Below are 57,671 nucleotides of genomic sequence, written 5' to 3' on the forward strand. Positions count from 1 at the left end.
GAGCACCCGCCGCTACCTCATGGAGGCGATCGACCGTGCTGCGCGCGACTAAGGCCCTCATGCTCGTGACGGACCTCGGGTTCGTCGTCTACTTCTCGGTCACGGGACTGGGGCTGATCCCGCCGGAGTGGGCCTTCGCCGACTACGGCAACCCGCTCATGGCCGACTGGAACTGGTCCTTCCTCTGGATCGACCTCCTGGCCAGCGCCACAGGCCTGACGAGCCTGTGGCTGCTGAGGACGGGCGGCGCGCGCGGCGCAGGTCTCATGCTGGTCTCGCTGGTGCTGACCATGGCCTCGGGGCTGATGGCGATCGCGTTCTGGACCCTTCGCGGCGACTTCTCGCCCGCCTGGTGGATCCCCAACCTCTACCTGCTGCTCTTCCCGATCCCCGCGATCGTCGCGCTGACCGCCCCCTCGGTCGCCCGCGACGGCGAGACCGTAGAGTTGGGGCGGATCAGGGAGGATCGATGGTGGTCAGGGCAGTGGTGTTCGACGTCGGCGAGACGTTGATCGACGAGACGCGCATCTGGTCGCGCTGGGCCGACAGGCTGGGCGTGACACGGCTGACGTTCATGGGCGTGCTCGGCGGGATGGCCGCGCTCGACCGCTCCCACCGCGACACCTTCCAGATCCTGCGACCCGGGTTCGACCTCGAGGCCGAGATCGCGGCATGGGAGCGCGACGAGCCCGAGAGCCTGCGCAACCACTTCGACGCCGACGACCTCTACCCCGACGTGCGCGAGGCCCTGGACGGCCTCAGGCAGGCGGGTGTCCAGGTGGTCATCGCGGGCAACCAGCCCACCAGGGCCTACGACGCGCTGGTGGCCATGGACCTGCCGGCCGACTCCATCCACACCTCCGACGGCTGGGGCGTGGCCAAGCCCGCCCCCGAGTTCTTCGCCAAGGTCGCCGCGGTGGCGGGCAGGGAGCCCGGCGAGATCCTCTACGTCGGCGACAGGTTCGACAACGACGTGCTGCCCGCCGCGCGCGCGGGGATGCGCACCGCGCTGCTGCGCAGGGGTCCGTGGGGCCACCTGCACGCCGACAGGCCCGAGGCCGCCGCGGCGGACGTGATCATCGACGACCTGTACGGCGTGCTGCCCGCCCTGACCGGGCTGAACGAGACAAGCAGGCCTTAAGGCCACCGGAAGGCGATCGTAAGGGGCGAGGGGCACTGTGGGTCACGTCGGAAGTGATCCACCCCCTGAGCCCCTGAGAGGCCGGCCATGACGCAGACCGCCGAGTACGAGATCGTCCTTCGCCTCGACGCCCCCCCGCGAGCAGGTGTACGCCGCCTGGACCACCCCCGGGCGCTTCGCCCGCTGGTTCGGCCCCCGCATCTTCACCACCCCCGCCGACCGCGTGGCCCTGGACGTCAGGCCCGGCGGCGCCTGGCAGGCCAAGCTGGTCGGCGACGAGGGCTTCGAGGTCACGCTCCAGGGCGCGTATCGCGAGGTCGCGGGCCCCGGTCGGCTGGTCTTCACCACCGGCGACCCCGACAACCCCGGCGACGCCCCGGCCTCGGTGGTGACCCTCACCCTGGACGAGGGCGAGGGCGGCGGCACCACGATGCGCTTCCACCAGTTCGGCGTCAACACCGACCAGGAGCACGCCGAGCAGGCCAGGGCGGGATGGCTGGAGTTCTTCGAGCGCCTGTCCGAGCACCTGGCCGTTCATGCCGCCTCGTCTCAGGCTGCCGCGTCCCTGGCCACGTCGTCGAAGGTCAGCTCGCAGCCGGCGGCGTAGGCGGCGGCGAACGCCTCGGGGCCGAGCGCGGCCTCGATCCTCGCGGTGATGCGCCGCACCTCGTCGTCCTCGGTGCGGCTGGCGGGGGTGCGGTGCGCCAGCCTGGCCGACGCGGCCAGACCGAGCAGCCTCGCGCCCTCCTCCGGCCCGGACGCGGCGGCGAGACCCTCGACCGTGAGCGCCGTCGTGCGGGGGTCACCGATCCTCCTGGCGGCGGCGAACGCCTCGAGGAACAGCTCTCGCGCGCCCCCGGCGTCGCCCCGCAGCTCGTGGACGAAGCCCAGCTCCACGAGTGTCGTGGGCAGGAACAGCGGGGGCTCGCCGTCCCTCGGGACGCCGTCGAGCAGCCGGTCGAGGTGGGTGCGCGCCAGATCCAGTCTGCCCGCCCTGCGGGCGGAGAAGCCGAGACCCATCTCGGCGAAGATCTGTCCCTCGCGGTAGCCCTGCCCCGTGGCCAGCTTGAGCGCCTGGCCGCAGTGGTCCATCGCCGCGTCGTGGTCGCCCTCGTTCATGGCCATCCAGCCCAGCCACGACAGCCTGCCCACGACATCGGGCCACAGGCCGAGCTCCTCGGCGATGCGCAGGTCCTCGGTGAACAGCCGGGTGGCCGCCTCGATGTCGCCGTGGATCTCGGCCAGCCCGCCGAGCCACTCGGTGGCCTGCAACCGTCCCCAGCGGTCGCCGAGCTCCGCGAACAGCGCGGCGCTCTCGCCGCCGTCGCGCTCGAGGGCCTCCAGGTCGCGCAGGGTGAAGGCGTCGCGGGCGTGCCTGCTCAGCGCCGCCGCCACGCCCCACCTGTCGCCCACCTCGCGGAAGGTCTCCAGCGCGCTGTCGACCAGGGCGCGCGAGGTCGGCAGGTCGGCGATGCCGAGGCTGACGAACCACTCCGCCCTGGCCCGGTCGGCAGGATCGGCGAGATCCAGCGCCTGCTTCCAGTCGACGTCCTCGCCGAGCAGCAGGGCGAACCCCGCGCTCCAGGCCCGCGCCCTCGCCCTGTCTGCGGCGGCGTCGTCCCCCACGGCCTGCCCCGCCTGTCCCGTCTGAGCGGCCTGGTCGGCCGCGAGCGCGGCCTGCAGCGAGCGGCGTCCCTCGCCGAGCCTGCCGCGCAGGAACCAGTACCAGGCCAGGGCGTTCACCAGCCGCAGGGCGTCGGCCACGGGGGCGGCGTCGAGCGCGGCCCTCAGGTTGGCCGCCTCGGCGTCCAGCCGCCGCATCCAGCGCGCCTGCTCGGGCCCGCGCAGATACGACTCGGCCCGTACGGCGAGCGCGGTGTAGTAGCCGGCGTGCGCCTGCCGTACCCGTACGGCCTCGCCCGCGTCGTCCAGGCGGTGCAGGCAGTAGGCCGTCACCGACTCCAGCAGCCGGTAGCGCACCCCCGAAGGCCCCTCCACGACCACCACCAGCGACCTGTCGACCAGCCGCGCGAGCGTGTCGAGCACGTCGACGCCGTCCTGCGCGCACACCGCCTCGGCGGCCTCCAGCGTGCAGCCGTCGGCGTGCACGGCCAGGCGGCGCAGCACGACCCGCTCGTGGTCGGTGAGCAGGGTCCAGCTCCAGTCGATCATCGCCATCAGCGTCTGCTGCCGCGCGGGAGCGCCGCGCTGGAAGCCGGCCAGCACCTTGAACCTGTCGTCGAGCCTGGCCACGAGCTCCTGGACGCCGAGCGCCCTGACGCGGGTGGCGGCCAGCTCGAGTGCCAGCGGGATGCCGTCCAGCCTGCGGCACAGCTGCGCGACCGCCTCGGCGTTGCCCTCGTCGAGGGCGAACCCCCTGGCAGAGGCGGTGGCCCTGGCCATGAACAGCCGCACGGCATCGGCCTTGGCCACCGTGAACAGCTCGGAGCCCTGGGGGAGCTCGAGCGCGGGCACGCTCCACAGCGCCTCGCCCGCCACGTTCAGCGGCTCGCGGCTGGTCGCCAGGATGCGCAGGCCCTCCACGGAACGCAGCAGCGTCTCCGCCAGCAGGGCGGCCTGCTCCACCACGTGCTCGCAGTTGTCGAGCACCAGCAGCAGGCGTCGCCCGCGCAACGCCTCGACCAGGCGCTCCATGATGCCCGCCGAGTCCTCACGGATGTCGAGCGCGACGAGCACGGCCTCGGCGAGCGACGGCGTGAGCCGGTCGTAGGGCGCCAGCTCCACCAGCCACGCGCCGTCGGGGTGTGCCCCTGTGAGCCGCCGCCCGACCTCCAGCGCCAGACTCGTCTTGCCCACGCCGCCCGAGCCCGTGAGCGTGACCAGCCTGCTCGTGTCCAGCAGGGCGCGCACCTCGGCCACCGCCTCCTCGCGCCCGATCAGGTCGCTCACGGCGGCCGGCAGGTTCGTCGCGGGGCGCTCGGCCCTGCTGCTCAGCGCGGGGTCCTGGCGCAGGATGCGCGCGTACAGGTCGGCCAGCGCGGGTGAGGGGTCGAGGCCCAGCTCGTCGGCGAGCCTCTCGCGCAGCTCGCCGTAGCTGGCCAGCGCCTCGCTCTGCCGTCCCGCCCGGTAGAGGGCGGCCATGTGGACGGCGCGCAGCCGCTCTCTGAGCGGATGATCGGCCACGAGCTCGGCCACCTCGACGGGCTCTCCCGCCGCCAGCCGCGCCTCGGCGAGCTCCTCGACGGCGCTGAGGCGCGCCTCCTCCATGCGGGCGATCACCGGCCTCAGGAACTCGAAGTCGGCGAAGTCGGCGAACGCGGCGCCCCGCCACAGCTCCAGGGCCTCCGCCCACCTGCCCTCCTCGGTCAGCGCCGTGAAGCGGGCGGCGTCGACCGCGCCGGAGGCGGCCTGCAGCGCGTAGCCGGGAGCGCGCGAGAGCACGAGGTTCTTACCGCCGGGCTCGGCGTCCTCCAGCGCGCGGCGCAGCTGCGAGACCCGCACCTGCAGAGCGGCCGGGGGGTTGCCGGGAGGCTCGTCCCCCCACAGGTCGTCGACCAGCCGGTCGGCGGAGACCACCCGTCCGTCGGCGGCGAGCAGGGCGGCCAGCAACGCGCGCACCTTCAGGCCCGGGATCGCGACGACCTGTCCCTCGTCCGTCCAGGCTGTCACGGGGCCGAGCACACCAAAGCGCATACGACCGACCTTAAAGGCACGCGAGCGTTGCCCGCAGCGGGTCGCCGCCCGGCCAGGCCGGCCCGCCGCTCACTGCGCCGCGTCCGCCCCCGCCTACGTGACGGCGGTCCCGGGGCGAGCACGCCGACGCCGGACCGGTTCCCGCCGGTCCGGCGTCAGCGTCCTCATGGCTGCTCGGGGTCGACGCGGACGGCGCGCTCCTCTGCCGACAGGTCGCCCGAGTCGCTCCCCACGTCCTGGCCGATCTCCTCGCTCTCGACGTCGGGCGTGAGGCCCTCGTCGGGCGAGAGGAGCCTGTGCTCCTCGCGGGGCGCTCTCTCGCGCTCGGGGGCCTCCCGCCACAGCCGCTCGGCCACGGTGTCCTGGTGCTGGGGGTCGTCCTCCTCGATCACATGGTTCTGGCCGAGATCGTCGGTCCACTCCTCGACCTCGATCTCCTGCTCGTCGCTCATGCCGTAGCGGTCCGGCGGTGTTTCGGTCATAGCGGCTCACTACCCCGCACGAGGCCCGAAACCCTAGGACTTTGCCTTCTTGACGGCCTCGGCCAACTCATCCTTGTCCATGGTGGACCTGCCGGGGATGTCGGCCTCCTGCGCCTGCTTGTACAGCTCCTCCTTGGAGGGAGCGGGCGGGCGCAGGGCGAGCAGCTCGCTTTCCCTGCGCTCCTTGAAGGCCTTGCCGAGCTGCTCCAGCTGCTTCTGGCTGAGCGACTCGCGAAGGGCGGGGAGGATCTCGCTCTCCTCCTCCTCGACGTGGTGCTTCACGGACTCGACGAGCTTGACGAGGGTCTCGGAGAAGTGAGGGGTGCCGGGGGTGGCGTGCTTGAGCGCGTCGAGGAGGACCTCGGCCTCCTTGTGCTCCTCCACGCCATGGTGCGCCTCGGAGGGCTGGACCTCCGCGTAGACCCTGTCCTCCTCCGCCCTGGCGTGGGCGGTGAGCAGGGCGGCCAGCTCGGCCACGTCGGCCTCGGGGTCGCCCTGCCTGCTGTTGAGCCGCTCGAACAGCGCCTCGATCGCGCGGTGGTCACTGGTGATCATCGTGATGACGTCGGTTCCCATGGCGGCCGGTGCTACCCAGGGGGTCAGCGTCCAATCGCGGCGCCGATGCGGGCGCGCGGGTCGGCCGCGCCCGCGAGAACCCCGTCAGGCAGGACGTCGATGAGGTGGGCGTGCCCGAATCCCGTCCCGTACGGCATGCCCGCCACCGGATGTCCGAGCGCGGACAGGCCGTCGGCCCAGCCCGCGCCCTCCTCCAGCTCCATGACGGTCTCGTCGGGTGAGTCCCAGGTGTCGAAGCCGGTGCCGCCGGTGCCCAGCCGCCAGCGCGGCGCCGAGATCGCCTGCCCCGGCGTCTGGCCGTGCCTGAGCAGGCGGGTGATGACCTGGAGCAGGATCTGGGGCTGCGCGTCGCCGCCCATGGTGCCCACGACCGAGCGCAGCGAGCCGTCCTGCCTGGTGATGAGGGCGGGGGTGAGCGTGTGCGGAGGGCGGCGGCCCGGGCCGTACTCGGTCGGGTGTCCGGGCGTGAGGGAGAAGCCGATGCCGCGGTTGTGCAGGTTGATCCCGGTGCGCGGCTCGACCAACAGGCTGCCGAAGCCCGAGGCGTTCGACTGGATGAGGGAGACGCCCATGCCGTCGCCGTCCACGGCGCACAGGTAGGTCGTGTCGCCCTCGGCGGTCAGCCCGCGCACCCTGAGCCGGGCCGTGGGGTCGACCATGGCGCGCCGCCTGGCGATCTCGGCCTCCGACACCAGGTCCCGCGCGTGCTCGTGCAGCAGCGACAGCCGGTCGTGACCGGCGATCCTGGCGGCCTCGCCCAGCAGGTGCGCCCAGAGGGCGTGATCGGGGGTCGGGGGCAGGTCGAGGCCGTCGACGACGCCCAGCGAGAGCAGCAGCAGGTAACCCTGGGAGTTGGGCGGCATGGACCACACGTCGTGGCCGAAGGCGCGCACGCGCAGCGGCTCCACCCAGTCGGCCATCGGCTTGGCCAGGTCGTCGGGGACGTACTCGCCCGCGCCGAGCTCGAGCAGGCCCTGGCCGAACTCGCCCTGGTAGAAGCCCTCCCTGCCGGAGGAGGCGATCGCCTCGAGCGTACGGGCCACGCCCGGCCTGTTCATGAGCTGTCCCGGCGAGGAGACGGCGGCGAAGTCGGGGTGGTGGGCCAGCGCCGAGGCGATGGGGGCCAGCAGGGGTGAGACGGGGAAGCCGTGCGCGGCCAGGTCGATCGCGGGGGCGAGGACCGTGGCCATCGGGAGCCTGCCGTACCTGGAGTGCAGCGCGAGCCAGCCGTCCACGGCCCCCGGCACCGGCGCCGACCTGATGTCGTTGCGGAGGGGCATGACGGTGTGGCCCTCGGCCCGCAGCCTGCCGGGGTCGGCGCCCGAGCCCGCGCGTCCCGAGGCGTTGAGCGCGGTGACGGAGCCTTCGGCCCGGCAGCCGGAGCTGCCGTCGTGGACGAGGGCGAACAGGTCCCCGCCGAGCCCGCACATGTGGGGGGCGGTGACCGCGAGGACGGCGTTGGTGGCGATGGCGGCGTCGGCGGCCGAGCCGCCGCGGTCGAGCATGGTCAGACCTGCGGCGGAGGCGAGATGGTCGACACTGCACACCATGCCGGACCTGGCGTATCGGGTGTTCTGCACGGATCAGACCTTACGCGGTCCTCGCGCGCAGGATCCTGACGCCCGTCACCCTGGCCAGCGCCAGCGCGGCGAGCAGGGTGGCGGCGGTGGTGCTCACCCCGCCGATCTGCAGCGCGAGACGCGGGCCCATGGCGTCGCTGAGCCAGCCGAGCAGCGGCCCGCCCAGCGCGCCGGCCGCCGCGCTCACCAGGCCGAGCACCGAGATGACCCGGCCGCGCAGCTCGTCGGGGCTGCCGAGCTGGACCCTGGCGCCGATCGTGGTGTCGATGACCACCGCGCCGGCGGCGATCGGCAGCAGCAGCGCGGCGAAGGGCCACAGCCCGGGAACCAGGCCGCTGAGCGCCTGGGCCACGCTGGCGAGGAAGGCCGTGACCAGCAGCAGGCGCATGGTCAGCCGCGGCCTGCTCGCGGCGAAGATGCCGCCGAGCACGGTGCCGACCGCGAAGACCGTGGACAGCAGGCCGTAGCCCACCGCGCCCGCGCCGAGCGGTCCTGCCGCCATCGAGGCCATCGTCACCTGGTAGTTGCGGCCGAGGCTGCCGAGGATGAGGGAGAGGGCGAGCACCACCAGCAGCCAGGGGGTGCGCAGCACGTGACGCAGGCCGTCGCGGATGCCGCCGGCGCCCGCCGACGCCTTGGCGAGCAGGTACATCTCTCCCGCGCGCATCGCGGCGATCGCGCCGATGACGGCCAGGAAGCTGACGGCGTTGATGACGAACAGGCCGCCCGTGCCTGTGAGGGGAAGCAGCACACCCGCCAGGCTCATGCCGAGGATGCGGCCCGCGGAGTTGATGACCGAGCCGAGCGCCATCGCGTTGGGCAGGTCGGCGGGCGGGACGACCTCGGCGCCGAAGCGGCCGAGCGCGGGGCCGCCGAGCGCGGTGACCAGCCCTCCCGCCAGCGCCACGCCGTACACGGGCAGGACGGAGGTGACGCCCGTCATGGCCACGACGGCGAGCACGACGGCCAGCAGCCCCTGGGCGACCTGCGAGGCGAGGACGACCGGGCGAGCCGGCAGCCTGTCGGCGAGCGCGCCGCCCCACAGGCCGAAGGCAAGGGTGGGAAGCGCCTGAAGGACCAGGCTGAGACCCACGCTCGTCGCCGAGCCCGTGGCCTCCAGGATGAGCCAGTTGACGCCGAGCACCTGCATCCAGGTGCCTGTCACGGAGACGAGATCGGCGCCGGCCCAGAGTCGGTAGTTGTGGTGCTTGAGCGAGCTGAGCAGCAAGGAAGTGCAATCTCTTGGGAAAGGGTGTGCCGAGAGATTGGAACGTAGCGGTTTAGAAACGGATTCCGGTTGTGACCGGATTCACGTTTGGGACATCCTCGCGATGGACAAGTGCGGCGTACCGGCCGTCCAGAGCCATGAGCTGCTCGTGCGTGCCGCGCTCGGCGATCCGCCCTCCGTCGAGCACGACGATCTGGTCGGCGTCGCGCACGGTCGAGAGGCGATGGGCGATGGTGATCGTGGTGCGTCCCTCGGCCAGCGTGTCGAGGGCCTCCTGCACGGCGCGCTGGGTCTGGTTGTCCAGCGCGCTGGTCGCCTCGTCCAGGACGAGCACGGGCGGGTTGCGCAGCAGCGTGCGGGCGATGGCCAGACGCTGCTTCTCCCCGCCGGAGAAACGGTAGCCGCGCTCGCCGACCATGGTGTCGTAGCCGTCGGGCAGGGCGGCGACGTGCTCGTGGATGCGCGCCGCGCGGGCCGCCTCGACCAGTTCCTCGTCGGTGGCCGACGGCTTGGCGAAGCGCAGGTTGTCGGCGATGGAGGCGTGGAAGAGATAGGTCTCCTGCGAGACCACGCCGACGGTCCGCGCGAGCGACTCGAAACTCAGCTCGCGCACGTCCACGCCGTCGATGGTGACCCTTCCGCCCGTGACGTCGTACAGGCGCGGGACCAGGTAGCTGAGCGTGGTCTTGCCCGAGCCTGTCTCGCCGACGACGGCCAGGCTGGAGCCCGCGGGGACGACGAGGTCGACGCCGGAGAGCGTGGGCGTCTCGCCGTAGGAGAAGTCGACGCCCTCGAAGCGGACCTCGCCGCGCGGGCCGGTCGGCGCTCTGTCGCCGGGGGTGATGTCGACCGGCAGGTCCAGGTACTCGAAGATGCGGCCGAACAGGGCCAGCGAGCTCTGCACCTCCACGCCCGTGCGCATCAGTGAGACGGCCGGCCGGAACAGGCCCGCCTGGAGGGTGGTGAAGGCCACGACCGTGCCGATGGAGACCATCGAGGTCGCGCCGGAGGCCCAGTAGATCATGGCGGGCATCGCGGCCATGATGATCTGGATCGACGACTGCCGCCAGCGCCCCGCCATGCTGGAGCGCACGCCGAGGTCGGCCAGGTCGTCGGAGGCCTCGGTGAAGCGGCGGGTCAGCTCCTGCGACTGGCCCATCGTCCTGCCGAGCAGGATGCCGCTGACCGAAAGCGACTCCTGGACCATCGACGACATCACGGCCAGCTTCTTCTGCCGCTGGGCGGTGATGCGCCTGCGCTCCTCGCCCACCCTGCGGCTGATCCAGACGAACAGGGGAAGCAGGAGCAGCGAGACGGCCGTGAGCCTCCAGTCGAGCACCAGCATCGCGATGACACTGGCCACCACGCTGGTGAGGTTGGAGACGATCGAGGTCGCCGTGGAGGTGACCACCTGCTGCATCCCGCCGATGTCGTTGGCCAGGCGCGACTGCACCTCGCCCGTGCGCGTGCGGGTGAAGAAGGCCAGCGACATGCGCTGGAGGTGGCCGTAGACGGCGGCGCGCAGGTCGTGCATGACCCGCTGGCCGACGGTGGTGGAGATGAACGTCTGCATGACGTCGAACACGCTGGTCGTGACGGCGACGGCGATCATGCCGAGCGCGAGCAGGGCCAGCAGCGTCATGTCCCGCGAGGGGAGCGCCACGTCGAGGACCTCGCGCAGCAGGAACGGCGAGGCCAGTGAGACGAGCGACGACAGGAAGATGAGGCCGAGCACGACGGTCAGACGGCCGCGGTAGGGCCTGAACAGTGTGAGGATGCGCCGCATGGGCGCGCGTGGTTCTTCGGTCACATGACCCCTTTCAGATGTTCTCTCTAACAGAGGTTACCTCACATTAATTCCACCGGTAGGCTCCTGATCGTGGACACCACCTCCGAGCTGCTCGAACTCGTGCACCGCATCGGGCACAGGGCGCGGCACGGCTACCGGCGCAGCCTCGAGCCGCTGGGGCTCAGCCCGGGGCAGGCGCGGGCGATGCGCGAGCTGATCGAAGCCGGGCGCCCGCTGCGGATGGTCCAGCTGGCGGAGGCGCTGCGCATCGTGCCGCGTTCGCTCACGCCGGTCGTCGACGCGCTGGAGGAGGCGGGCCTGGTGCGCAGGGAGACCGACCCCGCCAACCGCCGCTCCACCCTGCTGCTGATCACCGCGCGTGGCGAGGAGGTCTACGAGCAGGCTCGGCAGGCCAGGCGAGAGGTCGCCCGCGAGCTGTTCGGCGGGCTGTCGCAGGAGCAGCGCGAGACCCTGAGGGAGCTGCTCGGCACGGTGGAGCAGGCGTAGGCGCCGTCAGCCCGCCTCTTCGCCTCGCTCGGCGCCGCCGGCCTGCGCGGGGGTGAGCGCGCCGCCGATCACGGTGCCGAGCACCGGAGGCTGGTCGAGCAGCGCCGCGTAGGGGTTACGGCCCCCACGGGTGTCGAAGACGGCCAGATCGGCCCTGCTGCCGGGGCCGAGCGTGCCGATCCTGCCGGGCCCCGCCGCCCTGCCGAGCGCCCGCGCTCCTCCGAGGGTCGCCGCCTCGACGAGCACCCGCTCCAGCCGCGTCAGCCGGGTGGCCTGCCGTACGGCCCTGGCCGCGGCCAGGGGAGGCCCGCCCATCGCGATCGGGTTGCCCTCCTCGACCAGCGCCGAGGCGTCGCCCCCCGGCAGCGCGACCGCGCAGCCGCGAAGGCGCAGCAGCTTGCGCTCGCCCGGCCCCAGCAGGCCGGGCCGGGTGAGGTGGCAGTGCGGGCCGAGCACGCCCGCCTCGTCGAGCACCGCGGGGGAGCGACGGCGCAGGTCGGCCATGAGCCGAAGCCCGAACGTCCGTGCCAGCACCGCCAGATCCTCCAGCACCTGCGGATCGGCCGCGTGCGCCGCCACCCCCACAGGCCCCGCGTGCTCGCGGAGGGCGGTGATCAGCGCGTCACGCTCCCGCTCCTCCCACGCCTGCTCGCTCGCGCAGCCGACCTCGAGATAGGTGACGCCGCCCGGCCTGTCGTGCTCGCCCACGTCGGCCGCCCACGTCACCCCCGGACCCAGCGGCCCCGTACGGCAGGCGTCGACCAGCCCAGGCGTGATCATGCCGGGCCAGCGGATCTCCTCCTCGACCGGGAAGAGGGCGAGCAGGTCGGGCCTGGGGCCCACCTGGAGCACACGCTCGCCCCTGACCACCACGGCGCCGTCGCGCAGGGGAGGGGCGGCGACGGGAAGCACGAGAGGGGCGGAGTGGAGGATGACGGGCGCGGGAGGACGCGTGCCGAATCCCCGCGTCAACGCTCCCATTGTGTGATTAAAAGGCACTCGTGGTGGCAAATCAATCACGCCCGATGATCGAAAGGCGCCGAACGAGAGGGTTCTCGCAGATGGGAGGGCCGGCCGAACGCCCTGGAGAGGGGTCGGCGTCAGGAACGGGGGCGGTAGCGGCCGGACAGGCGGGCGAGCTTCAGGCTGAGATGGAGGCTGAGGCGCTCGCCGCCGTCCTTCAGGTCGGTCTGGGCGAGCTCCTCCACCCGCTGTAGCCGGTAGTACAGCGAGGTGCGGTGCAGGCGCAGGCGGCGGGAGGTGGCGACGGCGCTGCCGGCCAGGTCGAGGTAGGTCTCCAGGGTCTCCAGCAGGGGCAGGTGCTGGGCGTCGGCGAGCAGCCGTTCGAGGCCCGGATGCAGGTCGGCCCTCGGGACGTGGGTCAGCATCCGGTAGACCCCGAGCCGCGTCCACTCCACGGTCCTGCCGAGACCCGGCACCCTGGCCGCCACCTGGGCGGCGTGCAGCGCCTCCGCGTAGGAGGCGTCGGCCTCGGCCAGCGAGGGCCTCGGACGGCCGACGCCGACCACCACGGGAAGCGCCATCGCGGCGTGCACCTCCTCTGCGGGGGGAGGGGAGGTGGTCAGGAGCGTGGCGTGGTCGTAGCGCACCAGGTGCAGGCCGCCCAGGCGGCGCCGTACGGTCAGCATGCCCTGCTCCAGCGCCAGCCTGGCCGCCTCGGAGGGCTCGGCGGCGAGGGGCGTCGCCACCAGCGCCGTGACGGCGAGCGCCTGGGGGAAACCCGCCTCGATCAGCGCGCGGGAGGCGTCGGGGTCGCCCGACAGCACACCCGTGACCGCCTCGAGCTCGCGGTGCGAGGCCAGTCCCTCGGCGAGGCTCTCGTGGAACAGCGCGACCGCCAGCGCGGCGGCGGACGCCCTGGCCTCGTCGATGTCGGCGGCCGACATGGCGGGGCCCGCGTCGATGAACCACAGGAAGCCCATGAGGGCGCCGTCATGGCGCACGGGCACGCAGACTCTTGGCAGCAGGCCGAGCGCGGGCGCGCCGGGGGTGCGCAGCGGCTCGGTGGCCTCCAGGATGCCCGCGGCGTGCAGGAACCCGCGCACCTCGGGCGTCGTGTGGCGGCGCAGGATCGAGTCGCGCCTGATGTCGTCCATCGCGCCGTCCTGCTCGGAGTAGGCGATCACGCGCTGGAAGCGGTCCTCCAGCAACAGGGGCCGCCCGAGGCGGATGGCTAAGTCGTCGACGCTGCGCTGGAGCACTACCTGGCCTTTTCGGCAAGTGTCGGAGAAGAGGAGCGGATTCTTCCCTACAACTGATCGGTGATCTCCGTCAAGTGCGTCTATAGCGTCCTGAAGCGTGAATCTCCCGAAGAAGCTGCTGAAAGGCCTGCTGGCGGCACTCGTGCTGGTCCCCGTAGGTCTTGCGGCCACCCCCGCCTCCGCCGATCCCCCCGGCGACCCCGAGATCCCCTGGCGCCAGGACCACTGGCCGCAGACGCAGCCGTGGCAGCGTGACGAGCCCGAGGCCGACCCGTCGCTGCGCGGCCGCCCCTCGCCCCCCGTCACGCCGATCGACCCGCAGAACTGGAAGAACCCCGACCACATGACGTGGGCGGACTACAAGAAGATCCCCGGCACCAACTGGGCCGACCCGAGCGTCAAGGGCTCCACCCGCACCTTCAAGGGCGCGCTGGTGCTGCTCGACTACCCCAACCAGTCGTTCGTGGTCACCCAGCCCAAGGGCTCGACGATCTACAGGAACCCCAGCGCCGAGGCGCACGACATCCCGCGTGACCAGGTCGCCACGTTCTACAAGGACTTCCTCAACACCCCGGGCACCCTCAACCGCGGTCACACCATCCACGAGTACTGGATGGAGGACTCGGGCGGCCGCTACGGCGTGGAGCTGACCGGCTTCGGGCCCTACACGCTGTCGGGCAAGGACCACGAGTACGCCATGGAGTTCCAGGGCGGCACCGGCTGCCCCGCGGGCGACTCGTGCAACAAGAACCTGCGCACCGAGGGCAAGGCGCTGTGGGTGGGCGCCATCGGCGAGGAGGAGGCCAAGAAGTTCGACTTCATCTTCTACCTCAGCGCCGGCCAGGACGAGTCCGCGACCTGGCAGGAGTTCGGGATGATGAAGTTCCCGACCAAGGAGGCCGTGCCCGACGAGTGGGGCCCCGAGGACCCCGCCCTGCCCAACTGGGTCAAGACCCGCTACGTCGACTGGACCTCCTGGCAGGCCGGCTCGAACTTCTGGCCCAACGCCGAGATCGGCGTCAACTCCGTGCAGGCAGAGAGCTCGGGCATGGGCGTCTACGCGCACGAGCTGAGCCACATCCTGGGCGTGCTCGACAACTACAACAACCCCTACGCCAACCCGGTCCGCAGGGCCTACACCGGCGTGTGGGAGATGCTGAGCAGGGGCAGCTTCAACGGCCCCGGCGGCCCGCACAGCCGCTGGCTCATCCCGCCCACCTCGGGCGGCTCGATGGGCGCCCAGCACATGCTGCGCAACAAGATCAAGCTCAACATGGTCGACGAGCAGAACGTGCTGCGCCTGTCGCGTGACGCGCTCGACGAGTCCGGCCTGGTCACCGCCAAGGTCACCGCCCGCGCCGTCCAGCCGGGACCGAACGGGCTGATGGGTCTCAACATCCAGTTCGACTCCGGTGACAAGTCGCCCGCCTGCCAGTGGCAGACCGACCCGCTGTGCGACGGAGGCGGCTACGAGAACTACACCGTCGAGGTCGTCGACAGGATGGGCACCGACTCCTTCACCCCCGACTCCGGCGTGCTCCTGGCCAAGACCAAGAACCAGGACAGGGCGCCGTTCGAGTGGGTGGTCGACGCCAACCCGCAGGACATCGACATGACCGACTACGTCCTGCCCGACGGCACCAAGGTCCCGATCACCATCGGCGACTACCGCCAGCTGTCCGACGCCCTCTTCCACGCAGGCACCGACTCGGGCAGCGAGTACGAGTACGTCGACGAGGGCAACCGCCTGCACTTCTACGTCACCGACGTGCACCGCGACCGCCAGGGCGTGCTGTCCTACACCGTCGCGGTCCGCTCCCTCGACGGGGCGGGCCCGCACAGGCGCGGGGCGAAGCTGCTGCCCGCCGCCGGCATCCCCACCGGCAAGGGTCTGTCCACCTGCAAGTTCCCGCTGTTCAACACCGGCAGGACGAGCGCCACGACGGCCGCGCACCCCGAGGACGTCTCGGCCTACCTCGGCGGCGACGTCTACCGCCTCAGCGCCTCCGTGGAGGGCCGCGGCTGGAGCGCCCAGCTGCCCAACGCCCTCGCCGCGGTCGGCAACGGCAAGCACCAGTCCGTCACGGTCAACGCCCTGCGCGCCGACGGCGGCAGCCGCCTGGCCAAGGTCAAGCTGACCGCGACCTCGGAGTCCGACCCCGCCAAGTCCGTGACAGCCACCTGCCACGTGGCCGGGCTGTAACCGGCGGATGGGGTACGGCAGGGGCCGTACCCCATCCACCATGCCCGGGTGACGCGAGAAATCGACGGCGCCAGGGGGTGACGGTGGACGTGGGATGTCGATGGGGTGGACAATGCGCCAAGACTGGCGCAGGCCGTACCTGATCGGCTTGAATCACCCCCGAAGGGGGTGCGTGGTGACGGGGCCGCTGCGACTGACGGAGGACGATCCGAGACCCCGGCGCAGGAGGCGGGCGTGGGTGGCGCCGGTCGCCGCGGGGGCCGCGGCGGGAGCGGCGAGCGTCCTGGCGGCCTCGCTGGAGTGGGAGATCCCGCCCGTCGCCAAGATCGGCGTGACGGGGCTGGCGGCCGTCCTGGTCGGGGTGACGACCTGGGCCACCACCGCGACCAACAGGAACGAGCCGAAACCGCGTCCCGAGGACCCGTTGTGGCGCCCGCCCGACCAGTGGCCGCCCTCACCCGAGCACTTCACGGGGCGCACCGAGGCGCTGGCCGAGCTGCGCAAGGTCTTCGGCGCCAGGCGTAAGGCGAACGAGCTGGCGCCGCCGCTGGTGGTCTCGGTGTACGGCAGGGGAGGCGTCGGCAAGTCGGCGCTCATGGCCAGGTTCGGGCAGGAGATCGCCGACTGGTTCCCCGACGGCCGGCTCTACGCCAGCCTGCGCGGCATCAGGCCCGACGAGGTGCTCATCGGCTTCCTGCGCGCCCTGGGCGTGCGGCTGACCACCGACCCCGGGGGCCTGGAGGAGCTGCGCAGGCTCTGGCTGACCTGGACCAAGGGGCGCAGGATCCTCATCGGCCTCGACAACGTCGACGACGCCGAGCAGGTCAAGGCGCTCATCCCTGCCGAGCCCGGCTGCGCGGTGGTGGTCACCTCCCGCCAGCCGCTGTTCCTGATGAACGCCTACGACACCCAGCTCAGCGTCTTCAGCGAGGCGCAGGGCGTCGAGCTGCTGGCCAGGCTCGCCGGCGGCGCGCGCGTGGTGGAGGACCTGGCCTCGGCCAAGGAGATCGTCAAGATCTGCGACTACCTGCCGCTGGCCATCAACATCTGCGGCGGACGGCTGGCCACCAGGTCGAGCTGGTCGCTGCGCGAGCTGGCCGGCCGCCTGGCCGACGAGCGCCGCCGCCTGGACCAGCTGGAGCTGGCGCGGACCGTCGACAAGAGCGTCCGCGCCTCGGTCCAGCTCAGCTACGACGACTGCACCGGCATCCAGCGCCGCCTGCTGCGCCTGCTGTCCTCGCTCACCTCGCCCGACGTCCCCGGCTGGGTGGCGGGCGAGTTGCTCGACATCTCCGTCCTCGACGGCGCCGACCAGCTGGAGGCGCTGGTCGACGTGCAGCTCGCCGAGACCTCAGGCGCCGACCAGACCGGCGCCATGCGCTACCGCCTGCACGACCTGGTGCGGCTGTTCGCCGCGGAGCTGGAGGAGGACAGGCGTGACGCCGCCATCGAGCGCGTCCTGTACGGCTACCGCCGCCGCGCCGAGGCTGCCGCGCAGGCCCGATGGCCCCAGGACTGGGGCAGGACGGGCCGCGTCGGGGACCTCGAAGGCCAGGCGCAGGCCAGCGACTGGCTCAACGCCGAGCGGCTCAGCCTCATCGCGATGATCAACCTGGCCAGGTCGATGGGCCTGTGGGAGCTGGTCTTCGGCCTCGGCCGCGCGTTCTGCTCCATCTGCCACTCGCTGCGCGCCTACTGGAGCGACTGGGGCGAGGTCGCCGAGATCACGGTCGAGGCCGCCCGCCGTATGGGGGACAGGCGCGCGCTGGGCATCGCCCTGCTCGACAGGACCGCCGTGAACGCCGGCGACGGCGCCGTCGAGGCGCTGGAGATCTTCACCGAGCTCGGCGAGTCGTGGTGGGCTGCCAGGGCCATGCGCACGATCGGCATGCGGCTGTTCAACGACGGCAACCTCGACAGGGCGCAGGGCTACCTCATCGGCGCGATCACCGCGTTCAAGGGCGAGGAGGACTACTGGTGGATGGCGCGCACCCAGCGCAACCTCGCCGAGCTCCGCCTGGCCGAGCGGCGGCCGGAGGAGGCGCGCGAACTGCTGGAGGACGCGCTGGAGGTCTTCAAGCGCGACGGCAACCGCTACTCCGAGGCCCAGACGCTGCGCGCCTACGGCGAGGTGCTGGCCGCACAGGCGCGGGGCCTGCGCAGGGAGGGAGACCTCAGGGCGGCGGCCGACCTGTTCACCAAGGCGGGCTTCAGCCTCGACAGAGCGGGCGAGATGTTCAGGAGCAGGGGAGAGCTCTGGGAGGAGGCCCGCTGCCTGCGCGCGGCGGGAGAGGTGGGCGATCCCACCAACGGGCTGCGCGAGCTCGACCAGGTGAAGCGGGCCGAGGAGATCCTGGCCGCGCTCGGCGACTCATGGGGGCAGGCGCGCACTCACCTGTCGGCGGGCAGGGCGCTGGCCAGGCTCGGCAGGAAGGCCGAGGCCGAGACGGAGCTGCTGCGCAGCGTTGCCGCCTTCGAGGAGCTCGGCGACCAGTGGTGGATGGCGCGCAGCCTGCGATACCTGGGCGAGACGCACCTCGACGCGCGCGACAGGGACGCGGCGGTGCCGCCGCTGGAGCGGGCCCGCGAGATCTACCGCAGCCTTGGCAACGAGGCGGGCATGCGCAGGACGCTCGAACTGCTCAGGAGAGCGGAGTCCTGATCAGGTGGCCCGCGGCCCTGCGGGCCTCCTGGATCGACTCCTCGAACAGCACGCGCACGTGGCGCGCCTGGTCGGCCAGCTGCTGGATGTGCGGCAGCGCCAGGTCGTCGCGGACGTTCTCGGCCAGCAGGCGCTGGTAGTCGGGGGTGCGGGCGGCCAGCATCTCCAGACGCCTGTGCGCCTGGTAGACGTCGTCGGCCCTCAGCACCTGCAGCGCGTACTCCTCCAGGCTGCGCACGCGCTGCGACAGCGACGTCCAGGCCTGGTCCAGCGCGCCCGTGTAGGGCGCGAAGGCGGCTCTGAGGTTCCTCGGCAGGTCGCTCGGGACGATCCTGCGGTGCTCCTCGTGCATCCGCGACAGCTTGGCCAGCCTCCTGGCGATCTGCCACACCTCCTCCGGCAGCGAGACCCTGTTGTCGATGGAGTCGATCAGGCCCGCCCTGTGCACCTCCGAGGCCATGATGGTGTCGGCTGCGTCCTGAGCCCTGCGCAGCAGCACCTGGCAGGGATAGTCGAGGTCCTCAGGAAGGACGTAGCGGTCGGCGTGGTCATAGGCGAGTTTCAGCCGGCGTCTTGCGGTGCGGTTGGTCTCGTCCGTGGCCATCCAGCGCAACAGCGAGATCAGCGACATGGCGGCCATGGCGACGATCATTCCCGCGGTGCCGGTCACCATCCAGACCAGCAGCAGGAAGCCGGGCAGCACGAACAGCAGGCCGGTGTGGCGCGTGGGCTCGTGCTGCTGGCCCGCTCTGGCCATGCGCATCAGGTGTGGGCCCGCTCTCAGCTGAGCCGACACCTCCGGAGGCAAGGAAGGATCGAGCACCAGACGCGGGGGAAAAGCACGCGGATCCATCTCTTCATGCTGCGTTACGAAACGCGAATCCGCACAGACTTATCCCGACATATAGGCTCGATCTCGTGCGATGGATTGATCTTGAGGGTGCTGTCAACGTTCGTGACCTGGGCGGACTGCCCACAACCGACGGAGGAACCACGCGGCACGGCCGCGTCCTCCGATCCGACAACCTGCAGGGCCTGACCCCTTCCGACGTCGACCTCCTGGTCGGCTCGCACAAGGTCAGGCACGTCGTGGACCTGCGCTCGGGGCCCGAGGTCTCGCTGGAGGGCCCGGGGCCGCTCACCTCGGTTGCCGAGGTGACCGTCCACCACCACACGCTGTTCGCCGAAGGCGGCAGGCACACCGACGTCGACGCCGACAGGGCGCTGCCGTGGCAGGAGCGCGACGCCGACGACGACCTGCGCGTCACCGGCTTCTACTACGGCTACCTGCGCGAGCGGCCCGACTCGGTGGTCTCGGCGCTGCGCGTGATGGCGCTCGACGACGGCGCGGCGATCGTGCACTGCGCCGCGGGCAAGGACCGTACGGGTGTCCTGTGCGCGCTGGCGCTGTCGGTGGCGGGCGCGACCAGGGAGTCGATCGTCGAGGACTACGTGGCGACGGGGGAGCGCCTCGAGCGCGTCCTCGCCAGGCTCCGCGCCAGCGCCACCTACCGCGACGACCTCGACTCCAGGCCCGCCGACGACCACATGCCGAGGGCGCGCTACATCGAGCAGTTCCTCGGGGTGCTGGACGACCGCTTCGGCGGGCCGCTCCCGTGGCTGGAGGCCAACGGCTGGACCGAGGCCGACAACGCGGCCCTGCGCTCCCGCCTGCGCGACTGAGGGCCGCCCGTACGGCGGTGCGGCGGCTAGCGCACGCGGACGATCGCGTGCTCGCCGGCCGAGCGGCGAGCCGCCTCGATGACCGTGAGCGCGTCCACGACGTCGCGAGGGTCAACCGGGGGCGGCGAGCCGTTGGTCAGGCAGGCGGCCACGCCCTGGTAGAAGTCGAGATAGCTGCCAGGCTCCGTGCGCACGAGCTCGGCGGCGGCGTCGGTCCCGAGCCTGCCCCAGCGCTCCTCGGGCTCGGCGCCGAAGCCGGGCTCGTCGGGCGTGGCGCCGGCCCGCAGACGGTCCTCCTGGGGGTCAAGGCTGTACTTCACGTAGGCGCCGGCCGAGCCGAGCACCCTGAAGCGCGGGCCGAGCTGCGCCGCCAGCGCGCTGACCCACAGGTGCGAGCGGGCGCCGCTGTCGTGGGTCAGCGCCAGGAAGGAGTCGTCGTCCGCGCCGACGCCCTCGCGGCGCACGTCGCTCTCCGCGTAGACCTCGCGCACCGGGCCGAGCAGCTGGAGCGCTTGGTCGACGAGGTGGCTGCCGAGGTCGTAGAGCAGGCCGCCGATCTCGTCCGCGCCGCCGCTCTCGCGCCAGCCGCCCTTGGGCCTGGGACGCCAGCGCTCGAAGCGCGACTCCAGGCGGTAGATCTCGCCCAGCTCGCCCTCGGCTATCAGCCGGCGCAGGGTCAGGAAGTCGCCGTCCCATCGGCGGTTCTGGAAGACCGTCAGCATGAGGCGTTTGCGCGCGGCCAGCTCGACCAGGTCGCGGGCCTCCTGCGCGGTCCCCGCGAGGGGCTTGTCGACCACGACGGCGCGCCCCGCCTCGAGCGCCGCGGTGGCCAGCGGGACGTGGGTCCTGTTGGGGGAGGCGATGACGGCCAGGTCGCACCGGGGCCACAGGTCGTCGGCGTCCTTGACGGCGGTGGCGCCGTACCTGCCGGTGACCTCGGCCGCGCGGTCGGGGTCGCGGGTGACGACGGCGGCCAGGCGCAGGCCGGGCGTCGCGTGGATGAGCGGGGCGTGGAAGACCGCGCCCGCTGTGCCGTACCCGACCAGGCCCACCCGGATCTCGCTCATCATCCCACGATATCCCGCGCTTGATCTTGTGAGGGAAGTGGCGCGCCAGGTCGGCAGGGCGGTGGCGCGCCCGAGGTCGGCGCCGGTCTCGCGCCCTGGGTCACACGTGGTCGGGGTCCACGGCGAGGGCCACGTGGATGAGGTCCTCGATGGCGTGGGCCAGGCGGCCGTCGGAGATCTCGTAGCGCGTCTGCCGTCCCTCGGGGACCGCGACGACCAGCCCGCAGCCGCGCAGGCACGCCAGGTGGTTGGAGACGTTCTGCCTGGTCAGGCCCAGTTCGTCGGCGAGTCTCGCCGGATAGGAAGGGCCCTGCAGCAGGGCGATGAGCAGGCGGCAGCGGTTGGGGTCGGCCAGGGCTCTGCCGATCCTGGCCATCGCGTCGAGCCGGGTCTCCACAGTGAACACGATTATCAGGATACACGAGTTGCTGTATATACAGCGCGTACTGTATATACATGGTTCACTGTATAGATCGGGGAGGCCGCAACCATGGGACACGGGCACGGGCACGCGACGGCGAGCGCGCACCACCGCAAGAGGCTGATGATCGTCCTGCCGCTCACCCTGAGCGTCCTGGTCGTCCAGGTCGTGGGCGCGATCATGTCAGGGAGCCTCGCCCTGCTCGCCGACGCGGGTCACATGGCCACCGACGGGGCGGGCATCGCGCTCGCCCTGTTCGCGATCTGGATCGCGGGCAAGCCTGCCAGCGCGCGCAGGACGTTCGGCTACCAGCGGGCCGAGATCCTCGCCGCCGCCGTCAACGCGGTGCTGCTGCTCGGGCTGAGCGGCTACATCCTCGTCGAGGCCGTACGGCGCTTCGCCGACCCCGAGCCGGTCGGCGGCACGATCATGATGGTCACCGCCGCGGTCGGCCTGGTGGCCAACGGCATCGGGCTGTGGCTGCTGCGCGACGGCAAGGACGAGAGCCTCAACCTCAAGGGCGCCTACCTGGAGGTGCTGGGCGACCTGCTCGGCTCGGTGGCGGTGCTCGCGGGCGCGATCGTCATCCAGCTCACCGGATGGGTCGCCGCCGACGCGCTCATCTCGATCGTCATCGCGCTGCTGATCCTGCCGCGCACCTGGAAGCTGCTCAGGGAGGCCGTCGACATCCTGCTCGAGGCCACGCCCAGGGGCGTCGACCTGGCCGAGGTGCGCAAGCACCTGCTGGAGGCGCCTGGCGTCACCGACGTCCACGACCTGCACGCCTGGACCATCACCTCGGGGGTGCCGGTGATGTCGGCCCATGTGGTGGTGGAGGAGGAGGCCCTGACCAGGTGCGGCCCGCTGCTCGACCGGCTGCACGAGTGCCTGGCGGGGCACTTCGACGTGGAGCACTCCACGCTGCAGCTCGAACCGGCGGGCCACGTCGACCACGAGGGGGCCAGGCACCACTAGCCCGCCCCCGGCGGCGCTCAGCCCTCGCGGTCGTCCCGCTCGGCGAGGAAGGCCTCGAACTGCGCGGCCAGCTCGTCGCCCGTCGGCATCGGGGTGCTCTCGGCCATCAGGTTCTCGCGGTCCTCGCCGCCGGCGAAGGCGTCGTACTGCTGCTCCAGCCCCTTGATCGCCGAGGACAGCTCCGCGGAGGACTCGATCTGCTCCTCGATCTCCGAGGTGGTGCGCCTGGCCGCCTCGTGCAGGCTCTCCATGGGGAACACCAGCCCGGTGCCCTTGGTCACCGCCTCCAGCGCCGCCACGGCGGCCTGCGGGTACTCCGCCTGCGACAGGTAGTGGGGCACGTGGACGGCGTAGCCGAGCGCGTCACGCCCCAGCTCGCTCATCCGGTACTCCAGCAGCGCCGCCACGCTGCCGGGCACCTGAACCCTGCCGAACGCGCTCACCTGGGAGTTGATCAGCTCGGGCCTGCTGGCGTGCGAGGTGACGCCCAGCGGCCTGGTGTGCGGCACGGCCATGGGGATGCCGTGCACGGTGACCATCTTGCTCACCCCCAGCCGCTCGGCCAGCGAGGTGACGGCCGCGGTGAACAGCTCCCACTCCCTGTCGGGCTCGGGCCCGCTCAGCACCAGGAACGGCGTGCCCGTGAGATCACGCGCCTGGTGCAGGGCCAGCTCGGGGGCCTCGTAGCCGACCCATCTGTCGGTGTCGAAGGTCATGGTCGGCCGCCGCGAACGGTAGTCGAGCAGGCGGTCGACGTCGAAGGTCGCCACGACGCTGTGCTCCAGCTCGGCAAGCAGGTGGCCCAGCGCGAGCCGCCCGGCGCCGCCCGCGTCGACGAAGCCGTCGAAGTGGTACACCAGCACCGGGTCGATGAGCTCGGGGGTCTCCTCGGCCAGCCGGTAGAGATCCGTCGGGTCGAACACAGTTGATCAGCCTTTCCCTCGGTACTCTCTCCTGAACCTACGGCGAGCCGGAACGATTCCGTGCACGGCACCATATCGATGGAGAATGACGAACATGAACCAGGACCCCGAGCCGGAGGGGGTTCGCCACCAGGAGGTTCGACCCGGCAGGGACGGGCGGTCCGGTCAGAAGGCGCGGTGTTCGACAAGGAGCACGAGGCGGAGCGGGCGCCGGCCGAGGCCGGAGGCGGCCCGCACGCGGGGGTGCCCGGCGCCGTGGGCACCGCCCGCATGTTCGGCGAGCTGCTCGAGCGTTCGGCTGATCAGCTGATCAACTCGTGGTGGAAGCCCTTGACCTGGCCCCTGAGCAGCGGGTCGGAGAATCGCTGTGTCTCGCGCGCCCAGTCGAGGTAGCCGCGCATCCAGTGCTCGAGGCCCGCCACGCACCGCATGGTGCCGTACCTGGCGTTGTAGTCGGTGCCGAGCTCGTCGAAGGTGGCCTCCATCGCCTCCTTGGCCGCGCGGAAGCTCTCGACGCGTATCGAGATCTTCGCGTTGACGAGCTCGATCGCCTCCTGGAGCGAGCAGCCTAGAGCGTTCCAGAACACGATGACGAGGTTGTGGAACTCGCCCTGCGCCAGCTCCCTGTGCAGCCCGATCAGGTCGTTGGTGCAGACCACGACATGGCCCGCCTCGTGGACCATCGTCTGGTACGGGACGCTGGCCCGGATGTCGGCCGGCACGTCGAACTGCTCGACTAACTCGATGAGGTCGAAGGAGGGCGGGACGTAGGCGATGTTCAGCTTGTGCTCGACATAGCTGTCAGGGTCGGGGATCTGCCCCCGGGTCCTGTTGTCCACCTCCCACTGGGCCGTCTCGAAGCAGCCCTGCAGGTGATCGGCGAAGCGCTCCCACCAGCCCCGGGAGGCGTGCATCCGCATGCGGTCGCGGATGTCGGCGAGCCCGTGCAGGATCGGCCCCGCCGTGTCGTCCAGCGGTTCGCCGCGCAGCACGGCCGCGAACTTGTCGGCCATCCGGCGGGCCAGGTCGGGGTCGGAGCCCACTTCGGCCAGCTCGAACTGGTCGTCGTAGACGTGGAACCAGCTGTTGAGGTCGGCGGCCAGCGCCAGCGTGGGCACCGATGCCTCGGGGTAGAGCCTCGCGACCAGCCTGGAGTAGGACTCGCCGGCGAAGCGGGAGGTGGCTCGCTCTCCTTCGATGAGACGCAGTCGTCGGGCCCATGACGTGGTGTGCTCGGCGATGACGGGCTCGAAGGGATTGAGTTTGGACGGAAACGGAATGTGTGGGTCAGGAAGAGAGAAATCCGGCATCTCTGGCATGGGTGCGCAGCCTCCCACGAGGACGGATGTGGCAATCCGCGGAATTGATCGCGAAAACTGCCATTGTTTAGGCATGCCCGGACATAAAGGCGCCAAATCCGTCAGCGAGATAAGAGGCTAAACGGAGGGGTATTTCGGACATAGAGGAAATGATCACACAGGAGCCGGTCCCGCGTCGAGGTCGTCCAGCGCGAGGTTCGTCGCCTCGTCGAGGTCCAGCTTGGTGCCCGCGTCGAAGGCTCGACGGTAGGCCTCCTCACCGAGAGTCTTCTGGCACTCCTTGACTGCCCTTTCGTGCTCACTGGTCAAGAAGGGAGCTCCCAACATCGGCAGCCCCGCCGCCCGCCAGTTCTGGTGCAGCGCACCCAGCACCCTTGCCGCCCTGTCGGGCTGGTTGAGCCCCACCATGATGCGCGCCATCGTCTCGAGCACCATCATGCTGCCCACGGTGTCGTGGAAGTGGCGCTTGATCCGCAGGCCCTCCTGGGCGCTCTCCAGCGCCCTGTCCAGCCTGTTGCTGGCCAGCAGCGGCATCGACAGCGCCCAGTAGGCGTAGGAGCTGACCCACAGCTCGCCGCGCTCCTTGCACACCTGCAGGACGTCGACGAGCAACGACTCGGCCTCGTACAGCTCGCCCTGGGTGGTGAGCACGATCGACAGCTCGACGATGGCGGGCAGCAGGCCGGGGTCGAGCTCCTTGTTGCCGGTGTTGAACTCGATCGCCATGCCCAGCAGCGCGCTGGCCTTCTGCAGGTCGCCCTGGAGCAGCGCGGCCGTGCCCTGCATCTTGGAGGCGAGGATGACCGCGCGGGAGTCGCCGACCAGCACCGCCTCGCTGCTGCACTTCTCGGCCGCCTCCAGCGCGCCCCCGCTGTCGCCCTGGGCGCTGCGCACGTAGGACAGCACCCACAGCGCCTTGCAGCGCTCCTTGCTGGGCTCGGGGTTGGCGCGCAGCGCGCGCTCGAGGTAGACGCGGCCCTCGCGGACGAAGCCGCAGCAGATCCACATGAACCACAGCGACGACAGCAGCTCGAGGGCCATCCGGCTCTCGCCCGGCGTGCGCAGCGCGTGCTCGAGAGCGAGCCTGACGTTGTCGTGCTCCTGGCGCATGCGAACGAACCAGTAGATCTGGCGCGGCCCCGACCAGGCGTCCTCACTGCGGCGGGCCAGGCTCAGGTAGTAGGCCAGGTGCTTGTGGCGCAGGCGCTGCGACTCGCCCAGCTTCTCCAGCCACTCCTCGCCGTACTCGGCCAGCGTGTCGATCAGCTTGTAACGCACGCCCGCGTGGTCGCTCCTGATGAGCAGGATCGACTTCTCCACCAGGCCGGTGACCAGGTCGGTGATGTCCTCGGCGGGCAGCCGGTCGTCGGAGCAGACGAACCTGGCCGCGTCGAGCTCGAAGTCGCCGGCGAAGACCGACAGGCGCGCCCACAGCAGCCGCTCGGCGGGCTCGCACAGCTCGTGGCTCCACCCGATGGCCGCGCGCAGCGTCTGGTGGCGCGGCAGCGCCGTACGGCTCGCGCCGGCGAGCAGGCTGAAGCGGTCGGTCAGCAGACCCAGGATCTGCTCGACCGACAGGGCGCGCAGCCGCACCGCGGCCAGCTCGATCGCCAGCGGGATGCCGTCGAGCCTGCGGCACAGCTCGGCCACCGAGCCGATGTTGTGCTCGTCGAGCACGAAGTCGGGCACGACCGCCCCCGACCTGGCCGCGAACAGCTGCACCGACTCGTTGGTGAACATGTTCTCGTGCGGGTCGTCGCCGGGCACGGCCAGCGGAGGCACCGGCACCACGTGCTCGTACGGCAGGTGCAGCGACTGGCGGCTGGTGGCCAGCACCTTCAGGTTGGGGTTGGCCTGCAGCAGCTCGTCGATCAGCTCGGCGCAGCCCTCGATGAGGTGCTCGCAGGTGTCGAGGATGAGCAGCATGTTGCGGTTGGCGACCCACTCCGACAGCGACTCGGACTCACCGCGGGCCGACTGGTCGGCCACGCCGAGGGCCGAGGCGATGGTGTTCTTGACCATGCCCGCGTCCTGCAGCCTGGCCAGGTCGGCGAACCAGACGCCGTCCTCGAACTGCCCGCGCACCTGGTGCGCCAGGCGCAGAACCGTTCGCGACTTGCCGACGCCACCGATGCCCGTCACGGTCACCAAATTGGTGTTCTCGTCGGACAAGTGGCGTTTGAGGTTGGCGAGCAGCCTCGTCCGGCCGACGAAGCTCGTGAGCTCCGCCGGCAAATTGCCTTCTCGACGCCAACCTGTCGGGGTGGCCATGGGCAGCCTCACGGGGGGTAGCCGGACACCTTCTCACGCGCGCTCCACTGTACCTCGACAAGCCTTGACTGTCCCTTGTGCCGCACATGTGTGAGGGTGGTGTTTCTCCCTCCGGATAGCATTGTTGCCGTGAGCGAATTTCTACCTGAGCAGACCGCCGACGACACCGACCTCGGCTGGGGAGAGCGCCAGGAGGACGATTCCGACGCTTTCTACCTGGAGAACAAGCCCCCGCACTGGTGAGTCAGCTGACCACGTCCTTGCTCCTGAACCGGCGGAAGGCCAGCGCGAACAGCAGCACCGCGTAGGTCACCGACACCGCCGCGCCCTTGGTCATCCCGCCCCAGTCGAGCACCGGCGCCAGCGCGTCCAGCCAGGCGGTGTTCCAGAACGTCGGCAGGAACTCCCTGAGCGTCCCGAGCGCCTCCACGGCCTGCAGGATGCTGCTGATGATCACCAGCCCGACCGCCCCTCCCACCGCGCCGAGCGGCGAGTCGGTGACGGTCGACAGCAGGAAGGCCACCGAGGCCACGACGAGCTGGCTGACCAGCGCGTAGCCGATGACGATGCCGAAGCGCGGCAGCACGTCGAAGGCCGGGATCGTCTCGCCCGTCCCCGGCACCTGGATGTCGTTCCAGCCGAACACCAGCGTCCCCGCCAGCAGCGCCATCAGCGGCAGGCAGATCACCGCCGCCGCCGAGTAGCCGAGCGCGACGATCAGCTTCTGCCGTAGCAGCCTGTCGCGCGGCACCGGCGCGGCCAGCAGGTAGCGCAGCGACGACCAGTTGGCCTCGCTGGCCACGGTGTCGCCGCAGAACAGCGCCACCGCCACCACCAGCAGGAAGCTGGCCGACACCGACAGCGCGAACGCGGCGAAGTTGAGGCCGCTCTGCGTGGCCAGGTCCGACAGCCGCAGGGCGTTCTGCTGGTTCGGGTTCTGCGGGCCGAACTGGAAGGCGATCACCAGGATCCACGGCAGCGCGAGCAGCAGGCCGAACATGACCAGCGTGCGCCGCCGCTTGAACTGCCTGACGATCTCCACGCGGAGCGGCAGCGTCCTGCGCGCGTCGTACCCCGCGGCCGCGGTGCTCATGACTTGTCTCCGATCAGGTCCAGGAACACGTCCTCGAGGCGCGGGCCGTGGCCGTTGTGGCGGGCGGTGGCCAGCAGGTCGGACACCGGGCCCGTGCTCAGCAGGCGGCCTCGGGTCATGACCACCACGTGGCTGCAGGTCTGCTCGACCTCCGCCAGCATGTGGCTGGAGACGATCACCGTACGGCCGTCGCGCGCGTAGCGCTTGAGCACCTCGCGCATCTCCCTGATCTGGGGCGGGTCGAGCCCGTTGGTCGGCTCGTCGAGGACGAGCAGGTCGGGCAGGCCGAGCATGGCCTGGGCGATGGCCAGGCGCTGGCGCATGCCCTGGGAGTAGGTGCGCACCGCCCGCTCCAGCGCGGCGCCGAGCCCGGCGATCTCCAGCGCCTCCTCCATGTGCGCGTCGGCCGCGGGGCGCCCGGTGGCCTGCCAGTACAGCGTGAGGTTGTCGCGCCCCGACAGGTGCGGCAGGAAGCCAGGCCCCTCGACGAACGAGCCGAGCCTGGAAAGGACGGGCGCCCCGGGGGTCACCTTGTCGCCGAAGATCCGGATCTCGCCGCTGTCGGGGTGGATGAGGCCCATCATCATCCGCATCGTGGTGGTCTTGCCCGCGCCGTTCGGCCCGAGCAGCCCCAGCACCTGGCCCTTCTCCACGCGGAAGGAGAGGTCGTCCACGGCCTTGTCGCCGTTGCGGTACGCCTTGGTCAGCCCGCTGATCTCCAGTGGCACCTCGGCGTCCACGCGCGGGTCCCCGCCGAGGGCGGTCACGGACGCGTCTGCGCCGACGGCGCCGGAGGAGTGGGCCGTGCCCCTGCCCGCGGGACGGCGGCGGCCGGTAACCAGCAGGAGCGCGGCGACCGCGACGGCGGCGAGCGGCAGCGCCCACGTCCACCACACGGGCCCGGTCGGGGCGGCCTCGAGGGCGGCCACCGTCGGCACCGCCAGCACGGGCGAGGCCAGGCCCACCACGTAGCTCGCGGGCTCAGCGGGCGTGGCGTATCCCATGTCGGTCGTCGTCAGCGCCAGCCGTACCTTGTGGCCCGCCGCGAAGCGGTGGTCGACGGCGGGCAGCGTGATCGTCGCCTCCGCGCTGCCCCTGCCCTCGGGGATCGTGATCCGCACCGGCGCGACCAGCCCTGCGGGCAGCGTCGGCGGGGTGGCGGCGTCGGCCACGTCGTAGAGCTTGGCGAAGAGTGTCACCTCGCCCTCTCCTCGCACCCTGACCGTGACGGTGGGCGCCCCCGTGAGCTGCAGCGGGGCCGCCAGCGGCGCCGACTCGAAGAGCGCGCTCTGGCCCTGCATGTCCAGGGAGAGACTGAGGTTGCCCTGGGCGCCGCCGAGCAGCCCGCCCATCCCCGGCACCGCCGAGATCGAGGCGGGACTGCCGCCCGGCGGGTTGACGACGTTCTGGTCGGGGCCGGCCAGCTGGACCTGTGCGGTCGAGGTGCCGTTCAGGCCGGGATAGCGGTCGGCGCCAGGGTGCAGGCGGATGCGCTGCCTGGTGCCCGGGTCGCGGCCGCCGTCCCTGGTGATGACGAAGCGGTCGGCGGCCTCGGTGACGGCGTTCTCGCGCAGGTGGCGGTCGAACCAGCCGAGGGTGAGCTCGTCGAGCCAGTCGACCTCGCCGTTGCCGCCGTCGTGCCCGCCGTCGAACCAGACCACCTCGACGGGAGTGCCGGCCGAGGAGATGGCCTTGGCGTTGGCGTCGGCCTGGGCGAGGGTGAACAGCGAGTCGCGCTGTCCCTGGACGAGCAGGGTGGGTGCCTTGATCCGCGCCGCCACGGCGGCGGGGCTTGACTCACGCAGCAGCGCGATCGCCTCGGGCGTCGCCTCGCCCGTGGCGGCGGCCTGCTGGTACATCTCGCACACGGCGGGCAGGAACCTGCCGCACCTGGCCTCCTCCGCCGACAGCGGCCGCGGCGCCGCGGTGAGCGCGCCGAGCCCCTGCGTCTCCACGCTGGGGCCGCCCCTGCTGAAGAACAGGCCCGCCCACATCTTCTTGAACACGCCGTTGGGGAACAGCGCCTGCGACAGGTCGTTCCAGGTGATCATCGGGACGATCGCGTCGACCCTGGGGTCGTGGGCGGCGGTCATGAGCGCGATCGCGCCGCCGTAGGAGCCGCCCGCGATGCCGACGCGGGGGTCGCCCTGCGCGTCGAGCTGGACCTCTGGCCGCTTGGCCAGCCAGTCGATCAGCTGCTTGACGTCCTTGACCTCGTAGTCGGGCGAGTTGAGCGCGATCTGCCCTGTCGAGCGGCCGAAGCCGCGCGCCGACCAGGTCAGCACCGCGTAACCCTGCCCGGCCAGCCGTACGGCCTGGGCCCTCACGCTCTGCTTGCTGCCGCCGAACCCGTGGGCCAGCAGCACGGCTGGTGCCCTGCCGCCGCCCTCGGGCGCGAAGTACGTCGTGTCGAGCTCGACCCGCTGGTCGTTCTCTGGACCGTCGATGACGGCGATCCGCTGCTCCTGGCCCCTGACCTCGGGGGTGGAAGGCCACACCAGCCAGACCACCGCCGCGAGTACGGCCAGCGCCGCGACCAGCGCGGCTGCTCTCTTCATGCGCCGAGCGTACTGAGCAGTCCTGAGAAGCAGCTGAGACGGCCTCGCCTGAGCAGCGGGTCTAGGCGAACAGGCTCAGGCGGGCCAGCTCGGTCCTGTTGGAGACGCCGAGCTTGGGAAAGGCCCGGTAGAGGTGATGGCCGACCGTCTTGGGGCTGAGGAACAGCTGCGCGCCGATCTCCTTGTTCGTGGCGCCCGTCGCGGCCAGCCTGACGATCTGGAGCTCCTGCGGCGTGAGCGCGGCCATCAGGTCGTCGGCAGGGGGCGCGGCGGCCTCGCCCGCGGCTCGCAGCTCGGCGCGGGCGTGCGCGGCCCACGCCGCCGCACCCGCCTGCTCGAAGGTCTCGAGCGCCGCCCGCAGCTGGGTCCTGGCCTGGCTCTTCCGCCTGGACCTGCGCAGCCACTCCCCGTACAGGAGCCTGCTCCTGGCCTGCTGGAAGGGCAGGTCTGAGCAGGCCACCGCCTGCTCGAAGTGCTCCTCGGGCTCGTCGGCCAGCAGGGCGAGGCAGCGATGCCGTACGGCCCGAGCCCACGGCCGGCCCGAGGCCCGCGCCCAGCTCTCGAATCGCGCCACGGGCGCGAGGTGCGGACGGCCCGACCTGACGGCGGCCTCGACCTGGTCGGGGACGAAGTACACCGCGTGCGGACGGTGGGCGAGAAGATCCAGGCGGTCGAGCGCCGCCTCGAAGCGCCCCCTGCCGAGGTCGAGCATCGCCTGCGCCCGCCCCGCCCAGTCTCCTTCCCCGCCGGAGTCGTCCCCGCCGGAGCCGTCCCTGTCCGAGTCGTCGCTGTCCCCGCCCCTGCCCGCGTCACCGGTGCCCGAGCCGGCCTCCGCGAGGTCCTCGCCCCTGAGCGCGGCGGCGAAGGCGAGCAGGCCGCGGGCGTGGGCGGCGTGCCGCAGCTGCCCGGTGTCCTGCGCGATGCGCAACGCCTCCGTCGCGGTCGTGTCCCTGGTCCGCCCGAGCAGCAGCTCGGTCTCGGCCAGCACGGTCAGGACCCCGGGCAGCCAGCCGATCGCGCCGCGGGAGCGCAGGTCGGCGGCGAGCCTCAGCAGGCTGTCCCGAGCCGAGACGAGATCCCCCGAGAGCAGGTCGAGGGCCGTGGCGCTGATCTGCAGTCCGTCCGCGCCCCCGCGGGGCGGCGCCAGGCCCGCGTGCCGCCTGATCAGGTCGAGGCCGGTGCCGGGGTCGCCGGACAGCAGCTCGACCACGCCGGTGACCATGGCCGCCGGCCCGGGGTCCAGCCGCTCCCTGACGGCGAGCAGCCCGGCGCTGTCGCCGACCGACCAGGCGACCCTGGCCGCCTCGACCAGGAGCTCGGGCCCTGCGTCGAGGAGCAGCCGCCACGCCGCCTCGGGGGAGCCGTGTTCGAACTCGACGCGGGCGCGCAGCCGTGCCAGCTCGGCCGAGGCGCCGCCGAGCCGGCGGGCCTGGTCGATCAGCACCGCGGCCCTGTCGCTCTGCCCCGAGTCGGCCGTGAGCGTGGCGGCCGCGGTGAGCCTGCGGACCCTGTCGGGTGTGGCGGGGGTGAGCCTGGCGGCGTGTTCGAGGGCGGCCGCGGCCTCGGAGTACCCCGACACCTGGCCCGCCTGCGCGGCCGTCCGCTCGAGGGCGGCCGCGATCTCCTCGTCGGGTCCTGTGGCCGCCGCGGCCAGGTGCCACGCCCTGCGGTGCGCGCCGGTGTCCCGCGCCAGGGCGCGGTGGACGGCGACGCGTTCGGCGAAGGAGGCACCCTGGTAGGCGGCGGCGCGTATGAGAGGGTGCCTGAAGGCGCCGTCCTCGACCAGCCCGGCCTGTTCGGCGGGGGCCAGCGCGGCGAGGGAGAGCCCGGTGGCCCGCAGCGCCGCGGCCAGATCCTCCGCCGCCATGGCGAGCAGGAGGGTGCGGGTGTCGGGAGGGAGCGCGGTGATCCGCTCCTGATAGGCCTCCTGGAGCCGGTGCGGCAGCGGCAGTGGCCCCGCGGGCAGGGAGTCCTGATCCATTCCAGGCAGCTCGATCAGCGCTAGAGGGTTGCCGCCCGACTCCTCGACGATCCGGTCGCGCACGTGGTCGCGAAGGCCGGGAGCGTGCTCGAGCAGCACGCTGAGAGCGGCCTGGCGGTCCAGGTCCGCCAGAGGGAGCTGGGGCAGCCCCGCGGCGGCGAGGACGTCGCGCTCCATCGCCCTGGTCGCGAAGATCAGCACGACGCCCTCCGCGTCGAGCCGCCTGGCTGCGAACAGCAGCGCCTCCAGCGAGGCCCTGTCGACCCAGTGCGCGTCGTCCACCAGGCACAGCAGCGGCGCGTGCTCGGCCAGCAGGGTCAGGGTGGCCAGGCCGATGAGAAAGCGGTCCCTGCCCTCTGACCTGGCCAGCCCGAGCGCGCCGCGCAGCGCGTCCGCCTGTGGCTCGGGCAGCGTGTCGAGCCCGCCGAGCAGGGGGCGCAGGAGCTGGTGGAGGGTGGCGAAGGGCAGCTCGCACTCGGTCTCGATGCCGCCGGCTCGCAGCACCCGCAGGCCCTGGCGCTGCCCGGCGGCGTGGTCGAGCAGGGCGGACTTCCCTGTGCCCGGCTCGGCGCGGATCACGAGGGCGGCGCTGCGGCCCTCTCTCGCACCCTCGATCAACCGGCCGACGCGCTCGCACTCCTTGTCCCGCCCGTGAAGCATGCGTCGCAACCTATCCGGCGCACGCCCGATACGCCGATCCAGGGTCGGGCCGGGCGTCCCTTCCAGGTGCGCACCCGACGGCCGAGCTCGGCTCCCCGGCATTGGGCACATGCCCGATACCCCCGGCCACGCCTGCTCTCTAGCGTTCTGAGCCGCAAGCACATCCCTCGAGGAGCGATATGAACACCGCCATCTCCGTACAGGCGCTCCGCAAGAGCTTCGGCAGGGCGCACGCGCTCGACGGACTGGACCTGACCGTGCAGACCGGCGAGGTGCACGGCTTTCTCGGCCCGAACGGCGCGGGGAAGTCCACGACCATCCGCATCCTGTTGGGCCTGATGCGAGCCACCTCGGGACGGGTCACGCTGCTCGGCGGCGACCCGTGGAGGCAGGCCACCGAGCTGCACAGGCGGCTGGCCTACGTGCCGGGAGACGTGAACCTGTGGCCGGCGCTGACCGGCGGCGAGGTGATCGACCTGCTCGGCAGGTTGCGCGGAGGGCTCGACCCGTCCCGCCGTGAGGAGTTGCTGGAGCGCTTCGAGCTGGACCCGCGCAAGAAGGCCAAGACCTACTCCAAGGGCAACAGGCAGAAGGTCGCCCTGGTGGCCGCGTTCGCCTCCGACGCCGAACTGCTCATCCTCGACGAGCCGACCTCCGGGCTCGACCCGCTGATGGAGTCGGTCTTCCAGCAGTGCGTGGTGGAGGAGAAGCAGCGAGGCAGGACCGTGCTGCTGTCCAGCCACATCCTGTCGGAGGTCGAGTCCCTGTGCGACAGGGTGAGCATCATCCGCGCGGGCCGCACCGTGGAGTCCGGCACGCTGGACGAGCTGCGCCACCTCACCATGACGCGGATCACCGCCGAGCTCGCGGGGCCCGTTCCTGAGCTGCCGTGGGCGGGCGGCCTGGTCACCGAAGGACGGCGCGTCACCTTCCAGGTCGCCGACCACGACCTCGACAAGGCCGTGCGCCGCCTGTCCGAGACCGGGATCGTCGCCCTGACCAGCCAGCCGCCCTCCCTCGAGGACCTGTTCATGCGTCACTACGAATCCGAGAAGAGCGCCCGATGACGACAGGGACCTGGAGGCTGGCCACCCTGGTCATCCGCCGTGAGCGGCTGATCGCTCCCTTCTGGATGGCGCTGCTGGCCGTACTCGCGGCCGGGCAGGCAGGCCGCTACGCGCAGAGCTTCCCCACCGCGCGCTCGATCGCCGACTTCGCCCGCGAGATGGCGGCCAACAGGGCGCTGACCGCCTTCGCGGGCGAGGTCCACTCGCCCACGGTCGCGGGGATGGCGGTCTGGAAGAACGCCGACGCCATCTACACCGTCCTGGCCCTGATCGCGATCCTCACCATCGTCCGCCACACCCGCGGCGAGGAGGAGTCCGGCCGCGCCGAGCTGGTCGGCGCGGGCGTCATCGGCCGCTTCGCGCCGTTGACCGCCGCCCTGGCCTTCACCGCCTGCGCGATGGTGGCGACCGGGCTGATCTGCGCGCTCGCCATGATCTCCACGGGCTTCGACGTCACGGGGTCGCTGAGCTTCGGCGCCGCGATCACCGCGGTCGGGCTGGTCTTCACCGGCGTCGGCGCGCTGGCCGCGCAGCTCACCGAGAGCGCCCGCGCGGCGACCGGCCTGGCCGCCCTCGTCCTCGGCGTCAGCTACCTGGTGCGCTTCACCGCCGACGGCAGCGGCCTGACCTGGCTCAAGTGGCTGTCACCCCAGGGCTGGAGCCACCTGGTCAGGCCCTACGGTGACGACAACTGGGCGGCGCTGCTGCCCGCCCTGGCGCTAGCCGCGCTGACCGCCGCCCTCGCCTACCTGCTGGCCGGTCGCCGCGACCTCGGGCACGGCCTCATCCCCCAGCGCCCAGGCCCGGCGGGATCGGTACGGCTGCGCAGCCCCCTGTCCCTCGCCTGGCGCCTGCACAGGGGACTGCTGGCCGGCTGGAGCGTCGGCTACGCCGTGGCCGGGCTGGTCCTGGGCGCTCTCGCGCGGTCCATCCCCGAGGTGTCCAGGCAGGGCGCCTCGGTCCAGGAGTTCCTGCACCGCTACACCGCCTCGCCCGAGGCGTCGATGACCGACGCCTACCTGTGGCTGATCGCCCTCAGCCTCGGCTACGTCGCCGCCCTCTATCCCCTGCTGGCCCTGCTGCGGCTGCGCAAGGAGGAACTCGAGGGCCGCGCCGAGCTGCTGCTCGCCACGCCGGTCAGCCGCATGCGGTGGGCGGGCGGCCACCTGTTCCTCGCTCTCGCGGGCAGCGCCCTCATCCTGACGGTCGCGGGACTGACGCTGGGGCTGGCCGCCGGTGACCCGCTCGGCGTGCTGGGCGGGACGCTCGTGCAGATCCCCGCGGTCTGGGTGCTCGCGGGGGTCGGCGTGCTGGTCTTCGGCCTGCTGCCCAGGGCGGCGGCCGGGATCAGCTGGGCGGCCTTCCTGTTCGTCAACCTCTTCGGCGAGGTGCTCGGGCCGATCATGGGCATCGACTACTGGATCGCCAAGTACGTCGTGCCCTTCCCCAACCTGCCGATGGTGCTGTCCGGCGAGGAGTTCGGCGCGGGCCCCCTCCTGGTCATGACCGTGATCACGATCGCCTGCTCGGCCGCGGGGCTCACCGCGCTGAAGCGCAGGGCGCTCGTCTGAGATCAGGAGACGGCGGGACAGGCGGCGCCCCTGTCCCGCCGTCCCGGCATGCTGAACCCGACCACCTCGCCGCCGGACTCGGCCACGATCGCGCGGGTGCGGCCCGAGGTGAGCGCCCGGCGCCGCAGGGCGACGTTGGGCTCGGTGACCGCCAGCCCGTCGAGGTGGTCGTCGTCGATCACGCCCCTGTAGGCGAACCTCCACGTGGCGATCCTGACGCCCTCGATGGCCTCGGCGTCGTCGAGGATGGCTGCGCGCATGGGGAAATCATGCCTGATTGCGGAGAAGGTAAAGGCCAGGCATGATGTGCTGGCGTGAGAATACGAGCAGCTGTCGAGTGGGCCCTGCCCTACTGGACCCGCGGGCAGGCCGGCCGCGAGACACCACCCGAACTTTTCAAGATCCTTTACTACGGGTGGCTGCTGGCTTTCGCCCTGAAGGTGCTGGGCTCCTCATGGGACGTCTCCTGGCACTTCAAGTGGCTGCGTGACGACCTGGCCCCTCCGCACCTGCTCAACTCGGCGGGCACGGCCATCGTGCTGGCGCTGACCATCATCCACGGCTACACCGGTTACGGCGTGGACAAAACCGCGCTGCGGCTGATCCAGTGGGGCACCGGCGTCTTCCTGGTCGCGGTGCCGCTCGACCTGATCAACCACCGCGTCAACGGGCTCGACATCACCTCATGGAGCCCGTCGCACATCATGCTCTACCTGGGCACCTTCTTCATGATCGCGGGTGTGATCCGCGGCTGGTACCAGGGCTCGGGCGGCAAGCTCGTGCTCGGCGCGCTGTTCGTCTACTTCCTGGAGAACATCCTCTTCCCCGCCCAGCACCAGGAGTACGGCGTCTTCGCCATCGCCGCGTGGGACAGGGGAGCGCCCGAGGCCGAGCCGATCCTCATGCAGTTCGCCGCCGACCAGATGGGGCGCGCTGTGGACCGTGACATGATGGTCGCCTTCTCGCTGCCGGTGCCCGACTTCCTCTACCCGGTCTACTTCACCGTCGCGGGGCTGATCGTGCTGGCGGTGGCGCGCATGATGGTCGGCAGGTTCGGCACCGCGACCCTGGTGGCCACCGTGCTGGTCGCCTACCGCGCCGCCATCTGGCCGCTGCTCAGCGTCACCGGCTTCCCCGAGTCCGCGGTGCCGTTCTTCCTGGTCATCGCGGCCGTCGCGGTGGACGTGGCCTTCCTGGTCAGGCTCCCTTACCTGCGGGCCGTGCTCGGCTCCGCGCTGGCGACCATCGCCGTGTACGGCTCGCTGGTCGCCCAGCACGCGCTGCTGGCCGCGCCGCCCTTGGCCCCCTCCTCGGCGGTGTGGGCCGCCTCGGGGCTGGCCATCGCCTGGCTGGTCATGGAGTGGTTCGTGACCAGGTTCGGGCTGCGCGCCGCCGATCAGCCGATCGGGGCGCGGGTCAGCGCGACCGCCACGCCGTAGGCCAGTCCCATCACGACGAGCTCCATCGCCGCCCAGGCCGCGATGGAGCTCTTGCGTCGGGCGGCGATGCCCGGCATGAGCCGCCACCTGATGTTCGCGGCGAGCGGGATCAGCAGGGCCACCAGCGCCACCTTGGCCAGCACGAGCAGGCCGTACTCGGAGGCGACCAGATCACCGGGCAACTCGACGCCGGTGGTGAGCGCCATCGTGGAAAGGCCGCTGACCAGGCCCGACAGCGAGACCAGGGCCAGCGAGATGGTGGCGACCTTGGAGAACTTCGGCAGCGTGAGGGCCAGCAGGTCGCCGCGGGGCGCGACCATGGCCGCCACCGCCAGCAGCCCGCCGGTCCAGACGGCCGCGCCCATCACGTGCAGCTCCATCGAGATCATGATCGGGTCGTGCCACACGGAGTCGACCGCGTGCCCCGTCACGGGCACGGGCAGCAGGCCGAACAGCGCGATCACGATCCGCAGCTCGGCGGGCACCTTCTCGCCGAACCTGACGGCCAGCAGCCCGATGCCGGCGTAGGCCAGCGCGCAGGCGGTGCTGAACAGCAGGCCCTGGCCCGCGCCCACGGTGCCGACGTAGGTGGCGATCATGCCGAGGCTCGGGACCGCGCCCGGGTTCAGCTCGGCGGTGTAGAAGACGATCGTGACCAGGGCGGTGATCGCCCAGATCCACGCCGCGGTGACCGCGTGGGCCCTGGCCCTGCTCATGACGGGCTCGGTGGAGCCGGGGTCGTCGAAGCCCAGCAGCTTGGGGAGCAGGCTGAGGCCCACCACCGCGGCGGCGGCCAGGTCGAGCAGGACCCTGACGATCGGCAGGCCGTACTCGACGAGGGGGCCTGGCATCGGGATGCCGGGGACGGCCTCCTCCGCGGTGAGCGTACTGGCCACGACCACGGACACGACGGCGGCCAGGATCAGGCCGCCCAGCATCCGCGCGCCCGTCCTTGCGACGGGCCTGACCTCGGTGACGGTCATTCGGCGGCGTCCCTGTGAGGCAAGGCGGCCGTCTCGTGGCCGGGGGAGCGGTCTGCCGCCTCGGGAGCGGGGCCGGGGGAGGGGGCGGGGTTGGCGCGGCGCAGTGCGACGATCGTGCCGCCGCCCAGCAGGACCAGCGCGCCGACCACCCACACGATGGCCATGCCGGCGCCGCCGTTCGCGGCCGCCTCCGACGCCTGGGCGCTGAGGTCGCCGGTCTGCGCGGACGGCTGCGCCGCGGGGGCCTCGGAGGAGGCGGTGCCGGTGCCCGCGACCGTGAGCGCGAACGTCACCTTGCCCGAGACGGGGTGCCCGTCGGCCGACAGGATCCGGTAGCCGATCACGTAGTCGCCCGCGGGGCCGAGCGGCCTCAGCCTCGTGACGACCTTGACGCCGCTCACCGACGCCTTGGCCGCCTCCCACCTGCCGCCGTCCGGCCCCGTCACGGTGACCTGCGCGAAGCCCTGCCGTACCGGCTGGTCGAACTCGAGGGTGACCTGTTCGGGCGCGGTCTGGAGCCGCGCCCCCTCCTTGGGGTCGCTCCCGGTCAGCACGTTGTGCGCCTGGGCGGGCGTGACCGCCAGACCCAGCGCGGCACACGCGAGCAGCAGGACCGTGACTAGCCGCCTCACCGATCATGACCTTCCGTAGAACCGCTTTGACCAAGACATGGTCCCACTGGTCACCACCCGCCGTGCTCACAGGTGTGGCCCAGATGATCCTCAGGGCGTAGCATGCGGCGCACCGCGAGTCCCCCCATCGTCCCGCGCGGAGGCCGGATGAGCAGCGTCTCCCCACCCATCTCCGGCGACGCCCTCGCCGAGCCCGTGCGCAGGGTGGGTCCCTGGTGGGTCGCGGGCATCGCGACCGCCAACCTGGCCCTGTTCGTCGGCTACTTCGCCCCCTTGCAGGTGCTGCTGCCCGAGCAGATCGCCGTGCTCGCCCCCGACGGCAAGGAGAGCGCCCTGGCCTGGGTGACGGGGGCGGGCGCGCTCGTGGCGATGCTGGCCAACCCGGTCGCCGGCGCGCTGTCGGACCGCACCACCGGCAGGTGGGGCCGCAGGCATCCGTGGACGCTGGCGGGCGCGCTGGGCGGCGGCGCGGCGATGGTGTTCCTCTCCTTCCAGACCAGCTTGCTCGGCATCGCCGTCGGCTGGTGCCTGGCGCAGGCCGCGCTCAACGCCACGCAGGCGGCGCTGAGCGCGGGCGTGCCCGACCGCGTGCCCGTCGGGCAGCGCGGCGAGGTCTCCGGCTGGATCGGGGTCCCCCAGTCGGTCGGCGTGGTGCTGGCCGTCGTGCTGGTCACCGTCGTCGCCTCCACGACCAGGTCCGGCTACCTCCTGGTCGGCGCGGTGGTGGCGGTGCTGGTGCTGCCCTTCGTGCTGACGACCAAGGATCCCAGGCTGAGCGAGCGCCCGCCGTTCGACCCTGGGCAGCTGTGGGTGAGGTCGGCCGACTTCTTCTGGGCGTGGATCACTCGCTTCCTGATGATGCTGGGCAACGCGATCTCCACGCTCTACCTGCTGTACTTCCTCACCGACGAGGTCGGCTACGAGAGGCTGTTCCCCGGCGAGAAGGCCAGCGACGGGCTGCTGGTGCTGATCCTGCTCTACACGGGCGCCGTGGTGCTCACCACGGTCGTGGCGGGGGTGGTCTCCGACCGGCTCGGCAGGCGCAGGCTGCTGGTCACCGTCTCGGGGCTGATCAGCGCGGTCCCTGCGCTCATGCTGGCGTTCTGGCCGCAGTGGCCGGTGGTCATGGCCGCCGCCGTGGTCCTCGGGCTCGGCTTCGGCGTCTATCTCTCGGTCGACAACGCGCTGGTCACCCAGGTGCTGCCCACCGCGACCGGCAGGGCCAAGGACCTGGGCGTCATCAACGTCGCCAACTCGGGGCCCCAGGTGCTCGGCCCGGTGATCGCGGGGCCGATCGTCGCGGGCCTCGGCGGCTACCCCGTCCTGTACCTGACAGCGGGGGGTCTGGCGCTGCTGGGCGCGGCGCTGGTGTGGAAGATCCGCGGTGTGCCCTGACGGCTCACCGCGCGAAGTCGGCCGCGTGGTCGGCGAGGTAGTCGGCCAGCGACCTGGGAGCGTGTCCCGTGAGGTCCTCGACCGTGCCGGTGATCTTCGACCAGGAGCTGTCGGGCACCGCCGCCATCATCTCGGCCAGCTCGCGGGCGGTCGCCTCCGGCATCCCCCAGCGTTGCTGCGCGTGCCTGGTCATCTCCTCGACGCTCAGGTCGACGTAGGTCACCGTACGGCCGAGCGCCGCGGTGAGCCGGGCGGCGATCTCCTGCTGGGCCAGCGCCTCCGGCCCGGTCAGGACATGGGTCGCGCTCTCGCCCACGGGCCCGGTGAGCAGGGCGAAGGCGACGTCGGCGATGTCGCGCGTGTCGATGTAGCCGGTGCGGCCCTTGCCGTACGAGCCGTAGAAGCGCCCGTCGGCGACCTCGCGCGGCAGGCTCTGCATGAAGCCCACGGGCTCGAGGATGGCGTGGGCCAGCCCCGACTTCCTGAGGTGCGCGTCGACCTCGCCGTGCAGGCCGCCGCTGAGCGGCGCGCCAGGGGTGGCGCCGAGCACCGACACGCTCACCACCTGGGAGACGCCCTCGGCGACGGCGCGGTCGATGACCTCCTTGTGGCGCTGGACGAAGCCGGGCCACGGCGAGGTGTTCAGGAAGAGCCTGTCGCCCATGGGGACGGACGAGGGCCGCTCGAAGTCGCCGACGGCGTAGTCGACCCCCAGCTCCTCGCCCTGTTCGGCGCGGCGTACCAAAGCCAGGACCTCGGCGCCAGACTCGCGCAGCCGGGCCACCAGCGCGCGGCCGATCGACCCTGTCGCGCCCGTCACAACGATCATCTGATCCTCCGAAAGTGGACGATGGGATTCCGCTTCTGTGGTGACGGTACTCTAACCGGAAGATGGTCGTCCACTTAGGAGGAACGGGTGCGCGCTGATGCCCGCCGCAACAGGGATCGGATCGTGGAGGCGGCGCGGGCCGTGGTGGCCGAGCGGGGGATCGACGCCCCGATGGAGCTCATCGCCCGCCGCGCCGAGGTCGGCGTCGGCACCGTCTACCGGCGCTTTCCCGATCGGCACGCGCTCATCGCGGCCATGGCCGGCCAGTACGTCCACGAGATCGACGACGCGCTCACCAGGGCGGAGGAGCAGGGGCCAGGGCCGTGGGCCGCGGTGCGCTCGTTCGTGATGTGGAGCGCCGACCAGGGGCGCGGCGCGCTGGCCGCGGCGCTGGCCGACCTGCCCCAGGAGCTCTTCGACGCCATGCCGGAGTTCACCAGGGTGAAGTCGGGCCTGGTCGAGCGGCTCGACGCGCTCGTGGCCGCGGCGCAGGAGCGGGGCGACATGCGGGCCGACGTCGGCGTGGCCGACGTGATGAGACTGCTGAGCCTGTTCACCTGCCACGCCGACCTGCCCCAGGAGCGGGCGGCCCACTACCTGCTCGTCATGCTCGACGGCATGGAGAAGAGGCTCGACGGCGCGGGGAAGAGGCTCGACTGCGCGGGGGAGGGGTGAGGGGGCCCGGCCGCGAGGGGCCGGGCCCTGAGGTCACAGCGTGTCGAGGCGCTCCCTGGACCACGCGCCGTTGCCGATGACGACGCGGTAGCTGAGCGACAGCGTCTCGTCGGCCGCCAGGCGCACCTCTTCGGAGAAGGCGATCGACGGGTTGACCGCGGCGAACGGCTCGGAGCGCACGAACCACCTCTGGCCGGGCTCGGAGACGAAGACCAGCGTGGAGTCCCTGTCCACCTCGTCGTGCCTGCCGACGAAGGCCAGCCACGAGGCGGTCCTGCCCATCATCTCCTCGCCGCCCTGACCGCCGGAGGCCAGCACCTGGCCGCCGGTGAAGGCGCGGGGGCCGCGCCAGAACAGGCCGGTGTAGCCGGCCATCGGCCTGCCGTTGGTGGTCGGGCTGCCGAACAGCAGGTCCTCGCCGCGCACGTTGGTCAGCTCGGTGGCGAACTCCAGCGTCCAGAAGTCCTCGCCCGCCGAGGTGGCGATCGTGCGCCGCTCGTCCACCCAGTGCTCGCCCGCCTGCGTCCACCATGTCAGCCGCTCGACGCCGAGCTCCAGCCACTCCTCGTGACGCATGGAGCCGTTGTTCGGCAGCTCCACGTAGCCGCCCTCGGCGCGGACGTAGCTGCCGCCGCCCCAGAAGTTCTGCCCCGATAGCCACGAGGCCGTCATCTGCAGGCCCTTGTGCCAGCGGTGGTCGTGCGGCCGGTAGCCGGTCACGACGTCGCCGTCCAGCGTGCGCAGCGGGTGGAAGTACGGTTTGGGCGACTCGAAGAGCGGCATGTCGGGACGGTAGACGTAGCGCATGACCTCGACGCCGTCGAAGGTCTCGACCAGCTCGCTTCCTGTGTCCTTCACAGCGAGAGTCCTCCGTTCAGCCGGTGGTAGAAGGGGCTGTCGGGGGTCAGCTCGGCGCGCAGGACGGGAGCACCGGTCAGCGCCGAGGCGTACAGGCCGCGTCACCAGCTCCATGGTCCTGCGGGCCTCGACGCCGCTGACCGGTGGGGCGCTCGCCCCGCTCGAAGGCGTCGAGCAGCTCGCCGAGCTGGGCGGCGTGCGAGCTCGGCACGTCCTGGGGCGGGCTCCACGCCTGCGAGGTCGAGCTCCAGTCGGCGTTGGCGTAGCCGTACAGGTGCCGCAGCTCCACCGTCGCCTGTGCGAAGTCGAAGCGCAGGTAGCTCTGCTCGCGCGGCGACAGCACGCTGTTGACCACGCTGGCCATTGCGCCGCTGGAGAAGCGGACCATGGCCATGGAGACGTCCTCGGTCTCCACGTCGCGGTCGAGCCGCCCCGCCATCGCCCTTATCTCCTCCCACTCGCCGAGGATGGAGAGCATCATGTCCATCTGGTGGATGCCGTGGCCCATCGTGGGGCCGCCGCCCTCGCTGGCCCACGTGCCACGCCACGGCACCTCGTAGTAGGCCGGCGGGCGCGGTACCAGGTGGTCTCGCCACAGCGCGACCAGCGGGCGCCCGAGAACGCCCTCGGCCATCAGTGAGCGCAGGTGGTGGGCGCCCGACCCGAAGCGGTGCTGGAAGACCACGGAGGAGTACGGCCCCGCCGCTCCCTCCGCCGCGGCGATGGCGTCGAACTCGGCCAGCGACAGGCACAGCGGCTTCTCGCACCACACCCACGCCCCCGCCTCCAGGCACTCCACCACCTGGGCGGTGTGCGTGAAGGGTGGCGTGCAGATGTGGACGAGGTCGGGCCGCTCCTTGTCGAGCATGTCGGTGAGGGAGGTGTAGGCGGCCGGCGGATGTCACGTAGCTCGGCGCGAACGCCTTGGCCCTGTCTCGTCCACAGGTCCACGCGGCGACGATCCGCGCCCTGGCGGGACTCCGTCGCGCAGGGCGGGGATCCGTGACAGGCTCCGGCGATTCCTCCACTGCCGACAATGGCGACCACGGATCATTTCTGGGGGTATCCCTCCCGTAGGGCAAGCGCTTTCCCGACCCTAGGCCGGAGGGAGGGGATGTTCAAGGCCCCGGGCCTGCAGCGCCCGGGAACCAGAGGTCAGAGGCGCGGGGGGGGCGTCGCCGCTCTCGCGCACCACCAGCTCGGTGGCCAGCTCCACCCGCCGGGTCTCGGGCGGTGCTTCGCCCCCGCCCATCGACAGCCACCGTCCTGGTAGCCAGCGCGGCCATCTCCTGCAGCGGCTGCCGTACCGTCGTGAGAGGGGGCCAGGCCGACCTCGACAGCGCAGGTCGTCGAAGCCCACACAGACAGGTCCTCGGGCACCGCAGGCCCCGCTGCCTGGCGCCTCCTCAAGACGTGTACGGCAGCCGCTGCAGGAGATGGCCGCGATGGACCAGGACCTGGTGCGTGCTCAGATCGGGGGGGCCGCGCAGCCGAGACCGCGCGACGGGTGGAGTCGGCCACCGAGCTGGTGGTGCGCAGCGAGAGCACCGCCCCGCCCGCGCTCTACTGGGACACTGGTTACGGGCGCTTGCAGGCCCCGGGCGCCTTGACACATCCCTCGACACTCCGGCCTAGGTCGGGAAAGCGCTTGCCTAACGGACGGGAATCCCCCAGGAAAACGCGATCGTGTCGCCCAATTCGGCGGCTCAGTGGTAGGAGAATCGCCGGAGCCTGTCACGTCCCGCCCCCTGCGCGGAGAGTCCCACGCAGGGCGCGATCGTCGCGCCCGTGGACGGTGGACGAGGCAGGGCATCACACCCGAGGCCGTTCGCATTGCCGAGCATCGCACACATCCACCCTCTGCCGCCCCCCGCTACACACTCTCCCTCACCGACAATGTCTCGAAAAGGGAGCGGCCCCGACCTCGCCACATCTGCACGCCGACCCTTCACGCACCACCCCCGCCCCAGGTGTGTGCGAGTGCCTGGAGGCGGGGGCGCTGGGTGTGGTGCGAGAAGCCGCTGTGCCTGTCGCTGGCCGAGTCTCGACGCCATCGCGCAGGCGGAGGGAGCGCGGGTGGCGTACTCCTCCGTGGTCTTCCAGCACCGCTTCGTGGGCGGGGGATACCACCACCCTGCAGCTCACTGATGGACGAGGCGTTCTCGGGCGCCCTCGCCTGGTCGCGCTTGTGCTGAGACCCACATTTTGTACGCCCCCGCCGGCATACTACGAGGTGCCGTGGCGTGGCACGTCGGGCCGCGAGGGCGGCCCGGCACCCACGATGGGCCACGGCATCCCACCAGAATGCGACATGATGCTCTCCATCCTCGGCGGCGAGTGGGGAGGAGATAAGGGCGATGCGGGGCGGCTCGACCGCGAAGTGGAGACCGGAGGAACGTCTCCATTGCGCATCGCGTCCGCTTCTCCCACGCGCGCAATGGCCAGCGTGGTCAACAGGCGTACCTGTCGCACGCGCGAGCAGAGATACATGCGCTTCACGACTTAGACACAGCGACGGTGGAGTGCGGCACCTGTACGGCCCTAAGCCAACGCCGACTGGAGCTCGACCTCGCAGGTCGTGGAGCCCGCCCAAGGGCACGTTACCGAGCCCCTCGACGCCTGCCCAGCTCGGCACGACGCTGACTCGGACGCCTTCGAGCGGGTGCGAGCGGCCCACGCCCCGCAGCGGCGTCGAGGCCCGCAAGGACCCATGGAGCTGGTGAACGGCCTGTACGCCTCGGCGCGACACGCGTGCTCCCGTCCTGCGCGCCGAGCTGACCCCCGACAGCCCCTTCTACCACCGGCCTGACGGAAGGACTCTCGCTGTGAAGGGACACAGCGATAAGCCGACGATGGGTCACGAAGACCTTCGACGGCCGTCACTGAGGTCATGGCGCTACGTCCTACCGGTCCCGACATAGCGCCTCTTCGGAGTCGCCCAAACCCTACTTCCACCCGATGCGGCCGCTTGGACGGCGACGCATCGTGACCCGGCTACCACGCCGCACGAACACCGCTGGCAAAGGGCATGCCAGGGGGGGTATGACGGCCTCGTGGTATCGGGCAGAACTTCGGGGGCGGCGAGCACGCTACGTCCCGCGCCGAGCGGACGGCTACGTGGCACGCACGCGCCGAAACAACAAGGCTCCATGGTCCACGAGGAGACTGCAGTGGCGGAAGCTCGGGTCGAGCGGTCTGACATACGGTGGAATAGTGTGCGACGCATAGGCGAGCGACGACAACTGGGTGTGACCGAGCGGCGCACGATCGCCACCTCGGCTGGCGAGACTTCTGGAGCTGGGCAGTTCGCCATCCGGCTGACCAACGTGCGCGGCGTAGGCACAGCCTGCTGTGTCGGCAGCCCCAACACCTAACGGCAGGCCGATGGCGGCTACACCGGCCTGTCTGGCGCGGCCCCCGCGCCCTTCACGCGGCCGTGTGCTGGCCCCGGCGGTGTCAGGGCCGGCGAGGACGCGGACGATGATAGGGCAGGAGCGCCCTGTCGGCTGGCCGTCGTCGGCTAGGCACGACAGGTGGACAGGGACTCCCACGATGGTCTTCGTCTCCGAGGCACGGCAGAGAGGTAGGTTTCGTGCGAACCTCCGAGCGTCCGCACCCCGCGGTCAACCCGTCCGATCGCATCTTCTCACCGAAGACGGTTGCAGCCTGGCACACGGCCGACGAGACGCTAGTCGCTAGCATTACGCGTCGTCACGGCAACGGCGCGCCTGTCCAGGGAATGCGCCTCGACACGCTGTGACCTCAGGGCCCGGCCCCTCGCGGCCCGGGGCCCCTCACCCCTCCCCCGCGCAGCAGACCGAGCACCTCTGTTGACCCCCGCGCCGTCGAGCCTTTACTCCACCATGTCGCCGAGCATGACAGAGCAGGTAGTGGGCCGCCCGCTTCCTGGGGCAGGTCGGAGTGGCAGGTGAACAGGCTCAGCAGCATCATAATCACGTCGGCCACGCGACGTCGGCCGGCATGTCGCACCGCCATATCCTGCCGCCGACGGCCACGAGCGCGTCGAGCGCCTCGACCAGGGCCTCCGACTTCACCCTGGGAACTCCGGCATGGCGTCGAAGAGGTTTTCGAAAGAGCTCCTGGGGGCAGGTCGGGCCAGCGCCACGCGGCCGAGCGCGACCACCGCCGCCCATGGTCGGCGCTCCACATCACGAACGAGCGCACCGCGGCACACGGTACCACTGCCCCTGCTCCTCCGCCCGGCATGAGAGCGTCGTCGATCTCGTGGACGACTGGCACCACAGGCCCTGGCCGCGATGAGCGCTGTGCCGATCCGCCCCGCCCCCCGTGAGAGCACAACAGACACGCCCGGTAGACTGGTGCCGGACGCCGAACCTCGGGCGCGGCGGGGGGCGATGAAGCCCTCCATCGGGGCGTCAGATCCCCCCGCTCCGGCCACACGCCCGTCGCACGCCTCACCACGATCCGATCCCTGTTCGCAGGCGGGCCCATTCACGCGCCCACCCCGTTCCTCCTAAGTGGACGACCATCTATCCGGTTAGAGTACCGTCTACCCACAGAAGCGGCATTCATCGTCCACTTTGGAGGATCAGATGGATCGTTGTACGGGGCGCGGACAGGGTCATGATCACAGGCCGCGCGCTGCGTCGGCCCGGCTGCGCCGAGTCCTGGCGCCGAGGTACTGGCTTTGGTACGCCAGCGCCGACAGGCGCGAGGAGTGGGGGTCGCTACGCCCGTCGGCGACTCGAGCGGCCCTGTCCACGTCCCCATGGGCGACAGGCTCTTCTGAACACCTCGCCGTGGCCCCGGCTTCGTCCAGCGCCACAAGGGGCTCATCACGACCGCGACCGTCGCCGAGGGCGTCTCCCAGGTGTGAGCGTTGTCGGTGCTCGGCGCACCCTGGCGCGCCGCTCAGCGGCGGCCTGCACGGCTCCGCACGGGCACACGACGCGCACCGCAGGAAGTCGGGGTGGGCCCCCACGCCATCCTCGGAGCCCGTGGGCTTTCATGCAGCGACTGCGCGCGAGGTCGCCGACGGGCGCTCTACTGCTCGTACGGAGGGCGCACGGAAACGACACGCGCGACATCGCCGACGTCGCACTTGATGCCCTGTCACGGGCCCGTGGGCCAAGAACAGAGCGCGACCCATGTCCTGATCACGGGCCGGAGGCGCTGGCCCAGCAGCGAGATCGCCGCCCGGCTCACCGTCACGGCGCCGCCGCTACGGTGACCCTACGTTCGACTGAGCGTCGAGGAGAGATGACCAGGCACGCGCAGCAACGCTGGGGGATGCCGGAGGCGACCGCCCGCACGCAGATCATGGCCGAAGATGATGGCGGCGGGGCCGACCGTCAGCTCCTCGGGCTCGTAACGCATCAACCGCAGGCACTGCCGTACGAGCACGCCTCCCGTGAGCGACCCCTCATCCGGACACGCCTCCAGGTCGCTGCTTCGGCCCCCTCCGCCCCCCACGACTACCTCCGCCTCCCGACCACTGCTAGTGCCCCCGTTACGCCCTCTGCGCCCTTGCACGGGAGCCTTGTAAGGGCACAACCAGCAATGGATCCTTACCACGACCCAGCGCCCGCGCCCCAGCAGCCGCCAACCCCCCGACTAGTCATGGTATCTCAGGGACGGCAAGGTTAGCCGCGCACCCTTCGAGTGCCCGCGCGACGGATCGGACCCCGCGATCACCGGGCACGCCTAGCACCTGGGGCCGCACCGAGATTGGCACGAACCCGCCTTCCGTTGATGACGCCCAGGTCCATTGGCCATGCCGGTCGCGCCTGCCGTGGGGCAGACACCTGGCGTGAACACAGCGCCGTTGTCCGATCACGAGAGATAGACAGCCGAAAAGCCCTCGAGCCAGAGGACACACGCGCGGCGGGCCGATGAACAAACCGGTCACCACCTGTACCCTGGCCAGAACGCCAGCTATCCCTCTAATCCTGAGCGCAAGCGCGAACCGCCGTCCCTGATCGAGCCCCACGAGACCATTCCGTAGTGACCAGCACGCCTGAGCCTGCCGAGCCGCGTCCCGCGAGATCACCCCCCGCCACGACCGTGGTAGCAGCTACCACCGCGCGCACCGTGCCCGGTAGAGCAGGATCAGCACCAGCAGCACCGTCGCTGGCCTTTCTCGCCGCCGGGAACCACGCCATGCCTGTAGTCCACACGACCTCGTCGACTGACTCCGTGAAGGTAAGCTAAAGCATGGATAAGAAGCGTTCCTGTGATTGTATCATGCAGTTGCCCAGCAGCCCATCATCAGCCGGCAAGCGAGTGGAATCCTCCACGCGAAGAATAGAAAGTCGGCCCTCCGCCATTCGACCTCCCCTCACATAGACCCTGCCCAGGGTTCGAACGGCCGGGCGCACACTTCTCCGCTCAGCATGGCCGATCCGTTCGCGTCCTGTCAGATCACACGCAAAGCCGTGCTCCCCCCCCCTTCCCCGCTTCACCCCCACCAGTCACCCTAAGCACCAGCCACCACCGCGAGCGCCCACCAAGGGAGATGCGTAACCCGCGACTGGTCGTACTGGAAGGCGACACGACGGTTTTGACACGCATCGACGAGGCCAGCACCACGGCCCCCCCGACACCGAATGGGGGACCCCGATCCAGCCGGAGACCAGCCGCGCTGTCCCGACGAGTGCCACACCGCCGGTAGGGCACGCCCCGCACGACTCAGCGCCGACCTGCGTGGCAGTCCTGAGCGCGAGCATGAGCCAGGGCAACCAGCCCGTACGGCGCCATGCCGGAGCAAGCTTGGTCTGCTTGCATAGGAGAGCGGACACACCCATCGCCGCGCCGCCACCTCGCCCAGCGCGCCCTGCCTCAGCGTCCACGGATGCCTGCGGCCCATCCTGCCGGTGCGTTGCTCGCGTCCTTCCTGCACAGTCCCGCGCCGTGCGACCGGCGGCCTTGGCCAGCTCACTCCGCCACCCACGACCGCGAGCCCGCCCCCGTCACCAGGCCACAGGGCGCTCTCCTTGGCCCATGTCCGCCAACTGCACCTCGTTCGGGGCTCAGAGCACGGCCGATCCCTGCTCGGGTCACACCCAAGCAGCACCTGCGCCAATCAAGGAGACGAGAGAGAATAGGCCGAGCCGTAAGAACAGCCGCGCACAGGCTTGGTCCGGTTCGCCGAATGGCTCCGGAACCACCAGGGACCCACCTGCGCAAGGGCTCGGACGAGGGCGTCGCACGCGGATGGGTGGGGGAGACGCGCCTCATCCGGCCTCCGCGCGGACGCATGGGGGGACTCGCGGTTGCGCCGCACTTGCTACGCCTCGAGGATCATCTGCGGCCAAACCTAGCGGACGGCGCCCGCCCTCACTCGTCTAACTGTACCGCCCTGTGACTCCAGTGGGAGCCATGTCTTGGTCAAAGACGGTTATACCGGTTAAGGTCAACCGTCTGAACCCCGGTCGTCCTGAGGCATCGGCTATAGGTCACCGCTCCTTGCTGACCTCGCCAAGCTCGTTGACCGCGCTGGCGTACTGGCGGTCCATCGCCCAGCCCTAGGCGCACAATCCCCCCCCCGTCCACCCCGTGATGACGGACGAGCGACCCCCCAAGAGTCTCACGCTAGGTCGCGGACCGCTGGCTCCCAGTCTCCGCGCCGAACAGGTCAACTTCACTCGAGCTATCGAACCCAGCACCGCGTAACGGCAAGTCGGGATTCGCGCACTAGGTCACCCCGTCCGGTAACCGGCCCAGTCCTTCTAAGCCCATCCCGCGGACCGGAACGAGCGGCAGGTGGGAGGCCGGCCCCACGTCATACTGTCGCTTCCCCCCCCGTGAGCGGCGTCTTAAGGATCGTTCACAGCGACCGGATGACGACGGCCAGCCTCAGACTTGGCCCACGCCTGGAAGCGACCTACTTGTGATCGTCGCTACCCGGCATCCTGCGGCATCGACCGCGGTGCATACCCCACCCGGATCTCCTGCTCAGGTCACACAACACACGGAGCGTGACGGTTCATCGTACTCTAACAGGTCGCTGGGGCACCGGCAACCCCTCCTCCCCGAGGCCACCCCGCTACCGCGGCGCAGCCCTCGTCGTACCGAGCAGACCGGCCGACCCCTCAGCGCCCACAGGCGTAGGAGGCCCTGGACCTCCGCTGAACAGGCCCTGTCGCCACGCGCCGGCACCATCGGCCAATCGATGTTGCGCGACCGTTCGGTCGGTGCGCGTGGTCCTGCGGGCGGTCGGCCACCGATCGTCGACACTGCGCCCCCCGCGCCACCCCGCCCCCCTCCCCATGGCCCCGCTCCCGACGGCGGCAGACCGCTCCCCCGGCCACGAGACGGCCGCCTTGCTCCACAGGGACCGCCGTCACGAAGACCGTCACACACGAGGGTCAGGCCCGTCGCCAAAACGGACGGTAGCCGCGAGATCGGGCATGCTGCTGGCGGCCTGATGCGTGGCCCGCAACCGCTCCTCCGTAGTCCGCAGAGACAAGTTACGGTCGACGTGCTGCCCATGTCACGACCTTTCTACCGCGCGAGGGACCGGCCATTAGTCCCCGAGTCATGCAAGAGTGCCGACGGCCCCCTACGTCCCCCCCGAGTACGGCCCATGCCATCGTCCAGCCGGCTCACGAAGGACTTCCCGGACCTGGCACCGCCGCCGCTGGTCCCGCTGGGGGCCCCTACACTACAGACTCTGTATCCCACCTCCCACAATGAACCTTGCTGCTCGGCTTCGAAGATTCCGGCTCCACCACCCCGCACTCGGAGCCACACCGTCCCTTACTCAACAACTCGTTTTACATAGAGCCCCAGCCGGGCCAGCGGCCACGCGGACTCACACGCCCGGCCACCCACACAGTTTCGAGGATCTGGCAGCCGCCTCTGCATCACCCGGCCCCCATGCTTGGTTTCACGATATGTCTTCTACACCTCGCACTCGAGCTCGAACACCCCCCCTACCGGACGCGCCCTCCTCACCCCCACTCCTTCCTTCTATCCCCTCCCCGCGACCGTTCCTCGAGCCTCAGCCCGCCGCACCATATGTAGATTCGCCCAGCACTAGAGTCGCTGCACCCTTTCGCTACCCCCCCCCCCAGCAAATCGGCCGCCGCGAGGCCAGGCGCCTGACCCTATGTTCCAGCATCACGCCATTCATGCGCCGCCTGGCCTACTGCCCTCGGAATCCGCGTGTGCACCCTCGCCTGGCGCGTCACGGTCGGCATCGAGAAGCAGTTGCCCCCGGCCTAGTCGCTCCGCGGACATCGTCTCCCCCCCCATTACCCCGTCGCCGACTCGCGCGGTCTTCGCTGCTTTTGTGCTGCCACCAGTGCCCCACGCTGGGCACCGGAGTGCACGCCCGCTGGTTTCGACCATCCCGGTTGCCTAGGCACGACACCAGCGATCATGATCTCATGGAGATGTCATGCACACCCGCGTGCCTCCCCCCCATGGCGGTGCGCCGCTGCTCCACGTACTGGAACGAGACGGTCGCTGCTGGCCGCACGTGGCTTCGGGCCTATCACCGGTCCCTCCCAGAGCCCCCGGCCCGGCGATCCCCCATGCTGGCCCCACACCTCCACGCCGTGGCTCTCCACGAAGCTGCTCCATCACCTAGGTTCGCCACCATTCCTCCCGCTCGCGCCCGCACCTAGGCTTCCCTCGCCCTCGTTAGTGGCCCTGACCCACCGTCAGCACCGGCCCTCTCTCAACGATGCGGCGCTAACACCGGCACGCTCGAGTTTTGCCCAGGTAGATTGCGTCGTCCTACACCCACCCGAGTACGAATTGCTCGTGCCCTGGAACAAAAAGGTGGACTCTGTAAGGGATGAGCCCTGCTGATCACACAGCCTAGACAACCACCTCCCCACACCTACTTTCGTTAATTGACCCCGTCTCTGCGAAATCAGGTGAGGATCATGAGCTGGGCCATCAGACCTCCCTGACCCTCCCCAGCCACTGACCGCATAAGAGCTACCTATCGCGGCTTTCCCACCTGGTGCACCGCAAGAGATGAGCAGCTAGTACCGAAGTCACGTATAGCATGGGACCTTCAACGGGCTACACAAAACTACCCTAACGGCACATAGCCTACCACCCGAGCCCCTGCGAGGTCTCGCGCTGACCGACGCACCCGATAGGATTGATCGGATCCCCGCTCAACCTATCCTAGCCCCCAGCACACCCGCGACAACCTACCCCAGCTCCACAAGCCTGCGAACCACTGGTCACGAACCACTCCCTCTCTATATCAGGACAGCCACACGGCGTATGGTCCACACCCACCCACAAGCCCCTGTAGGCCGGCACCACATCCACGCCGCAGTGAAGGGGGCCAAACCGGGCTTGGCGCACACGGCGGCCAGCAGCGCTCCCCTCGTGCCTCCTGCGGCGACCAGCTACGCCAGCCAATCCCCGTACACCACGGCGCTACATCGCTGGGTGCCCGTTCCAGCGCCGTGGTAGCCACCCCCAACTCCCCGAGCACGGCCATCCCCTTCTCATCCGCAACAACTGGTCCAACCGGGAGCCCCTGTCACCTTAAGTTTGAACGGCCCACGTTTCCACCGCCTGACCCCGCGCCGCGGATGACCAGGGAAGAAAACGGTCCGAACACAACGCGGACCTCAGGGCGTAAGCCGGTGACGGCTATTGAGAAGCAGCGGCCAGATCCTGGCGACCAACCCCCCCACCTCCCGGCGCCCCCCTTCCGCCTGCGTGCGACACTTGTCAGTACGGCGACCAAGTACACCTCTTATTTACGATGTGTCGCAACACCACGGCTAGTTTCGGTCGGTCCCACTTCCCCCCTTCCACCCACTCTCCCCCTCAGGTGCACCTCCTCCCGAACCTCCGCACCGCCACCATCCATCGCGCCTGCACCAAAAAAACCGGCCAGCATCGATTCCACAGACCACCGAAAGACTCACCGCGTGAAGTAGACGCAGGGTATGACCGGGATCACGTCCCTCTCCGCGTGCTCCGACACGAGCACCTATCCGGACAGCCCCACGACGCCGCGAGGATATCAGTTGCCACGCATTCATCGTACCAGACCTCGGTCACACCCAAAACCGCCCCCCCCCGCCGACACATGTATGGTACGGCACGCAGACACGAAGCCGACCTCTCTTGCTGAGTGAGAGTTCCCACTTCGTGCTCACGGCTCCTCGGTGCGCATACCCCCTACGTCCCACGCCACCGACTCGGGTCACTCGATTGGCGAAGACGCCGGTACTCCTGGTGCTGGGCGGGGGAAGAAGGATGTTATCCAGGAAGTAGCAACGAACAGCGCGCAACCGAGCACGAGCTATCTTGCCGCCCGAGCCTCAGGTACCAGCCGCGGATCCCACACCGCGCAATCATTGAAGAACGGTTGCCCAGGTATTAGAGCCTGCCAATTGACATGTTGCGACATCTCCCAGAGGATCCACTCGATGTGGACGGCACTGTCGAGCCCGTTGACCGCGGTCTGTGAGTTGATCAAGGTCCGAGCACCTCCGGCCACCGCGGACCCAGGCAAGGACGCACCAACCGCCCGCTGTGACCCCACTGGATCCAGCACGCAGCGCCTTCACGCGGTTCTTTCGTCCCACGCCCGTACCAACCGGTTGTAGCCTCGTGGAAACGCTCTTGAGGATCAGCGCCAAGCCACGCACTCGCCTGATCTACTGCTCCCCTGTGCCCCCCGCACGCGAGTTGAGCCAGTGCGGCAGACAGCGCGCCAATGCGGTCCGCTTCGCAATTATCCTACCGACGTTAGCCACTTGATAGTTGCACACGCGAGACGGTTCCCATGAGGAGCCCAGCACCTGTCAGGCGACGAAAGCCCCTAGCAGCCCACCCGTAGGTAAATGGATCTTGAAACAAGTAAGTCGCCGGTACACCGTCAACAGCCAGTTGCTCTCGCTGGCCTTAGCCGGATCACCCCCTCCACCGCCCGGGCTACAGCCTTAAATAGGCTGCCAGGGGCAACAATCACTCCATCGACAGCTGCTCTCGTATTCTCAACGCAGCACATACATGCACACTCGCGCCTTTACCTTTCTCAAGCAATGAAAGGCATGATTATCACACACAATCATGAGAGATAAGCCCATCAAATCGAACGAAGCACCCCTAGTTATACCCGAGGAAAGTACGCAGCTCCCGGAGTCAGGAATAGAAAAGTGTGAGGTTAGCTTTAACCGAGCGGGCGGGACCCGATAAGACTCAGAACTGACAGAAAACACTTAGATCAAGGAGCCGTCAAGCACCGGCACCGGCAGTGAAACCCCGCTGTAGATAAACAAAACCAGTCGACACATGACGGGCTCGCCTCCAAACCGGCCCGCGATAATCACAATCGAGGAACCATGAAAACCAAGACGCCCGTATAGCTAGAGCAGAGTACAACATCGGCTGGAGCCAGACGTTGATCCCGGAACGGGTTAGCCATGACGGAGAAGGCGGGGACAGGGGCGACGAATGTAAACAGCACAAGTCATCCATGAGCTCAGGAAGAGCTGTCCAGAAATTCACTTACTACAAGACGATTCAAGCGACGGAGAGAGAGAAACTAGAAGGACGATGGAAAAGACGCACACCCGAATGTCAGTCATCAAAACACGTGTCGAGGCAAAAAGTCGATGCGGGCGCCCCAAAGAGCAAAGACAAAATGACACACCTTAGAAGGACACCAGCACCATAACAATACTCAGGCAGGTTGCTGGGCAAAATCTTCAAAACCATAGGGCAGCGACCGTATAATGCGGAGATCTAATAAGTCAAAAAGTTAGAATTCACCAGATAGGAAACCCACCCCCTTTCACTACCAGTACCGACAACTCCGACAAAGAAGAGCGGTTGAAGAAAAGTGAAAGACGCAAAAAATGTGATACAATCTAGCGCCCCGCAACCGCCCTGGGCAAGTTCCAGCTAGGCCTGAAGACCTAGCATCGACCACAGAACCACCGCGACCGCACCCTCACCGTACCGCCCGCCCATCGTGGATCTGCCCTCCCGACCGGGGTCCACGCCCCAGCACGCCGAGCGGGTTCACCGTAACATCCCGGCCTCCTAGCTACCCCCTGAGCACAGCTTCACCAGTCCCCGCGCACCTCGTCTTAGCGATGACGCGGTCCGCGCTTGCCACCCGCGTGTCCCCCCTAGCACCTAGAGCCCGAGGTAACAGGTTCTACGGTGTACAATACGGTCACACAAGGTAACAAAAGACATATCCAACGCATGCGGAACAAAATATGATCCAGGAGTGACGGTCCCGGGATGAGCAGCGATCGGCGCCCAAAGGAAACTACCTCTCACCCCCCGCCCCTCACGAGTTAATCACTTGCTGCCTAGCCGCAGCAGGTGCCACGCAGGGCTGCTAGCGAGGCGGCCTGAAAGCGACCCCGTCCGCAAGCCCCCGAGGAAAGAAATTCCAACCAAGAGGCGCGATCAGCACCTGACAGGTGATACGGGCTGTTCGCGGGTCGCATCGACGCCCTCGTCCGCCGCGACTGGCCGCGGCTTGTCGTTCTTGTAAGCGCGTGCAGGAACTACCTGGACAGGTCGCCACCTGCCTGGGACACATCGGTGGATGGTAGCGCCCGCACCGGCCCTGCTAATGTCACCTGAATCCACGAGCGGCCCAAGGACAGCCCGGGCCAGCTGCGCGTGTAGCCGCGGACGCCTGCCACACCCAGACCCGGCCAAGAACGTCCACATTGGTGAAGCGCCAGGCGAATGGCCCGCACAGGCCGCGCCTAACATGCGCAGCCCGTACCGACTTCCTCGACCTCTGACGGGGCATTCCACTCGGGCGCATTGTGTGGAGGAGCTCGCACCCGTGCCAACCCGCATGGGGTCGCTTCACCGTGGTCGACCGAGCCAGAGCAGGTAGGCCAGAGGGGGTGAGTCCCAGCGCCGAGTTCCTAGCGCCAAGGGCACGAGGCCAAACTGTCAAGCCGCGCCATCCGCCCACGTTGTCGGCAACCGGTAGGGCCTGACCAGCGGTGGATACAGCCCTGGGGTGACAGCCACTTGCGCAGGTCAGGCCGCCTCGCTGCACCGTCGGCGGTGCTAAGCGCACCAGGTAGCTTGACGGCCCTTGAGGACGACGGGCGGCCAGGCCCGGTCCCGGCCCGCGCGGTAGCCGCGCTCCCGGCGCTCGAGCCCTGCCCACCCCAATTGGCCACTGCGCGCCCGGACGCCGTGACTCCCAGCAAGACCCAGCCCGACCGCGCGGCACCCGCTGATCGCCTGGCGTCACCGCACCGTGAAAGTCCCTCCACAGCGAACCCCTCGCTGATCGTTGGAAGCCCACGTGGAACGATCAATGGCCCCTCTCGTACGCGCGCAGATCACGGCCGCTGGTCGCCACCATCGCGCCATGGCGGGCCTCGTGCCCCCTTGCCCAAGGCACCAGCCGGAGCACCGGCCGGTCACAACCGCGCGTTCGAGAGGCCAGGCCCGATCTGGACCTTAGCCCGCGCCGCACACGCCTCGCCCGCATGCCCCGCCGGCCCCGGACCTCCTCACCTTCGCCGCCCGTGCGGTCTTTGCGAGCCCCCGTTCTTGTGGCTGGACTGTAGTTTGTTTGAGGATTCCTAGCCTGATCCAAGCACCAAGCGCCAGGGACGGTCCCGTATGGATGGCTCCTCGGCGTTATTCAATAGACCGGCCATCTCCGCGGACCGTGGGCGACGGGGGACCCCGCCGCGAAGGGCGGTCAGCGCCCTGTTGGCCGCCCATCTCGCGGGGTCCCCGCGCGAAGTCGGCCCGATCGACGTCAGCGCACCACCGCGTCTCCCCCGCGTGTGGGCCAACGCTCTCGTCGACGCGCTTAGGGCCTTGCCTGCCCGGCCGCGAGAGTACGCGCCCTTACGCAGCGCCCATCCAGGAATAGCGAGCGAATCCCAAGACCCCGCTCACGGCGCCGTCAATTTATGACAAGCCGGCACAGCGGCTCAGCCTCACACAGGTCCCTGTCGCATATCGAGGCGATCGGGACGGGCTACCTTCTTCCTTGCTCGGCGTGCCGTAGTGCACCGGCATTGAACAGGTCCTTGACGACTGGCCTGAGGGCGGATCTTGCTGAGATGTAGTGCCATCAGGGGGCGACGATTCCCCAGGTCTCGGACAGCGGCCGGCCCCATTCTAGCCGCATAACTGGCATTTACCTTTGTCTCCACGACGGGCGTCTCGTGTTCCGGCACGACCCTCTGTGTCCCAATGGTGAACGCGCCGCTCCTTCACGTGTACCGACCAAACAGGCCATGTGGCCCCCATGC

37 protein-coding genes (1 of these 37 running past the window's edge) are annotated in these 57,671 nt (G+C 70.3%); 14 read left to right on the forward strand and 23 right to left on the reverse strand.

Annotation, left to right across the window (positions count from 1 at the left end; translation table 11 throughout):
• The 4 genes from ABFX55_RS01820 to ABFX55_RS01835 all read left to right on the forward strand — a co-directional run.
• Positions 1-52, forward strand: partial view of a TetR/AcrR family transcriptional regulator gene (locus tag ABFX55_RS01820; protein ID WP_346116938.1) — the 3' portion only. The gene continues 494 nt to the left of window position 1, outside the view; the window shows 52 of its 546 coding nt (coding positions 495-546); the start codon falls outside the window, past its left edge; its stop codon occupies positions 50-52.
• Complete coding sequence (locus ABFX55_RS01825; RefSeq protein WP_346116940.1) at positions 36-512, forward strand: DUF5360 family protein; 477 nt, start codon at positions 36-38, stop codon at positions 510-512. Before ABFX55_RS01820 ends, ABFX55_RS01825 begins: the two co-directional genes overlap by 17 nt.
• Complete coding sequence (locus ABFX55_RS01830; RefSeq protein ID WP_346116942.1) at positions 470-1,141, forward strand: HAD family hydrolase; 672 nt, start codon at positions 470-472, stop codon at positions 1,139-1,141. Before ABFX55_RS01825 ends, ABFX55_RS01830 begins: the two co-directional genes overlap by 43 nt.
• 145 nt (positions 1,142-1,286) lie before the next feature.
• Positions 1,287-1,748 (forward strand): SRPBCC family protein, encoded by a 462-nt coding sequence (locus ABFX55_RS01835; RefSeq protein ID WP_346116944.1) that lies wholly within the window; start codon positions 1,287-1,289, stop codon positions 1,746-1,748.
• Here ABFX55_RS01835 and ABFX55_RS01840 read toward each other — a convergent pair.
• The 6 genes from ABFX55_RS01840 to ABFX55_RS01865 all read right to left on the reverse strand — a co-directional run bounded on the left by ABFX55_RS01840 (position 1,691) and on the right by ABFX55_RS01865 (position 10,471).
• Positions 1,691-4,795 (reverse strand): AfsR/SARP family transcriptional regulator, encoded by a 3,105-nt coding sequence (locus ABFX55_RS01840; RefSeq protein WP_346116946.1) that lies wholly within the window; start codon positions 4,793-4,795, stop codon positions 1,691-1,693. The two genes, ABFX55_RS01835 and ABFX55_RS01840, sit on opposite strands and share 58 nt — an antisense overlap.
• Before the next feature lie 164 nt (positions 4,796-4,959).
• The gene (locus ABFX55_RS01845) at positions 4,960-5,277 is read right to left on the reverse strand and encodes a DUF5709 domain-containing protein (protein ID WP_346116948.1); all 318 of its coding nucleotides are present in this window, start codon (positions 5,275-5,277) and stop codon (positions 4,960-4,962) included.
• 33 nt (positions 5,278-5,310) lie between these two features.
• Positions 5,311-5,853: a hemerythrin domain-containing protein gene (locus tag ABFX55_RS01850; RefSeq protein WP_346116950.1), complete on the reverse strand. Its 543-nt coding sequence runs from the start codon at positions 5,851-5,853 to the stop codon at positions 5,311-5,313.
• Positions 5,854-5,876: 23 nt separating this feature from the next.
• Positions 5,877-7,433 (reverse strand): gamma-glutamyltransferase family protein, encoded by a 1,557-nt coding sequence (locus tag ABFX55_RS01855; protein WP_346116952.1) that lies wholly within the window; start codon positions 7,431-7,433, stop codon positions 5,877-5,879.
• Between the two features lie 10 nt (positions 7,434-7,443).
• Positions 7,444-8,661: an MFS transporter gene (locus tag ABFX55_RS01860; protein WP_346116954.1), complete on the reverse strand. Its 1,218-nt coding sequence runs from the start codon at positions 8,659-8,661 to the stop codon at positions 7,444-7,446.
• 52 nt (positions 8,662-8,713) lie between these two features.
• On the reverse strand, positions 8,714-10,471 hold the full coding sequence (locus tag ABFX55_RS01865) for an ABC transporter ATP-binding protein (RefSeq protein ID WP_346116956.1): 1,758 nt from the start codon (positions 10,469-10,471) through the stop codon (positions 8,714-8,716).
• Between the two features lie 69 nt (positions 10,472-10,540).
• Between ABFX55_RS01865 and ABFX55_RS01870 the strand changes: the two genes are divergently transcribed.
• Positions 10,541-10,957, forward strand: a complete 417-nt coding sequence (locus tag ABFX55_RS01870) for a MarR family winged helix-turn-helix transcriptional regulator (RefSeq protein WP_346116958.1) — start codon at positions 10,541-10,543, stop codon at positions 10,955-10,957.
• A gap of 6 nt (positions 10,958-10,963) precedes the next feature.
• Here the strand turns inward: ABFX55_RS01870 and ABFX55_RS01875 are convergent, their stop codons facing one another.
• Entirely contained in the window at positions 10,964-11,929 is a 966-nt protein-coding gene (locus ABFX55_RS01875; protein WP_346116960.1) for an amidohydrolase family protein, read from the reverse strand.
• 128 nt (positions 11,930-12,057) lie between these two features.
• Positions 12,058-13,179 carry a PucR family transcriptional regulator gene (locus ABFX55_RS01880; protein ID WP_346116962.1) on the reverse strand — a complete coding sequence of 374 codons (1,122 nt, stop codon included), beginning with the start codon at positions 13,177-13,179 and terminating at the stop codon, positions 12,058-12,060.
• Positions 13,180-13,276: 97 nt separating this feature from the next.
• On the opposite strand from ABFX55_RS01880, the gene ABFX55_RS01885 reads away from it, so the two are divergent.
• Entirely contained in the window at positions 13,277-15,382 is a 2,106-nt protein-coding gene (locus tag ABFX55_RS01885; protein ID WP_346116964.1) for a M6 family metalloprotease domain-containing protein, read from the forward strand.
• A gap of 238 nt (positions 15,383-15,620) precedes the next feature.
• Positions 15,621-18,044 carry a tetratricopeptide repeat protein gene (locus ABFX55_RS01890; protein ID WP_346116966.1) on the forward strand — a complete coding sequence of 808 codons (2,424 nt, stop codon included), beginning with the start codon at positions 15,621-15,623 and terminating at the stop codon, positions 18,042-18,044.
• Here ABFX55_RS01890 and ABFX55_RS01895 read toward each other — a convergent pair.
• Positions 18,025-18,840 carry a hypothetical protein gene (locus ABFX55_RS01895; protein ID WP_346116968.1) on the reverse strand — a complete coding sequence of 272 codons (816 nt, stop codon included), beginning with the start codon at positions 18,838-18,840 and terminating at the stop codon, positions 18,025-18,027. The genes ABFX55_RS01890 and ABFX55_RS01895 overlap by 20 nt on opposite strands.
• A gap of 122 nt (positions 18,841-18,962) precedes the next feature.
• On the opposite strand from ABFX55_RS01895, the gene ABFX55_RS01900 reads away from it, so the two are divergent.
• Positions 18,963-19,727 (forward strand): tyrosine-protein phosphatase, encoded by a 765-nt coding sequence (locus ABFX55_RS01900; RefSeq protein ID WP_346116970.1) that lies wholly within the window; start codon positions 18,963-18,965, stop codon positions 19,725-19,727.
• A gap of 26 nt (positions 19,728-19,753) precedes the next feature.
• On the opposite strand, the gene ABFX55_RS01905 is transcribed toward ABFX55_RS01900, so the two are convergent.
• Complete coding sequence (locus ABFX55_RS01905; protein ID WP_346116972.1) at positions 19,754-20,794, reverse strand: Gfo/Idh/MocA family oxidoreductase; 1,041 nt, start codon at positions 20,792-20,794, stop codon at positions 19,754-19,756.
• 100 nt (positions 20,795-20,894) lie between these two features.
• Positions 20,895-21,209: a Cd(II)/Pb(II)-sensing metalloregulatory transcriptional regulator CmtR gene (gene cmtR, locus ABFX55_RS01910; protein WP_425567849.1), complete on the reverse strand. Its 315-nt coding sequence runs from the start codon at positions 21,207-21,209 to the stop codon at positions 20,895-20,897.
• Positions 21,210-21,284: 75 nt separating this feature from the next.
• Here cmtR and ABFX55_RS01915 point away from each other — a divergent pair, with 75 nt between their 5' ends.
• Positions 21,285-22,190 carry a cation diffusion facilitator family transporter gene (locus tag ABFX55_RS01915; protein ID WP_346116974.1) on the forward strand — a complete coding sequence of 302 codons (906 nt, stop codon included), beginning with the start codon at positions 21,285-21,287 and terminating at the stop codon, positions 22,188-22,190.
• A gap of 17 nt (positions 22,191-22,207) precedes the next feature.
• On the opposite strand, the gene ABFX55_RS01920 is transcribed toward ABFX55_RS01915, so the two are convergent.
• The 6 genes from ABFX55_RS01920 to ABFX55_RS01945 all read right to left on the reverse strand — a co-directional run bounded on the left by ABFX55_RS01920 (position 22,208) and on the right by ABFX55_RS01945 (position 32,995).
• Positions 22,208-23,113, reverse strand: coding sequence for a proteasome assembly chaperone family protein (locus tag ABFX55_RS01920; RefSeq protein WP_346116976.1), 906 nt, complete (start codon positions 23,111-23,113; stop codon positions 22,208-22,210).
• A gap of 302 nt (positions 23,114-23,415) precedes the next feature.
• The gene (locus tag ABFX55_RS01925) at positions 23,416-24,432 is read right to left on the reverse strand and encodes a terpene synthase family protein (protein ID WP_346116978.1); all 1,017 of its coding nucleotides are present in this window, start codon (positions 24,430-24,432) and stop codon (positions 23,416-23,418) included.
• Between the two features lie 153 nt (positions 24,433-24,585).
• On the reverse strand, positions 24,586-26,667 hold the full coding sequence (locus ABFX55_RS01930; protein ID WP_346116980.1) for an ATP-binding protein: 2,082 nt from the start codon (positions 26,665-26,667) through the stop codon (positions 24,586-24,588).
• Positions 26,668-26,947: 280 nt separating this feature from the next.
• Positions 26,948-27,796: an ABC transporter permease gene (locus tag ABFX55_RS01935; protein ID WP_346116981.1), complete on the reverse strand. Its 849-nt coding sequence runs from the start codon at positions 27,794-27,796 to the stop codon at positions 26,948-26,950.
• Entirely contained in the window at positions 27,793-30,354 is a 2,562-nt protein-coding gene (locus tag ABFX55_RS01940; RefSeq protein WP_346116983.1) for a CocE/NonD family hydrolase, read from the reverse strand. Before ABFX55_RS01940 ends, ABFX55_RS01935 begins: the two co-directional genes overlap by 4 nt.
• Before the next feature lie 61 nt (positions 30,355-30,415).
• Positions 30,416-32,995 carry a helix-turn-helix transcriptional regulator gene (locus ABFX55_RS01945; protein WP_346116985.1) on the reverse strand — a complete coding sequence of 860 codons (2,580 nt, stop codon included), beginning with the start codon at positions 32,993-32,995 and terminating at the stop codon, positions 30,416-30,418.
• A 179-nt stretch (positions 32,996-33,174) separates the two neighbouring features.
• Between ABFX55_RS01945 and ABFX55_RS01950 the strand changes: the two genes are divergently transcribed.
• Both ABFX55_RS01950 and ABFX55_RS01955 read left to right on the forward strand, forming a co-directional pair.
• Complete coding sequence (locus ABFX55_RS01950) at positions 33,175-34,062, forward strand: ABC transporter ATP-binding protein (protein ID WP_346116987.1); 888 nt, start codon at positions 33,175-33,177, stop codon at positions 34,060-34,062.
• A complete protein-coding gene (locus ABFX55_RS01955) occupies positions 34,059-35,633 on the forward strand; it encodes an ABC transporter permease (RefSeq protein ID WP_346116989.1) in 1,575 nt (524 codons plus the stop codon). The genes ABFX55_RS01950 and ABFX55_RS01955 overlap by 4 nt, the downstream gene beginning before the upstream one ends.
• Before the next feature lie 2 nt (positions 35,634-35,635).
• Here ABFX55_RS01955 and ABFX55_RS01960 read toward each other — a convergent pair whose 3' ends face one another.
• Entirely contained in the window at positions 35,636-35,893 is a 258-nt protein-coding gene (locus ABFX55_RS01960; RefSeq protein WP_346116991.1) for a hypothetical protein, read from the reverse strand.
• Positions 35,894-35,947: 54 nt separating this feature from the next.
• Between ABFX55_RS01960 and ABFX55_RS01965 the strand changes: the two genes are divergently transcribed.
• Positions 35,948-37,072 carry a hypothetical protein gene (locus tag ABFX55_RS01965; protein ID WP_346116993.1) on the forward strand — a complete coding sequence of 375 codons (1,125 nt, stop codon included), beginning with the start codon at positions 35,948-35,950 and terminating at the stop codon, positions 37,070-37,072.
• Here ABFX55_RS01965 and ABFX55_RS01970 read toward each other — a convergent pair.
• The gene (locus ABFX55_RS01970) at positions 37,030-38,055 is read right to left on the reverse strand and encodes a copper resistance D family protein (protein ID WP_346116995.1); all 1,026 of its coding nucleotides are present in this window, start codon (positions 38,053-38,055) and stop codon (positions 37,030-37,032) included. The genes ABFX55_RS01965 and ABFX55_RS01970 overlap by 43 nt on opposite strands.
• A complete protein-coding gene (locus tag ABFX55_RS01975; RefSeq protein WP_346116997.1) occupies positions 38,052-38,687 on the reverse strand; it encodes a copper resistance CopC family protein in 636 nt (211 codons plus the stop codon). Before ABFX55_RS01975 ends, ABFX55_RS01970 begins: the two co-directional genes overlap by 4 nt.
• A 147-nt stretch (positions 38,688-38,834) precedes the next feature.
• Between ABFX55_RS01975 and ABFX55_RS01980 the strand changes: the two genes are divergently transcribed.
• Complete coding sequence (locus ABFX55_RS01980) at positions 38,835-40,082, forward strand: MFS transporter (RefSeq protein ID WP_346116999.1); 1,248 nt, start codon at positions 38,835-38,837, stop codon at positions 40,080-40,082.
• 4 nt (positions 40,083-40,086) lie between these two features.
• Here ABFX55_RS01980 and ABFX55_RS01985 read toward each other — a convergent pair whose 3' ends face one another.
• On the reverse strand, positions 40,087-40,911 hold the full coding sequence (locus tag ABFX55_RS01985; RefSeq protein WP_346117001.1) for an NAD(P)H-binding protein: 825 nt from the start codon (positions 40,909-40,911) through the stop codon (positions 40,087-40,089).
• Positions 40,912-40,998: 87 nt separating this feature from the next.
• On the opposite strand from ABFX55_RS01985, the gene ABFX55_RS01990 reads away from it, so the two are divergent.
• Positions 40,999-41,586, forward strand: coding sequence for a TetR/AcrR family transcriptional regulator (locus tag ABFX55_RS01990; RefSeq protein ID WP_346117003.1), 588 nt, complete (start codon positions 40,999-41,001; stop codon positions 41,584-41,586).
• Positions 41,587-41,619: 33 nt separating this feature from the next.
• Here ABFX55_RS01990 and ABFX55_RS01995 read toward each other — a convergent pair whose 3' ends face one another.
• Together ABFX55_RS01995 and ABFX55_RS02000 are read right to left on the reverse strand one after the other, a co-directional pair.
• A complete protein-coding gene (locus ABFX55_RS01995; protein WP_346117004.1) occupies positions 41,620-42,444 on the reverse strand; it encodes a DUF6807 domain-containing protein in 825 nt (274 codons plus the stop codon).
• A 76-nt stretch (positions 42,445-42,520) separates the two neighbouring features.
• Complete coding sequence (locus ABFX55_RS02000) at positions 42,521-43,312, reverse strand: Gfo/Idh/MocA family protein (protein ID WP_346117006.1); 792 nt, start codon at positions 43,310-43,312, stop codon at positions 42,521-42,523.
• Between the last annotated feature and the right edge of the window lie 14,359 nt (positions 43,313-57,671).

Source organism: Nonomuraea roseola (assembly GCF_039535395.1).
GTDB lineage: Bacteria > Actinomycetota > Actinomycetes > Streptosporangiales > Streptosporangiaceae > Nonomuraea > Nonomuraea roseola.

Coding starts and splice junctions, on each gene's coding strand:
- ABFX55_RS01840 (WP_346116946.1), bottom strand. CDS start 4,795: ATGCGCTTTGGTGTGCTCGGCCCCGTGACAGCCTGGACGGACGAGGGA.
- ABFX55_RS01940 (WP_346116983.1), bottom strand. CDS start 30,354: ATGAAGAGAGCAGCCGCGCTGGTCGCGGCGCTGGCCGTACTCGCGGCG.
- ABFX55_RS01960 (WP_346116991.1), bottom strand. CDS start 35,893: ATGCGCGCAGCCATCCTCGACGACGCCGAGGCCATCGAGGGCGTCAGG.
- ABFX55_RS01850 (WP_346116950.1), bottom strand. CDS start 5,853: ATGGGAACCGACGTCATCACGATGATCACCAGTGACCACCGCGCGATC.
- ABFX55_RS01830 (WP_346116942.1), top strand. CDS start 470: ATGGTGGTCAGGGCAGTGGTGTTCGACGTCGGCGAGACGTTGATCGAC.
- ABFX55_RS01985 (WP_346117001.1), bottom strand. CDS start 40,911: ATGATCGTTGTGACGGGCGCGACAGGGTCGATCGGCCGCGCGCTGGTG.
- ABFX55_RS01935 (WP_346116981.1), bottom strand. CDS start 27,796: ATGAGCACCGCGGCCGCGGGGTACGACGCGCGCAGGACGCTGCCGCTC.
- ABFX55_RS01915 (WP_346116974.1), top strand. CDS start 21,285: ATGGGACACGGGCACGGGCACGCGACGGCGAGCGCGCACCACCGCAAG.
- ABFX55_RS01950 (WP_346116987.1), top strand. CDS start 33,175: ATGAACACCGCCATCTCCGTACAGGCGCTCCGCAAGAGCTTCGGCAGG.
- ABFX55_RS01955 (WP_346116989.1), top strand. CDS start 34,059: ATGACGACAGGGACCTGGAGGCTGGCCACCCTGGTCATCCGCCGTGAG.
- ABFX55_RS02000 (WP_346117006.1), bottom strand. CDS start 43,312: ATGCTCGACAAGGAGCGGCCCGACCTCGTCCACATCTGCACGCCACCC.
- ABFX55_RS01980 (WP_346116999.1), top strand. CDS start 38,835: ATGAGCAGCGTCTCCCCACCCATCTCCGGCGACGCCCTCGCCGAGCCC.
- ABFX55_RS01845 (WP_346116948.1), bottom strand. CDS start 5,277: ATGACCGAAACACCGCCGGACCGCTACGGCATGAGCGACGAGCAGGAG.
- ABFX55_RS01925 (WP_346116978.1), bottom strand. CDS start 24,432: ATGCCAGAGATGCCGGATTTCTCTCTTCCTGACCCACACATTCCGTTT.
- ABFX55_RS01945 (WP_346116985.1), bottom strand. CDS start 32,995: ATGCTTCACGGGCGGGACAAGGAGTGCGAGCGCGTCGGCCGGTTGATC.
- ABFX55_RS01905 (WP_346116972.1), bottom strand. CDS start 20,794: ATGAGCGAGATCCGGGTGGGCCTGGTCGGGTACGGCACAGCGGGCGCG.
- ABFX55_RS01970 (WP_346116995.1), bottom strand. CDS start 38,055: ATGACCGTCACCGAGGTCAGGCCCGTCGCAAGGACGGGCGCGCGGATG.